Annotated in this window: 46 protein-coding genes and 1 tRNA gene; 19 read left to right on the forward strand and 28 right to left on the reverse strand. The window is 65.6% G+C overall.

Annotated elements, in window-relative coordinates; all coding sequences use genetic code 11:
- Positions 1-17 precede the first annotated feature (17 nt).
- The gene (gene rarD, locus FMM79_RS03545) at positions 18-935 is read left to right on the forward strand and encodes an EamA family transporter RarD (RefSeq protein WP_148626187.1); all 918 of its coding nucleotides are present in this window, start codon (positions 18-20) and stop codon (positions 933-935) included.
- 3 nt (positions 936-938) lie between these two features.
- Here the strand turns inward: rarD and FMM79_RS03550 are convergent, their stop codons facing one another.
- A complete protein-coding gene (locus tag FMM79_RS03550) occupies positions 939-2,273 on the reverse strand; it encodes a dihydroorotase (protein WP_148626188.1) in 1,335 nt (444 codons plus the stop codon).
- 169 nt (positions 2,274-2,442) lie between these two features.
- Here FMM79_RS03550 and FMM79_RS03555 point away from each other — a divergent pair, with 169 nt between their 5' ends.
- The gene (locus tag FMM79_RS03555; protein WP_148626189.1) at positions 2,443-2,802 is read left to right on the forward strand and encodes a hypothetical protein; all 360 of its coding nucleotides are present in this window, start codon (positions 2,443-2,445) and stop codon (positions 2,800-2,802) included.
- Positions 2,803-2,931: 129 nt separating this feature from the next.
- Here the strand turns inward: FMM79_RS03555 and FMM79_RS03560 are convergent, their stop codons facing one another.
- On the reverse strand, positions 2,932-3,522 hold the full coding sequence (locus FMM79_RS03560) for a nitroreductase family protein (RefSeq protein ID WP_148626190.1): 591 nt from the start codon (positions 3,520-3,522) through the stop codon (positions 2,932-2,934).
- A 106-nt stretch (positions 3,523-3,628) separates the two neighbouring features.
- Positions 3,629-4,348, reverse strand: a complete 720-nt coding sequence (locus FMM79_RS03565; protein ID WP_148626191.1) for a pirin family protein — start codon at positions 4,346-4,348, stop codon at positions 3,629-3,631.
- A 219-nt stretch (positions 4,349-4,567) separates the two neighbouring features.
- On the opposite strand from FMM79_RS03565, the gene FMM79_RS03570 reads away from it, so the two are divergent.
- The gene (locus FMM79_RS03570; RefSeq protein WP_148626192.1) at positions 4,568-5,485 is read left to right on the forward strand and encodes a LysR family transcriptional regulator; all 918 of its coding nucleotides are present in this window, start codon (positions 4,568-4,570) and stop codon (positions 5,483-5,485) included.
- A gap of 50 nt (positions 5,486-5,535) precedes the next feature.
- The gene (locus tag FMM79_RS03575) at positions 5,536-6,297 is read left to right on the forward strand and encodes a folate-binding protein YgfZ (RefSeq protein ID WP_148626193.1); all 762 of its coding nucleotides are present in this window, start codon (positions 5,536-5,538) and stop codon (positions 6,295-6,297) included.
- A 124-nt stretch (positions 6,298-6,421) separates the two neighbouring features.
- On the opposite strand, the gene FMM79_RS03580 is transcribed toward FMM79_RS03575, so the two are convergent.
- The 4 genes from FMM79_RS03580 to rplU form a co-directional block, all read right to left on the reverse strand.
- Positions 6,422-7,000, reverse strand: coding sequence for a GNAT family N-acetyltransferase (locus FMM79_RS03580; protein ID WP_148626194.1), 579 nt, complete (start codon positions 6,998-7,000; stop codon positions 6,422-6,424).
- A 224-nt stretch (positions 7,001-7,224) separates the two neighbouring features.
- Positions 7,225-7,791: a GNAT family N-acetyltransferase gene (locus FMM79_RS03585; RefSeq protein ID WP_148626195.1), complete on the reverse strand. Its 567-nt coding sequence runs from the start codon at positions 7,789-7,791 to the stop codon at positions 7,225-7,227.
- A gap of 255 nt (positions 7,792-8,046) precedes the next feature.
- Positions 8,047-8,316 carry a 50S ribosomal protein L27 gene (gene rpmA / locus FMM79_RS03590; RefSeq protein WP_148626196.1) on the reverse strand — a complete coding sequence of 90 codons (270 nt, stop codon included), beginning with the start codon at positions 8,314-8,316 and terminating at the stop codon, positions 8,047-8,049.
- Positions 8,317-8,342: 26 nt separating this feature from the next.
- On the reverse strand, positions 8,343-8,639 hold the full coding sequence (gene rplU, locus FMM79_RS03595) for a 50S ribosomal protein L21 (RefSeq protein WP_039390312.1): 297 nt from the start codon (positions 8,637-8,639) through the stop codon (positions 8,343-8,345).
- A gap of 362 nt (positions 8,640-9,001) precedes the next feature.
- On the opposite strand from rplU, the gene FMM79_RS03600 reads away from it, so the two are divergent.
- Positions 9,002-9,556, forward strand: coding sequence for a hypothetical protein (locus FMM79_RS03600; protein WP_240338958.1), 555 nt, complete (start codon positions 9,002-9,004; stop codon positions 9,554-9,556).
- 577 nt (positions 9,557-10,133) lie between these two features.
- Here the strand turns inward: FMM79_RS03600 and FMM79_RS03605 are convergent.
- From FMM79_RS03605 to FMM79_RS03630, 6 genes are all read right to left on the reverse strand, one after another.
- The gene (locus tag FMM79_RS03605; protein WP_148626197.1) at positions 10,134-10,616 is read right to left on the reverse strand and encodes a molybdenum cofactor biosynthesis protein MoaE; all 483 of its coding nucleotides are present in this window, start codon (positions 10,614-10,616) and stop codon (positions 10,134-10,136) included.
- On the reverse strand, positions 10,613-10,855 hold the full coding sequence (locus FMM79_RS03610) for a MoaD/ThiS family protein (protein WP_148626198.1): 243 nt from the start codon (positions 10,853-10,855) through the stop codon (positions 10,613-10,615). Before FMM79_RS03610 ends, FMM79_RS03605 begins: the two co-directional genes overlap by 4 nt.
- A 7-nt stretch (positions 10,856-10,862) precedes the next feature.
- Positions 10,863-11,867: a GTP 3',8-cyclase MoaA gene (gene moaA / locus FMM79_RS03615; protein ID WP_148626199.1), complete on the reverse strand. Its 1,005-nt coding sequence runs from the start codon at positions 11,865-11,867 to the stop codon at positions 10,863-10,865.
- 8 nt (positions 11,868-11,875) lie between these two features.
- The gene (locus FMM79_RS03620; RefSeq protein WP_148626200.1) at positions 11,876-12,211 is read right to left on the reverse strand and encodes a Rossmann fold domain-containing protein; all 336 of its coding nucleotides are present in this window, start codon (positions 12,209-12,211) and stop codon (positions 11,876-11,878) included.
- Positions 12,212-12,221: 10 nt separating this feature from the next.
- Complete coding sequence (locus FMM79_RS03625; protein WP_148626201.1) at positions 12,222-12,593, reverse strand: dihydroneopterin aldolase; 372 nt, start codon at positions 12,591-12,593, stop codon at positions 12,222-12,224.
- Between the two features lie 109 nt (positions 12,594-12,702).
- Positions 12,703-13,035, reverse strand: coding sequence for a hypothetical protein (locus FMM79_RS03630; protein ID WP_148626202.1), 333 nt, complete (start codon positions 13,033-13,035; stop codon positions 12,703-12,705).
- A 73-nt stretch (positions 13,036-13,108) separates the two neighbouring features.
- Here FMM79_RS03630 and FMM79_RS03635 point away from each other — a divergent pair, with 73 nt between their 5' ends.
- On the forward strand, positions 13,109-13,324 hold the full coding sequence (locus FMM79_RS03635) for a hypothetical protein (RefSeq protein ID WP_148626203.1): 216 nt from the start codon (positions 13,109-13,111) through the stop codon (positions 13,322-13,324).
- A gap of 310 nt (positions 13,325-13,634) precedes the next feature.
- On the opposite strand, the gene FMM79_RS03640 is transcribed toward FMM79_RS03635, so the two are convergent.
- From FMM79_RS03640 to coxB, 10 genes are all read right to left on the reverse strand, one after another.
- The gene (locus tag FMM79_RS03640; protein ID WP_240338959.1) at positions 13,635-15,065 is read right to left on the reverse strand and encodes a methyl-accepting chemotaxis protein; all 1,431 of its coding nucleotides are present in this window, start codon (positions 15,063-15,065) and stop codon (positions 13,635-13,637) included.
- Positions 15,066-15,520: 455 nt separating this feature from the next.
- Positions 15,521-16,408, reverse strand: coding sequence for a class I SAM-dependent methyltransferase (locus tag FMM79_RS03645; protein WP_148626205.1), 888 nt, complete (start codon positions 16,406-16,408; stop codon positions 15,521-15,523).
- A gap of 17 nt (positions 16,409-16,425) precedes the next feature.
- Complete coding sequence (thrC, locus tag FMM79_RS03650; RefSeq protein ID WP_148626206.1) at positions 16,426-17,826, reverse strand: threonine synthase; 1,401 nt, start codon at positions 17,824-17,826, stop codon at positions 16,426-16,428.
- Positions 17,827-17,976: 150 nt separating this feature from the next.
- Positions 17,977-18,540, reverse strand: a complete 564-nt coding sequence (locus tag FMM79_RS03655; protein WP_148626207.1) for an SURF1 family cytochrome oxidase biogenesis protein — start codon at positions 18,538-18,540, stop codon at positions 17,977-17,979.
- Between the two features lie 265 nt (positions 18,541-18,805).
- Positions 18,806-19,627 carry a cytochrome c oxidase subunit 3 gene (locus FMM79_RS03660; protein WP_148626208.1) on the reverse strand — a complete coding sequence of 274 codons (822 nt, stop codon included), beginning with the start codon at positions 19,625-19,627 and terminating at the stop codon, positions 18,806-18,808.
- Positions 19,628-19,710: 83 nt separating this feature from the next.
- Positions 19,711-20,343, reverse strand: coding sequence for a cytochrome c oxidase assembly protein (locus FMM79_RS03665; RefSeq protein ID WP_148626209.1), 633 nt, complete (start codon positions 20,341-20,343; stop codon positions 19,711-19,713).
- Between the two features lie 3 nt (positions 20,344-20,346).
- Entirely contained in the window at positions 20,347-20,484 is a 138-nt protein-coding gene (locus tag FMM79_RS21465; protein ID WP_162853535.1) for a hypothetical protein, read from the reverse strand.
- An 8-nt stretch (positions 20,485-20,492) separates the two neighbouring features.
- A complete protein-coding gene (locus tag FMM79_RS03670; RefSeq protein ID WP_148626210.1) occupies positions 20,493-21,413 on the reverse strand; it encodes a heme o synthase in 921 nt (306 codons plus the stop codon).
- A gap of 110 nt (positions 21,414-21,523) precedes the next feature.
- The gene (gene ctaD, locus FMM79_RS03675; protein ID WP_148626211.1) at positions 21,524-23,209 is read right to left on the reverse strand and encodes a cytochrome c oxidase subunit I; all 1,686 of its coding nucleotides are present in this window, start codon (positions 23,207-23,209) and stop codon (positions 21,524-21,526) included.
- 34 nt (positions 23,210-23,243) lie between these two features.
- The gene (coxB, locus tag FMM79_RS03680) at positions 23,244-24,236 is read right to left on the reverse strand and encodes a cytochrome c oxidase subunit II (protein ID WP_148626212.1); all 993 of its coding nucleotides are present in this window, start codon (positions 24,234-24,236) and stop codon (positions 23,244-23,246) included.
- Positions 24,237-24,443: 207 nt separating this feature from the next.
- Here coxB and pyrE point away from each other — a divergent pair, with 207 nt between their 5' ends.
- The 9 genes from pyrE (at position 24,444) to FMM79_RS03725 (ending at position 31,028) form a co-directional block, all read left to right on the forward strand.
- Entirely contained in the window at positions 24,444-25,028 is a 585-nt protein-coding gene (gene pyrE / locus FMM79_RS03685; RefSeq protein ID WP_148626213.1) for an orotate phosphoribosyltransferase, read from the forward strand.
- Positions 25,029-25,099: 71 nt separating this feature from the next.
- Positions 25,100-25,843: a pyridoxine 5'-phosphate synthase gene (locus FMM79_RS03690; protein WP_148626214.1), complete on the forward strand. Its 744-nt coding sequence runs from the start codon at positions 25,100-25,102 to the stop codon at positions 25,841-25,843.
- Entirely contained in the window at positions 25,840-26,106 is a 267-nt protein-coding gene (locus FMM79_RS03695) for a hypothetical protein (protein ID WP_148626215.1), read from the forward strand. The genes FMM79_RS03690 and FMM79_RS03695 overlap by 4 nt, the downstream gene beginning before the upstream one ends.
- The gene (gene acpS, locus FMM79_RS03700; protein WP_148626216.1) at positions 26,103-26,525 is read left to right on the forward strand and encodes a holo-ACP synthase; all 423 of its coding nucleotides are present in this window, start codon (positions 26,103-26,105) and stop codon (positions 26,523-26,525) included. Before FMM79_RS03695 ends, acpS begins: the two co-directional genes overlap by 4 nt.
- Before the next feature lie 18 nt (positions 26,526-26,543).
- Positions 26,544-27,458, forward strand: a complete 915-nt coding sequence (gene lepB, locus FMM79_RS03705) for a signal peptidase I (RefSeq protein WP_148626217.1) — start codon at positions 26,544-26,546, stop codon at positions 27,456-27,458.
- Complete coding sequence (locus FMM79_RS03710; protein WP_371710752.1) at positions 27,455-28,633, forward strand: AI-2E family transporter; 1,179 nt, start codon at positions 27,455-27,457, stop codon at positions 28,631-28,633. Before lepB ends, FMM79_RS03710 begins: the two co-directional genes overlap by 4 nt.
- Before the next feature lie 68 nt (positions 28,634-28,701).
- Entirely contained in the window at positions 28,702-29,865 is a 1,164-nt protein-coding gene (locus tag FMM79_RS03715; protein WP_148626218.1) for a DUF3089 domain-containing protein, read from the forward strand.
- On the forward strand, positions 29,865-30,338 hold the full coding sequence (gene ruvX / locus FMM79_RS03720) for a Holliday junction resolvase RuvX (RefSeq protein ID WP_148626219.1): 474 nt from the start codon (positions 29,865-29,867) through the stop codon (positions 30,336-30,338). The genes FMM79_RS03715 and ruvX overlap by 1 nt, the downstream gene beginning before the upstream one ends.
- Positions 30,339-30,470: 132 nt before the next feature.
- The gene (locus FMM79_RS03725; protein WP_148626220.1) at positions 30,471-31,028 is read left to right on the forward strand and encodes a CAP domain-containing protein; all 558 of its coding nucleotides are present in this window, start codon (positions 30,471-30,473) and stop codon (positions 31,026-31,028) included.
- A 143-nt stretch (positions 31,029-31,171) separates the two neighbouring features.
- Here FMM79_RS03725 and FMM79_RS03730 read toward each other — a convergent pair whose 3' ends face one another.
- The 4 genes from FMM79_RS03730 to argH all read right to left on the reverse strand — a co-directional run bounded on the left by FMM79_RS03730 (position 31,172) and on the right by argH (position 34,996).
- Positions 31,172-31,966 (reverse strand): bifunctional precorrin-2 dehydrogenase/sirohydrochlorin ferrochelatase, encoded by a 795-nt coding sequence (locus FMM79_RS03730; protein WP_148626221.1) that lies wholly within the window; start codon positions 31,964-31,966, stop codon positions 31,172-31,174.
- 35 nt (positions 31,967-32,001) lie between these two features.
- Positions 32,002-33,261: a diaminopimelate decarboxylase gene (lysA, locus tag FMM79_RS03735; protein ID WP_148626222.1), complete on the reverse strand. Its 1,260-nt coding sequence runs from the start codon at positions 33,259-33,261 to the stop codon at positions 32,002-32,004.
- Between the two features lie 81 nt (positions 33,262-33,342).
- Positions 33,343-33,600: a hypothetical protein gene (locus FMM79_RS03740; protein WP_148626223.1), complete on the reverse strand. Its 258-nt coding sequence runs from the start codon at positions 33,598-33,600 to the stop codon at positions 33,343-33,345.
- 22 nt (positions 33,601-33,622) lie between these two features.
- A complete protein-coding gene (gene argH, locus FMM79_RS03745) occupies positions 33,623-34,996 on the reverse strand; it encodes an argininosuccinate lyase (protein ID WP_148626230.1) in 1,374 nt (457 codons plus the stop codon).
- A 19-nt stretch (positions 34,997-35,015) separates the two neighbouring features.
- Between argH and FMM79_RS03750 the strand changes: the two genes are divergently transcribed.
- Together FMM79_RS03750 and FMM79_RS03755 are read left to right on the forward strand one after the other, a co-directional pair.
- Positions 35,016-35,627 (forward strand): TlpA disulfide reductase family protein, encoded by a 612-nt coding sequence (locus tag FMM79_RS03750; RefSeq protein WP_148626224.1) that lies wholly within the window; start codon positions 35,016-35,018, stop codon positions 35,625-35,627.
- Between the two features lie 224 nt (positions 35,628-35,851).
- Entirely contained in the window at positions 35,852-36,940 is a 1,089-nt protein-coding gene (locus FMM79_RS03755) for a bifunctional transcriptional activator/DNA repair enzyme AdaA (RefSeq protein ID WP_148626225.1), read from the forward strand.
- Positions 36,941-36,944: 4 nt separating this feature from the next.
- On the opposite strand, the gene FMM79_RS03760 is transcribed toward FMM79_RS03755, so the two are convergent.
- Positions 36,945-38,810: a methyl-accepting chemotaxis protein gene (locus FMM79_RS03760; RefSeq protein WP_162528431.1), complete on the reverse strand. Its 1,866-nt coding sequence runs from the start codon at positions 38,808-38,810 to the stop codon at positions 36,945-36,947.
- 192 nt (positions 38,811-39,002) lie between these two features.
- Here FMM79_RS03760 and FMM79_RS03765 point away from each other — a divergent pair.
- Together FMM79_RS03765 and FMM79_RS03770 are read left to right on the forward strand one after the other, a co-directional pair.
- Positions 39,003-39,076 (forward strand) — tRNA-Gly (locus FMM79_RS03765).
- A 201-nt stretch (positions 39,077-39,277) separates the two neighbouring features.
- A complete protein-coding gene (locus FMM79_RS03770; RefSeq protein ID WP_148626227.1) occupies positions 39,278-40,507 on the forward strand; it encodes an integrase arm-type DNA-binding domain-containing protein in 1,230 nt (409 codons plus the stop codon).
- Positions 40,508-41,150 lie beyond the last annotated feature (643 nt).

Consider the following 41,150-nt stretch of genomic DNA (forward strand, 5'->3'; position numbering starts at 1 on the left):
ACTTGAAAGTCCCCCCGATGACCGCCCCCTCCCAAAGCCCTGCCAGCGGCCTGCCCTACGCGCTGGGGACGTATGTCTTCTGGGGCATGTTCCCGCTCTACTTCGCGGCGCTGCGCCAGGTGCCTGCTTTCGAGATGGTGGGCTGGCGCATTGTCTTCACCCTGCCCTTCTGCGCGGTGCTTGTGCTGTGGCGGCGCAACGTGGGCGCAGTGCTCGCCGCGCTGCGCACTCCGCGCACGCTGGGCATCCTGGCAGCCAGTTCGCTGTTCATCGGAGCCAACTGGACGATCTACGTCTGGGCGGTGCAAAGTGGCCACGTTCTGGCGGCAAGCCTGGGCTATTACATCAACCCACTGCTCAACGTGCTCGCAGGCACGCTTTTCCTGAAGGAGCGGCTCTCGTGCCTGCAATGGGGCGCGGTGGCGCTTGCTGCGCTGGGGGTCGCCATCCTCGCCTTCAATGCGCTGACGATGCTTTGGGTGAGCCTGGGCCTCAGCCTGTCGTTCTGCTGCTACGGTCTTCTGCGCAAGCGCGTGGCGGTGGAAGCGCTGCCCGGTCTTGCCGTCGAATCGCTGTTCCTGCTGATCCCCGGCGTGGCCATCGTCACGAATCAAGCGCTTTCACCGGCGGGATCGAGCCTGGGGCAGTCGCTCACCACCGATGGCCTGCTGGCTCTGGCCGGGGTGTTCACCGGCCTGCCGCTGCTGCTGTTCGCCATTGCCGCGCGGCGCATGGACTATTCAACGCTGGGCTTTGTCCAGTTCGTCACGCCCACGCTGGTCTTCCTGCTGGGTGTCTTCGTCTTTCGCGAAGAGGTGCGCACGACGCAGATCGTGTGCTTTGCCTTCATCTGGAGCGCAATCGTGCTGTTCACCCTCGACCTCCTGCGCCGCCGCAAGCGGACACGCGCAGGAAGGAGACCAAAGGTAGCCTGAGCCTTAGAGGGCGCCTGCAAAGCGCAGCGGTTCGCCCTGTGCGCGCTCGCCCAGCTGGCCTTCCCACATCGCGGTGTGGCCGCGCACGATGGTACCGACGACGCGCCCTTCCAGTTCCATGCCGGTGAAGGGTGACCAGCCGCAGCGGCTTTCCAGCCAGTCCTCGGTGATTGTGAAGGTGCCCTTGCGGTCGATCACGGTGAAGTCCGCGTCATAGCCGGTCGCGATCCGCCCCTTGCCGACAAGGCCAAAGACGCGCTGTACGCCCGAGGAGGTCATGTCGATCAGGCGCTTGAGCGTCATGTTGCCCTTGGCGACATGGTCGAGCATCAGCGGCAGCAGCGTCTGCACGCCGGGCATGCCCGAGGGGCTGGCCGGGTAGCTCTTGGCCTTTTCCTCCTTGGTGTGGGGCGCGTGGTCGGACCCAAGCACGTCGGGCACGCCCTGCTGGAGCCAGTGCCACAGCCCGTCTCGATGGGCCTTGGACCGGATCGGCGGGTTCATCTGCGCGTAAGAGCCCAGGCGCGGATAGGCATCTTCGGCCCAGAGCGTGAGGTGCTGCGGGGTCACCTCGCAAGTTGCGATGTCGCGGTGCTGCGCGATCAGCTCCAGCTCGGCGGGCGTGGTGATGTGGAGGATGTGGATCGGGCGCTTGGCCTCGCGGGCCAGGCGCAGGATGCGCTTGGTGGAGAGCATCGCGCTCTCATCGTCGCGCCAGACCGGGTGGCTGGAGGGATCGCCCTCGACCCGCTCGCCCTTGCGCGCGTTCATGCGGTCCTCGTCTTCGGAGTGGATCGCGACGCGGCGCGTGCCGCTGGCCAGCACGCGGGCCAGTTCCGGATCGTGCGCGACAAGCAGGTTGCCGGTCGAGGCGCCCATGAAGATCTTGACGCCCGCAGTGCCCGGGATGCGCTCGAGATCGGCCAGCTCGGGCGCGTTCTCGGCGGTCGCGCCCACGTAGAAGGCGTGATCGCAGTACATGCGGTGGTAGGCACGGTCGAGCTTGTCCTGGATGCGCATCACCGAATCGGTGTTCGGGTTGGTGTTGGGCATCTCGAAGACGGCGGTGATGCCGCCCATGACCGCCGCACGGCCACCGCTCTCGAGGTCTTCCTTGTGTTCCAGACCCGGCTCGCGGAAGTGGACCTGGCTGTCGATGACGCCGGGCATCACGTCGAGCCCGGTGCAGTCGATGCGGCGCGCCGCGTCCGGGTAGGACCCCACGCCCAGGATCTTGCCGCCGCGCACGGCGACGTCCGCCACGCCCGAACCGCTGGGCGTATGCACAGTGCCGCCGGAAAGTACGAGTTCGGGTGCCTTGTCAGCCGGGTCAGTCATGTCGCTTGCGCCTCTTTTGTCTTGTGGGCCCCCGCGTGGAGGCGGGGGTCATGCACGTCGAACTAGGACCGGCGCGCGGGGGGCGCAAGGCACGAGAGGGCTAATCCGCCCTCTTTCGGCCCCAATTGGACGGCAATTTCACCTGCACATTTGTCCAACAGGAGCGTCCATGCCCCTCGCCGAGCCCGCGCCTGTCCCGCCGATTCTCTCCCAGGAAAGCACGGTGCGGAGCTTCGACCTTGCGGATCTCGGCACCGAGGAAAACACAATCGATTTCAGGGTGGTGCAGCGGCGCTGCGCGCGGGCCTCGCGGCCCGGTGAGATCGTGGTCTGCGCGCCCGATCCCGAGGCCGAGCGCCTCGGCACTATTTCCGGCGCGCAGGATTTCGAACCTTCTGGAAACGGCCCGCCTCGCGCAGCGATCAAGCTGACCGAGAATATCGAAGCCGACATCCACGTCGATCCGTACGGATTGCCCAATGGCATGGTCAGCAACCGGGTCATGGTCGGGGTCAAGGTCGCGTTCTGAGCCCATGCGAAAAGACCCGGCCCGCGCGCTGACCTTGCAGGAAGATCGCGCACGGACCGGGCCCGGTTCGCAAGCCCGCCGGTGATGGTGGTGGTTGGCAGGTGCCGGGGTGCCTGCCGGATCAAGCCGTCAGGCGAACTTGCCCGCGCGCGCGATCTCGCTGGCGGCCTTGCGGCCGACCGGCGCCTCGCGGTCCTGCAGGTAGTCGGGAAGCGTCGCCTTGTCGCCGATCTTGCCGATCACGAAGGCGGCTTCAAGGCGATGGTCGGCGGGCACGCCGAGCGCCGCTTCCGCTTCGCCGAACTTGATGCCGGTCATGCCGTGCGTGTGGTAGCCCAGCGCCTGCGCCTGCAGGGCCGCCGCCATCCACGCCGCGCCCGCATCGAAGCTGGCGCTGTAGTTGTCCGAGTTGCCCTTCTCCGAACGCATCTGCGTGTCCGAGACGACAAAGACCAGCGCCGAGGCGCTCTGCGCCCAGCCCTTGTTGAAGTCGATCAGCTGCGAAAGGAACAGGTCCCAATTGGCATCGCCTTTGACTGAATACAGGAACGTCCAGGGCTGCACGTTGTAGGCCGAAGGCGCCCAACCGGCCGCCTCGAAGATCACGTCGAGGTCTTCCTGGGGAATCGCGCTTTCATCGAAGGCGCGGGGCGACCAGCGATCGACGATCAGCTTCTCGACCTTTGCGTGAGCGGTGCGTCCGAGCGATTGAGCAGTCATGTCGGGATATCCTTGGCAATCGGGATGGGAGAGAGGCGGAGAAATGACAGCAAAGGACGCTAGCGTGCCGACGGGGTCGACGCACCGGCGTCCTTCGCCAAAACCGTCAGGCGGCATCCACCAGGACGATTTCCGCATCCTCTAGCGCGGTTACCTCGAGGCTGGAAAGACCCGTGATCGCCACGCCATCGCGTGCCTGCGCCTCCACAGCCTCGTTATCGCTCTGGGCATTGGCCACACGGATGCGCCCGCGCGTCGAGACGAGGTAGAGATGACGGCCCGGTGCGGTTTCGTAGCGCGCAGTCTCGCCTGCCGGAACCGTCGCGCCCAGCACGCGAGCATCGGCGCGGATCGGCAGCGCGTCGCCGTCCCCATCCTGCCCGCTGGCAAGCGCCACGAACCGGCCCGCGCGGTCCCCCTTGGGAAACGGGCGGGTACCCCAGTCGGGCGTGCCGCCACGGCTGTCGGGCAGGATCCAGATCTGAAAGATCTGGGTTTCCTCGCCTTCCAGATTGTATTCGGCGTGCTGGATGCCGGTCCCTGCGCTCATCACCTGGACATCGCCTGCCACCGTACGGCCCGCGTTGCCCATGTTGTCCTGGTGGGTGATCGCGCCCTTTCGCACGTACGTGACGATTTCCATGTCGCGGTGCGGGTGGGGGGGAAAGCCCGTCTGCGGCGCAATGATATCATCGTTCCAGACCCTGAGGCGCCCCCAGTTGGTACGCTCGGGGTCGTGGTAATTGGCAAAGGAGAAGTGGTGGTGGGCATCGAGCCAGCCATGGTTGGCCGCTCCGAGACCCGCAAAGGGACGCAGCTCGATCATGTTGTGCAACTCCAGGGGGAAGAAGCCACCGTCCCATCCGCAGCGGCCTTCCAAAGTTTGGCCTGCCCATTTGTGTTGGGAGAAGAGCGGGCCGGTGCGAACCGAAGGGCCCCCGGGATCGATGGGAAGGGCCGCTTTCGCGTGTCGAGGGTTGAAATAGACGCTTTGATGCGATCGGAAAATTACGATAAAATCGATCCAAATGTTCAAGGATCTCGAATGCCCAACCTCGTCATGCCCAGCCTTGACCACCTGCGCATCGTCCTCGCCATCGTCGAGGAAGGCAGTTTCGGGGCCGCGGCGCGCAAGCTGGGCCGGGCGGTCTCTGTCATCAGCTATGCCGTGGCCCAGGTCGAGACGCAGCTCGATCTCGTGCTGTTCGAACGCGAAGGCTCACGCAAACCGGTCCTGACCGAACGCGGGCGCGCGCTCCTCGCCGACATCCGCACGTTGCACGAGGACGGGGAAACACTGCTCGCGCACGCGCGCAGCCTGCGCCAGGGGCTCGAGGCCGAGCTTGCCCTTGCGGTCGACGTGATGGTGCCAGGGCAGGTTCTCGCCCCGCTGCTGCGCGCCTTCCAGGCGCGCTTTCCGCGCGTTCCGCTGCGCCTACACATCGAGGCCCTGGGCGCGGTGGCCGCCTCGCTCATCGAGGGGCGCGCCAGCCTTGCCATCGCCGGGCCTGATCTGCCCCAGCTGGGCGAGTTTGAACGCGAAGTGATCGGCGCGGTCGAGATGGTGCCGGTCGCCGCGCCCTCGCACCCGCTCGCGCAGCAGGCGCGGATCGCACCGGGCGACACGCGCCGCCATCTCCAACTTGTCCTCACTGACCGCTCGACGCTGACGCAGGGGCATGATTTCGCGGTGATGAGCCCGCACACTTGGCGCCTTGCCGATCTGGGTGCCAAGCACGCGCTGCTGCGCGAAGGCATCGGCTGGGGCTCGATGCCGCGCGATGCGGTGCGCGGCGACCTTGCCGACGGCACGCTTGTCGCGCTCGACCTGCCCGAACGGCGGCTGATGTCCTACCAGCTCCTCGCGCTGTGGCGGCGCGACGACCGGCCTGGCCCCGCCGCGCTGTGGGTGCTGAAGGAACTGCGCACGCGCCTAGCCGAACACACCGCCAGCACGGCCTGATTCGCGCCTTGAGATCTTGCACTTGGCCGCAATGTCCCCATCTGCCAGACATGAGCGCCACCCGTCTGTTCGACCGAGCCGTGATCCGGCTCTCCGCCCGCCCCGACACCGGCGAAGACGTCGCCGCCTTCCTGCAGGGGCTCGTCACCTCCGACGTCAAGGGATCGCTTCCCGTCTGGGCCGGCCTGCTCACGGCGCAGGGCAAGGTCCTGTTCGATTTCCTGGTCTGGCCCTCGGGCGAGGACCTCCTGATTGATTGCGAGGCCAACGTCGCCGACGCGCTGGTGAAGCGCCTCTCGATGTACCGCCTGCGCCGCGCGATCGACATCGCGCGCGAGGATCACCTTGTCGTCCACTGGCGCCCCCACACCGGCGACGGCGCGGCCTCGGACCCGCGCCTCTCCGCGCTGGGCGAACGCTGGATCGCGCCCTTCGACCCCAACGACCCGGACGACATCGTGACCGGCGCGGACGAGGCCTGGCGCGCGCATCGCCTCAGGCATGGCGTGTGTGAAGGGCGCGCGGAACTGGGCGATGGCGAATTGCTCTGGCTCGAATGCAACGCGACCGAACTGCACGGCGTCAGCTTCACCAAGGGGTGCTACGTCGGGCAGGAAAACACCGCGCGCATGAACTGGCGCCAGAAGATCAACCGGCGCCTGATCGTGGTCCCGCTCGAACGCTCGGACGAGAAGCGCCGCCGCGCGGCCTATACCGACCTTGGCCTTGCCGTCGATCATCTGCGGGTCGCGGATATTCCCGCCGAGTGCGTGCCGGGCTGGATGGAATTGGCCAAGGACGAGGCGGAGTAAGACAGAAGAAATTTTCCGAGGACCATCGCCCTCTCTCGGCTCAGCCACGATCGCGCGAAAGACGTGAGGGCGCCGATTTTCGGGGTCCAAGGGGCGATGGCCCCTTGTATCCCTCTTTCTTCCTTCAGGCCCTGAGCGGCTGCGCGCTGCTGCGTTCGTAGGCAACCCGGTCAAGTGGGGGCAGTGCCCGCCATTCGAGCGGCGCCTCGTAGCAACGCACGGCAACAGCGTCCCCGCGCGCAGCGCTGAAGCGCTCCTCGATGCGGAAGCTGTCTTCGAAGCCTGCGGCGAGCAGGACGCGCGAATCGCTTTCGCTGTCGAGCGGTTCATAGGCCACGATACGGTGGTGGCCCAGCGCGCAGGCGTGGTCGAGCATGGCCCGCACGGCCTCGCGGGCAAAGCCCAGGCCGCAGAACCGGCCCTTGATCCAGTAGACAAGCTCCACTTCGCCGCGCTCCCCGGCCACCAGGCCGATATGACCCACCAGGCGCGCCCCTCCCGGCGCACGCAGATAAATCATGAACTGGGGCAGGCGCTGGTCACGCTCGCCTTCCAGCAGCGCGCGCACCTCACCAAGGGACCGGGGCAAGCCGGGCACAGTCAGTGTACGGGGCACGGCATCGGAATTGAGGGCCTCGAAGATATCTTCGAGATCCTCCGGCCAGCCGGGCCTCAGAAACAACCTCTCCGTGCGGATGAACATCGTACGTCTCTCCGTCGTTTTTTCTTTTCCGCAGCTCCTCTATGCAACACTCCGGCTCACATTGCACGGAAATTGCGGAAAAGAGCCTCGCTCCTGCCATAAACGGTCTGAAGTCCGGACATTAAGAACCCGACAGCGCGCCGCTCCGGAGGCGTGCGGATTGCCTTCGGGCGGCGAATCGGTCCCGCCCGATTCGCAGCACCATCAGGAGCCAGGCCGCCCGCTCAGGCCGCCTTGCGAACAAGCCCACGATCACCCGCGTCATCATCGCAATCGCCGCCGTTCTCGAGCTCAAGCGTGTATTCGAGCGCCATCGCGCTCTCGCCACGGCCCGAGCTGTAGCGCTCCAGCAGGCGTCCGGTCCGCGCAAAGCCCGCCCTGCGCAGAACCGCGCCGGATGCGGGATTGTCGATGAAGTGGCTGGCAACGAGGCGCGTGTGGCCCAGCGTGCGGGCGAGCGAGAGCACCCCGCGCGCCGCCTCGCTGGCATAGCCCTGCCCCCAGTGGGCGCGTGCGATCCAATAGCCGAGCTCGACGCGCTCACCATGCTTGGCCAAACCAATGCAGCCCAGGATCGGGGCGCCGGGAAGGTCCGGACGCGTGATGAGAAAGGTGGGCAGGCCGTGCTCGGCCGGGCGCGCCAGGAAGCGCGCAGCATCGCCCGGCACGTAGGGCCAGGGGGCGGACGCCAGGTTGCAGACGACCTCGGGATCCGCGATCGCGGCGTGAAGTTCATCCCGGTCCTCGGCCCAGCCGGGCCGCAGGAACAGCCGCTCGCTGCGAAGGAACATTGTCTCTCTCCATTCATCAGCCCCGCGCGGCCGCTTAGGCGCTGCGCGTGACAACCCGGTTACGCCGCATCCACAGGTGCGCAGCGAGCCCGGAGGTTCGAGCCTCGTCGCCGGCCGTGCCGATCAACCGAAGCGATGAAATGAGGGAGACATGCAAAGAGGGAGACAGGCCGGGCCCTCTCCCTCTTGCAGCCGAAACCTTACAAGGTTCGGCAGGGCCATCCTGTCCGGATGGCCCCTATGGCGACCATCCACTTATTCGGCGGCTTCAGCCATCGCGTCGACCGACACATACTTGCGGCCGAGCTTGCCATCGTGGAAGCGTACGCGGCCTTCGGTCAGCGCGAACAGGGTGTGATCCTTGCCCATGCCGACGTTGACGCCCGGGTACACCTTGGTGCCACGCTGACGAATGATGATGTTGCCGCCGATCACATCCTGACCGCCGAACTTCTTGACGCCAAGGCGGCGGCCTGCTGAATCGCGGCCGTTACGCGACGAGCCGCCTGCTTTCTTATGTGCCATCTCGTTTTCCTTTCGAAATCCGGCGCTTAGCCGACCGAGGTGATGCGAAGCAGCGTAAGCTGCTGGCGGTGGCCGTTCTTGCGGCGATAGTTGTGGCGGCGACGCTTCTTGAAGACGATGACCTTCTCGCTCTTGGCCTGCGCGATGATCTCGGCCGAAACCGAAACCTTCGACGCGTCGACGACATCGCCGTCCTTGCCTGCGATCAGAACATCACCCAGCGTGATGGTCTCGCCAGCTTCACCAGCCAGCTTTTCAACCGCGATCTTGTCTCCGGCGGCAACCCGATACTGCTTGCCGCCCGTGCGCACTACTGCGAACATGGTGCCCTTACCTAATCTCGTGTGTGCCCGAAACGAGCCGAAACAATGTTTTTGCCCCGGCCGCTTTGGTCCGACGAAGAACCGTGGGAAGCCTTGCGGGCGACGCACCGACATACACGCTGCAAATCGAGGATCTGAATGCGCGATGCCGGAAAGAGAGCGAGCCGTTAGGGCACACGACGATTCGTGTCAACCGAAAGAGTCGGCTCTCCTGCGCCTTCCCTTATGCGGAAAAGGCGCCCGAGGCTTTCCAACCGGACGCCACCATGGCGCCCGCTATCGCGCGCTCCTTTGCACGAATCGCGAGGAGCGCCAAGCGATTCGCTGTCGATACCGTGCGCGTGCGTGCTATGAGCGGCGCCATGACCACCCGCCTTGCCCGCTTCATCCGCCGTTTCCCGCGACCTGCCGCGCTTGCCCTGCCGCTTGCAGCCGCCCTTCTTTCTTCCGGGTGCGCGAGCACGCGCGACTACCCCTCGCTCTCGATCCGCGAGGTGGAACGCAACATGCGCGCGCGCCCGAGCAAGGCCGAGGAAGCCGAAACGCCCCAGCTGCCCGCCGCCAGTGCTGACCTCACGACTCGCCTCGACGGTCTGGTCGCGATGGCACGCACGGCCGACGGCCAGTTTGCCGATGAAAAGAATCGGGCCGAACGCGCGGTCGCCGCTGCAGGCGGGCGCACCAGCGATTCGTGGAGCGCAGCCCAGATCGCGCTCGCCGCGCTCGAGAGCCACCGCTCGCACGCGATGACCGCGCTGGCCGAACTCGACCAGCTCTATGTCGATGCGCGCGACGAAGCCCCGCTCGCCCCTTCGCCCAAGGCCGAATCGATTGCGGCCGCGCGCGATACGGTCAGCCAAATCATCTCGGCACAGGATTCGGTGATCGAGGGCCTCTCGGCACGCCTCGCGGGCTGATCGCCACCTCCAGAACGTGAAAACCCCTCCCCGCTTGTGCGAGAAGGGGTTCCCGAACGCCTGATCCGCAAAACGCCTGCAAGCCCCCCGGCACCGGCATTCCAGGATCAGGTGGTCAAAACCACAAAGGTCCCGACCGGCGGTGCGCTGCCACCATGACGAGGCGCGCACATTCCAGCGACGAGAAGACCATGTACCCTCAGACAGTCTCGCGCAGGGCCTGAAGGATGGCTTGCCATGGCTTGGGATGGGGGGAATTGATGCGGATCAAGTTTGCGCATTTCGCGTAAGACTGCAGGCTAGAGCCACGCGATGAAGCGAGTTACGAGAAAAGACGATTCCGAGGGCCATCGCCTTCGGGCTCCCCGAACTATCCAGCGCAGCCATCTCCCGCCGCGTTGGCGCAGAGGAGACAGGTTGGCGTCTCGAATAGGGAGGGGCAAAGCCCCTCTAAAATCGTCCGATACGTGTCCTCACCTTCCGCAAGTTGCGGGCGCGGAGAAAGCCGAGGTTGCCGAGTCCGGGGTCAAGGGGCGATGTCCCCTTGAGAATACGCCTTCCTACTGTCTTGCGCCTTCTATTCGGCCACCGCGCTGTCCCAGCGGGCGATATCCTCGAAATCTTCCTCGCGCGGTTCGATCCAGCGCCAGACGCCGTCCACTTTTTCACGCTTCCAGAACCAGGACTGGCTCTTGAGGTGGTCCATCGCAAAATCCGCCGCGGCAAAGGCATCGCGCCGGTGGCGGGCAGCCGCAGCGACCAGCACGATGGGGTCGGCCGGGGCCATCTCCCCGCTGCGGTGCAGTATGAGCAGCCCGTCGAGCGTCCAGCGCCCGCGCACCTGGGCGGCGAGGTCTTCCATCGCGGGAAGGGTGAGCGGTTCGTAATGCTGGAGTTCGAGAGCCTCGACCCCGCCGCCCTCGCGCACCTGCCCCAGGAAACTGACGATACCGCCGGCTGCGGGATGGGCACGGGTAAAACGGTCCACTTCCTCGCCGGGGGTGAAAGCCTCGGTCAGCAGGCGCACATCGCTGCGGGTCGGGGGCGGGCTCGTGCTCACCCGCCCGAGACCGGGGGCAGGAAAGCGATTTCGTCCCCGTCGCGCAGCACCGGTGCATCGCGATCCTGAAGCAGGATGCCGTTGACGGCGAGCTTCACGCGCGGTTCGCGCAAGGCGCTCGCCAGTTCGGGGCCCAGGCTGTCGATCGCCGCGTCGAGCGTGCCAGCCAGTTGCACTTCGCGCGCGCCGCAGCCCGCCACGTCTTCGAGCTTGCCCAGAAACACCATGTTGAGCGCCATCTTCGCCTTATCCTCCGGTCATCGACATGTGACGGGAAAGCGCTGGCGCGGCGCCCGGTTCCTCGATGGCGAAGTGATGGCGTTCGGGCTTGATGCGCATGGCGGTATCGAGCGCGTCCTGAAGCGCCCGGTCGGGCGCGTCCGAACGCAGCGCCGCGCGCAGATCCACTCGCTCGTTTCCGCCAAGGCAGGCGTAGAGCTGACCTGTCGCGGTCACGCGGATGCGGTTGCAGCCTTCGCAGAAATTCTGGGTGAGCGGGGTGATGAGGCCAAGGCGCCCACCGGTCTCGGCAATGTCGAAATAGCGCGCCGGACCGCCCGTGCGGTGTTCACTGGGCTGGAGCGTCCAGCGCTTCTCCAAATCCTCGCGCACGGCCAGCAGCGGCAGGTAGTGGTCGAAACGGTCTTCCTCCACCTCGCCCAGCGGCATGACCTCGATCAGCGTGATCTCGAAGCCCTGCCCGTGCGCCCAGGCGATGATGTCGGGGATCTCAGCCTCGTTGATGCCCTTCAAGGCGACCGTATTGAGCTTGACCGAAAGCCCCGCCTCGCGCGCGGCCTGCAGACCTTGGAGCACCTGCGGCAGCGAATCGCGGCGCGAGAGAGCGGCGAACCCCTCCCGGTCGAGCGTGTCGAGCGAGACGTTGACGCGCTTAACCCCGGCAGCGGCCAGCCCATCGGCAAATTCAGCCAGCCGCGTGGCGTTGGTGGTGAGCGTGAGTTCATCCAGCCCGTCGCCGATCTTGCGCCCCAGCGCCTGGACCAGCTCCATCATGTCGCGGCGCACCAGCGGCTCACCGCCGGTGAGGCGGATCTTGCGGATGCCGCGCGCGATGAAGCCAAGCGAGAGCTCGTGCAGTTCCTCAAGGCTGAGCACGTCCTTGCGCGGCAGGAAGGTCATGCGTTCGGGCATGCAGTAGGAACAGCGCAGATCGCACCGATCGGTTACCGAAAGGCGCAGGTATGTGATCCGGCGTTGGAACTGGTCGACAAGGGGGGGCGCTGAAGTCATCCGCGCCGTCATACCATTGACATGGCACCATTACCATCGAGAGCAAAAAGCTGGCCTGTGATCGCCTGCACGCCCTCCAGCCACTGCCGTGTAGCGGCCAGCGCCTCCATGCTGTCGGTCTCCACCGCGTTCACGCGCGAGGGGGCATACCGGCGGGCGAGCCCCTGCACGGTGGCGAGCCGCCAGGCCCGGTGATCGACGCCCGCAGGCTCGAACACCAGTGTCAGCGGGTCCGCGCCGCCGCCCAGTGTCAGCTCGACGCCGGGCAGGACGCGTGCGTGAAAGTCGCTCGACGCCTCGAGCGGATCCTCGGCCAGCGGGCCGACACAGAGCAGCTCGCCCATGCCCATGCCCTTAGCGGCGGTGCCGGGTCAGGGTAATGCCGATCTTCTCGCCCGCCTCGGCAATCGCAAGCTTCACGATCTTGACGGTGACCGCCGTTATCCGCTTGTCCTGCAGGAAGAGCGTGTCGCAAACATGGTCGGCCACGGCCTCGATCAGCGTGAAATGCACGCCTTCGGGAATCGCGCCCGAGGCCGCGAATTTCAGGTCCATGTAGTTCTTGCTCGCCTCAAGCGGAGTGTCGGGGGTGTAGTGCGCGGCCGGCTTCAACGCGACGGAGATCGTGAAGCGCAGCGGCTGCGGCTTGCCGGTCTCTTCGGAGTAGATCCCGGTGAGGACGTCCTGTTCGAAGTCGGCGACTTCAAGGATAAGCGAATCGGTCATGGCGCCCCTTAGTGCGATTTGCCCGCGCAGGGAAAGTGCCCGAAAGACCCTGGAGCGATTTGACGCATTTTCTGAACCATCAGATGATCCCATCTGATTGGAAAATACCCTAGCGCTTCTTCTTCGTGATAGGCGCGTTGAAATCGGGGTCCTTCTTGGCCACCCACGCGACGAACTTGGCGATGGTCGGATCGTCGAGAAGCCCCTGCGCCTCCATCCCGAAGCGCTCCAGCTGCGAGTTGGTGAAGTGGGTGATGATCGTCCTCTGGCAGATCGGGTGCATCGGCACGGTGTCCTTGCCGCCCCGGCTCTTGGGAATGGGATGGTGCCAGACGATCTCCGACCCGGTCACCCGCCCGCACAGCCAGCAATCGGGCGGCGGCGCGGCCTCTTCTTCGGTCTCATCGTCCAATTCCCAGTCATTGCGGCGTTTGCGGGCCATAGTGTGCTTTCGATAAGGCTTGATCGCGCGCCCTGTTGGCATAGAGCGCGCCTCTGTGACAGGACTTAATGCCATGACCGCCTCCGAAGACACCCCCGCGAACGACACCACGCTCGTTCGCGCGCAGCGCCGCCTGCTCGCCCGGCTGTTCAACGCCCGCACGACGCCGATCTGCGTCGATGGGCACGAATTCCTGACCTTTCAGGAGGCGAAGCGCTACCTCCTCGCGCTGGAACCCGAAGCGCGCGAGGCGGCCTACCAGGCGATGAAAACACAAGGGGAGAGGTAGGGAGAAGGATGATTTCCCAGGGCCATCGCCCTCGGGCGCCCGAAATCGAAGAGGCTTGGGCGCGATTGCAGCCTGGTGCAAGTTTTCAGAGGAACCTGCGACCGCAAGGCGCCCTTGTCCCTCGTTCTGGCACAATTTTGCAAAACTGAGACGTGCCTGACTGTATATTTGGCGAGCAGATCAGGAGCAGCAGTTCTTGAGATTAAAGTCCGCTATTGCAGAAAATTGAGCATGGCTCAGAGCCCAAAACCTGCAGCCGCTCATGTGCATCCGGAACGTTGGCGAGTGTTCCCAGTACGTCTCCCATCGTTTAGAAGTCAGCCCATTCCTCGTCATCTGCCCTCGCCCCGAGCGCGACGTTGCCCAAGTTGACGGGGTAAGCCGCAAGCGCTCTCTTGGCAGGGGAGGCACTGGCCATGGATGGCGCAGGAACTTGCTGGAATGGGACGACTTCAGACAGTCCGGCATTCAAGGGGCGAGTTCGGCTACCCAGCTCAAAGCCGGCAACGATATTGTGCATCTGGCGAGCTTGTTCCGAAAGCGAGTGGGTCGCAGCGCTTGCCTGTTCGACCATCGCGGCGTTTTGCTGCGTGACCCGGTCAAGATCGTCCGCCATGGCACTGACCTGTACGAAGTTGTCCGCCTGCCGCTGCGCGTTGTCGGCGATACCAGCGACCTCGGAGCTGACCTGATGAACACGAGAGACGATATTGGTAAGCAGGTCGCCGGCCGCGCCGACCAGCTCAACACCTGAAGAGACATGATTGGACGATGCAGCGATCAGTACGCCGATGTTGCGCGCGGCGTCGGCAGAGCGCTGGGCGAGCGCACGCACTTCGTTGGCCACCACGGCGAAGCCTTTACCTGCATCGCCAGCGCGCGCCGCCTCGACCCCGGCGTTGAGAGCAAGAAGGTTGGTCTGAAAAGCAATTCCGTCGATCACGTCGATGATCTTTCCGATCTCGGAGGCGGACTCTTCGATCTGCCGCATCGCGCGCATGGCGCTTTCCACGACATGGTCGCCCTCCTGCACTTCGCTTTGTGCCGTTGCGATCAATTCGCGTACGGTACGTGTTGCCGTGGCAGTGTCCCTGACGCTGCCCGAGACCTGATCAATGGCGGCGGACGCTTTTTCCAGACTTGCGGCCTGGTTCTCATTGCGTCGGGAAAGGTCCTCTGCTGCGACGTGGATCTCGCTGGAACCGTTCATCACGGCATCTGCTGCCTTGCTGACGGATCCAATGGCATCGGCAAGCGCTTCGACGGCCCGGTTGAAATTGATGCGCAGCGCTTCGTATCGCTCTGGCAAGCGCTTCTCGATCAGGCAATCGAGCCGTTTTTGGCCCAAAAGAGTCAATGCCCGGCTCAAGGTGTCGACGACGTCAAGTTGGACTGCGTTTTGTTCCTCAAGCTGGACCGCATTGTCACGGAACGTCTCCATCGCTGCAACCATCCGCCCAACGCAGTCCGTATGGCTGGAATAGGCGAAGTCGCCATCCAGATCGCCTCCCGCAAGCGCCTCCATGCTCATGACGGTGTCGACGTAGGGACGGCAGATCCGCTCCTTGGCAATCAGGACAATACTTCCAACCCCCAGTACCGGGACCGTCGCGAGCAGGAGCGCTGGCCAAGGGCTGGCGGTCATCGTGAGGGCGAGTGCGGTAACCACGGGACCAAGCGCGGCAACGGTCGTGAGAAGATAAAACAGGATGATGAACTTACGCCGGATCGGTGCGTGCATCTCGCACCATTCAAACATAGCTGTCCTTCCGCCTGCCTCACCTGAGCGCGTCGCTCTGCGGGTCTCCTTAGGAGAAAGAGGTTCCGGGAGTACTCACAAGTCTGACTGGCAAGAACTTTATGTCCTGACACGCAATCTAGCGGAGGTGGTCTCCCGGCTCGCGCATGATCGAAACGTTGGTGCTGTCGGCGACTTCAGACTTGGAAGGCGCCGCTCTGGAAAGCTTCCGTTCCCAATCAGTCGGACAGCAAGCGGCCCGGGTTCGCCCAGCAACTGCAATTACGGATGCCTTCGTTAGAAGGTGAACAGCAAAGGTCAGGTCCGCGTCCGACAGGTTGGGGAGCCCGAGGGCGATGGTCCTCGAAATCTATCTCTTCCGGATTCTCTTGGCCGCCGCGAAGGCCGCTTGACCGGACGGCCGGTTTACAAGGGACGGTAGATGCCCCTTCCCTTCGTTACGCCGGGTTCGACCAGCGCGCGAAGATCGCGGTGGGCAGGAGGCGGCCTTCGCCGTCCTCGCGTACGGAAAGATCGCCGTGTTCGATGGTGCCGGGGAGGTCCGCGAAGAGCTCGTCCATGAGCCCGGCCAGCGCGAGCGAGGACATGCGCACCGCGTAGACGGTGAGGAACAGGAAGCGGCTGTCGCCATCGAGCAACTGGCGGCAGTTCACCAGCAGCTCGGGCAGGTTTTCTTCGAGGCGCCAGGTCTCGCCGCCGGGGCCGCGTCCGAACTTGGGCGGGTCGAGAATGATGCCATCATAGCGGCGGCCGCGGCGTACTTCGCGGGCGGCGAACTTGGCGGCATCGTCGATCATCCAGCGCACTGGGCGGTCCTCGAGCCCTGCCAGCGCCGCGTTTTCGCGCGCCTGCGCGACCGACTTCTTCGAGGCATCGACGTGGGTGACGCGTCCGTGCGCGGAGAGCGCCAGCGTGCCGACGCCCGTGTAGCCGAACAGGTTCATCGTCTCGGCATCCTCGCGCCCGGCCAATTGCGCGCGCATCCAGTCCCATACCGGCGCCATGTCAGGGAAGAAGCCGAGGTGGCGAAACGGTGTGCAGCTGGCGGTAAAGGCCACCTCGTTCCAGGCGAGCGGCCAGCCTTCGCGTGGGACTTCGCGCTCGAAGAGCCACTTGCCCCCGCCGTCCTCGTCCGAGCCGGGCACAAATTCGCCATCCGCGTCCCAGGTCTCGGTGCTCGGGCTCCACATCGCCTGGGGCTCGGGCCGCACGAAGCGGCGCTCGCCATAGCGTTCGAGCTTGCGGCCATGGCCCGAATCGACGAGGCCGTAGTCGTCCCAGCCTTCACCGATCATCAGGACGGGGGATGTTAAGAGCGTTGCCATGGGCCGTGCCCTAGCCCTCAGACCTTGGGTGCGGCAAGCCCCGCGACAAATTCGGCCACGGCGTCGTATTCGCCCACCAGCTTCGTGCACTTCTCCTCGCGGTCGAAGAGGTCGCCCACGCGCGCAGGCAGGCACGGCCGATGGCCGGTCGAACGCTCCACCGCCTCGGGGAACTTGGCCGGGTGCGCGGTCGCCAGCGTGACGACGGGCGTCTTGGCCTCGATCCCGGCGGTCCGCGCGGCGAAGAGGCCGCAGGCGGTGTGGGGGTCGATCAGTTCGCCGCAGTTTTCCCAGGCCCAGCGGATCGTCGCGGCCATCTCGTCCTGGTCGGCACGGGCCGACTGGAAGAGCGCGGCGGCGCCTTCGCGCTGCGCGTTTGAGAGCTGCATCGCCTTGGTCGCCTCGAAGCCCTTCATCTGCTCGGCCATGGCGGCGCCGTCACGCCCGCCAAGGTCGAACAGCAGGCGCTCGAAGTTGGAGGAGATCTGGATGTCCATCGAGGGCGCGGCGGTCGGCGTCACGATCCCTTGCGAGTAGTCGCCGCTCGAGAGCGCGCGGTGCAGGATGTCGTTGACGTTGGTGGCGACCACCAGCTTGGCGACGGGCAGGCCCATCTGCGCCGCAACGTAGCCAGCAAACACGTCGCCGAAGTTGCCGGTCGGCACCGAGAAAGCGACCTCGCGCTCGGGCGCGCCGAGCTGGAGCGCGGCGGCGAAGTAGTAGACGATCTGGGCCATCAGGCGCGCCCAGTTGATGGAGTTCACCGCGCCGATCGCAAAGCGGTCGGTCATCGCGGTATCGTTGAACATGCGCTTCACCATCGCCTGGGCGTCGTCGAACGAACCATCGATGGCGATGTTGTGAACGTTGGGCGCGAGCACCGTCGTCATCTGGCGGCGCTGCACGTCCGAGACGCGGCCGTGCGGGTGGAGCATGAAGATGTCCACCTTGGCGCGGCCCGCCACCGCGTCGATCGCGGCCGAGCCGGTGTCGCCCGAGGTCGCCCCCACGATGGTGAGGTTGCGGTCCGAACGACTGAGGAACTCCTCGAAGAAGAGGCCAAGCAGCTGGAGCGCGACGTCTTTGAAGGCAAGCGTGGGGCCGTGGAACAGTTCGAGCACCCAGTGCTGCTCGTCAAGTTGCTTGAGCGGGGTCACCGCCTTGTGCGCGAATCGGCCATAGGCCTCGGTGGTGAGTTCGAGCAGGCGCTCGTAGGTCAGGCTCTGGCCCACGAACGGCGCCATGACCCGCGCGGCAAGCTCGGCGTAGGAGAGCCCGGCCATTCCCGCGATCTCGTCCTTGGAGAAGCGTGGCCATTCGCGCGGAACGTAAAGCCCGCCGTCGCTGGCAAGGCCAGCCAGCGTTGCGCCTTCGAAATCGAGCGCCGGTGCGCTGCCGCGGGTGCTGATGTAGTCCATGACTTCCCTGTTCGTCGGATACGGCCTGCCGAAACGGACCTTGCTCGGTTGGTTCTGCCCGGTGTGCCCGCGGCCTTTGCAGGCGCGGTTAGCGCCCGCGAGGCGGCAAGGCAATGCCGCTGTGAAACGCGGGCTCACGAAACGCAAGGCTCACGAACGCACCTTTCGGCGCAAGACCATTGCGTAGATGACCAGTGCGGTCAGCGCAAAGGCGAACCACTGGATCGCGTAGGAGAGGTGGTTGTTGGGCAGATCGGATGGATCGGGAAGCGCGTTCGCTTCCAGCCCCCCCAGCGGCGGATCAGCCACCAGGCGCGGACCCGGCGCGATCACGCCATGGACCTCACCGCCCTGCCAGGTGCCATTGCCGTCGGGCCGCCGGGTCCAGCCCAGCACCACGCGCGCCTCGCCCCCGCCCGCCAGCGCGCAAGTCGCGGTGCGCGCGAAGCCGGTCTCGTCGTTGCGATTGCGGCCTGCAACGGCGCTGGTGGCGGTCACGGCGGTGCAGGTGAGATCGGCGCGGCGATAGAGTAGCTGTGGTCCCGGACCTTGCCTTGGCCAGGCGATCTCCTGCGTACGGCCTGCCGCTCCGGCGTAGTGCGCGAGCAACTCGGCCTTCTCCGCGCGGCGCTCCAGCTGCCAGAGGCCAAGCGCGATCATCACGCCGACGGCGAGAAGCACGACAAGCGTCGAGACAATGGGAATGGAGCGCATGGATCAGGGCCTTTTCGTCGGGGCACGGGAAACAGGAAGAGAGCTTTTCAAGGGGCCATCGCCCCTTGACCCCGGAATCGGCAACCTCACCCTACTCAGCCCTGGCAGCGTGCGAAAGGTGAGGTAGGCAGTTTTGGGGAGCCCGAGGGCGATGGTCCTCGGAATCGACTTTCCACTTGCAATCTCACCCGAGGCCGCACCAAATCGAAAGGGCAGCCAGCGCGAACGCGGGCTGCCCTTTGCGGCTTTGCGAGACCAGCGCGGATCAGTGCGTGGGATAGCCCCAGCCGCCCCAGATGTAGACCGCGACGAAGAGGAACAGCCACACGACGTCGACGAAGTGCCAGTACCAGGCTGCCGCCTCGAAGCCGAAGTGCTGGCGGGGCGTGAAGTCACCCTGGTAGCTGCGCACGAGGCACACGGCGAGGAAGATGGTGCCGACGATGACGTGGAAGCCGTGAAAGCCGGTCGCCATGTAGAAGGCCGAGCCATAGGTGTTGCCACCAAAGCCGAAGGGCGCGTGCAGGTATTCGTAACCCTGGATCGCACTGAACAGAGCGCCCAGCGCAATCGTCGCCCACAGGCCCTTCTTGAGGCCCTCACGGTCGCCGTGGATCAGCGAGTGGTGGGCCCAGGTGACCGTGGTGCCCGAGGTCAGCAGGATCAGCGTGTTGAGCAGGGGCAGCGCGAACGGGTCCATGACCGCCTCGATCGCCTTGGGCGGCCACTGCCCGTCGACCACCTCGGTGAGCGTGGAAGGGAACAGCGAGAAATCGAAGAAGGCCCAGAACCAGCCAACGAAGAACATCACCTCCGAGGCGATGAACAGGATCATGCCATAGCGCTGGTGCAGCTGCACGACGGGCGTGTGGTCACCCGCGCGCGCTTCATGAACAATCTTGGAGAACCACATCCACATCGAGGCGATGAGAAGCGCCAGGCCCATCCACGGAACGAAGGCGCCGCCGGGCATGTCGTGCATGAACAGCACCATGCCCGAGGTGAAGATCAGCGCCCCCAGCGTGGTCGCCAGCGGCGCGATGTCCGGCGGCAGGATGTGGTAATCGTGGTTCTTGGTACCGGCCATGTGCCTTCATCCCCGTTTATCGAAACTGTTCTAGCCGCTCCGCCCGGCGCCACGTGCCGGATGAAACGGTCCCCAAATGAGCCTTAACTTCCCGTCGCTATGCGGTCCAGACCCTTTGCATCCGCAGGAGATGTCTGACCTTCGTTGAGGTGGAAGGTGTAGCTGAGCGTAATCTGCTCGACGTCCTTGTTGTCTTCATCGCCAAGGATCGCCGGATCGACGTAATAGAGCACCGGCATCTTCACGGTCTCGCCGGGCTGGAGTGTCTGCTGCGTGAAGCAGAAGCACTGGATCTTGTTGAAATACTTGGCCGCCTGTTCGGGCTCCACGTTGAAACTGGCAGTGCCCGTCACGGGCTTGTCCGAGGTATTGGTGGCCTCGAACAGGGCCATGTCGCGCTGGCCCACGGTGATGTCGTGGGTGGTCTGGAGCGGCTTGAAGTTCCAGGGCATGTCATGCGCAACATTAGCATCGAAACGGATCGACATGGGCCGCGCGGCGACCTGGACAGCCTGCGCCGTTGCTCCGTCAACGCGCTGGGTTGTCCCGCCGTAGCCCGTCACCTGGCAGAAGATGCGGTAGAGCGGGACCGCAGCGAAGCCCAGCGCCAGCATGCCCAGCGCCATCGCGAGGCCGATCAGGCCGACCTTGCGGTTGCGGCGGCGCGTATGCGCGGCCTGGCTCGTGGCATCGTGGGGCGGGGACAGACTGGCCATGGCTCAGCCCATCTTCGCGATCGAAATGAAGAAGACGAGGACCACGAACGCGGCAAGACCCAGGCCGAGCACGCGATTGCGGTCCTTGCGGATCTGTTCGATGCTGCGGGGCTCGGGGGTGTCGGGCTTTTCCTCGTCCATAAATTCCCTCAGATGACGATGAACCGGTCGAGCACCAGCGCGGCAAAGAGCGCGAAGAGGTAGATGACCGAGTAAGCGAAGAGCTGCTTCTCGGGCTTCATCGTATCCTCTTCCCCGCGCGTGCGCAGGCCGACACGGACCGAGAGCGCCAGGAACAGGGCGGACAGGACGAAGGCGCTCACGCCATAGACGAGGCCCGTGCCGCCGATCCACCAGGGGGTCATCGTGAGCGGCAGGAGCAGCGCCGAGTAGATCAGAATCTGGCGGCGCGTGGCCTTTTCGCCCGCGACAACCGGCATCATCGGGATGCCGACCTTGGCGTAGTCGCTCTTCACGAAAAGCGCGAGCGCCCAGAAGTGCGGCGGCGTCCACATGAAGATGATGGCGAAGAGCACCACCGGCATGAGCGTGATCTCGCCCGTCGCCGCGACCCAGCCGATCAGCGGCGGGAATGCGCCCGCGCCGCCACCTATGACGATGTTCTGCGGCGTGCGGGGTTTCAGCCAGATAGTGTAGATGACCGAGTAGTAGACGATCGAGACGGCGAGGATCGCGGCCGGAAGCCAGCCGATCGCAAAGCCCATCAGGAACACCGAGCCCGAGCACAGCACCAGCGCGAAGTCGCGCGCGGTGGTGCGGTCAAGGCGGCCTTGCGGGAGCGGGCGCTTGGCGGTGCGCTTCATGCCCGCATCAAGGTCGGCTTCCCACCACTGGTTGAGCGCGGCCGCACCCCCGGCCCCGATCGCGATGCACAGGATCGCGGTGAAGGCGAGGACCGGGTGAATGCGCACGGGAGCGGCGATGAGGCCGCACAGTCCGGTGAAGATGACAAGGCTCATCACGCGCGGCTTGGTCAGCGCGATGAGGTCACGCCATTCGGCCGGACGCCGGGCGGAAGCCGGATTCGGGGGGGTAATCGAGGTGGTCATGGTGGCGTGCCCATACACCGTTCGTGCCTTTCAGGCGAGACGGACAATTTGCCCGACCCGAAGGCCTGGCAAATCGTCACGTGCGCTCCGTGGGAAGGGACCGGAACCGATCAGTGGTGCACGGCCTCTTCGATGACCGGAAGGGTCTCGAACTGGTGGAACGGCGGCGGGCTGGTCAGCGTCCATTCCAGCGTCGTCGCGCCTTCGCCCCAGTAGTTGTCCTCGGCCTTGCGGCCCGCAAGGAAAGCGTAGGCGATGTTCACGAACCAGACCACCAGCGAGGCGGCCATGACCATGTAGCCGATCGTCGCGATGTGGTTCCAGTAGGTGAAGGCTTCCGGATAGTCCGGGTAGCGACGCGGCATGCCCTGCATCCCCAGGAAGTGCATGGGGAAGAAGATCATGTTCACGCCCACGAAGAATACCGCGAAGTGCACGTAGGAGAGGAACTCCGAGTGCATCTTCCCGCTCATCTTCGGGAACCAGTAGTAGAAGCCCGCAAACAGCGCGGTCACCGCGCCCAGCGAGAGCACGTAGTGGAAGTGCGCCACAACGTAGTAGGTATCGTGCATGTTGTCATCGATACCGCCGTTGGCGAGCACGACGCCAGTGACGCCGCCGACGGTGAACAGGAAAATGAAGCCGATCGCCCAGATCATCGGGCTCCTGAATTCCATCGAGCCGCCCCACATCGTGGCGATCCACGAGAAGATCTTCACACCGGTGGGCACCGCGATGACCATGGTGGCCGCGGTGAAGTACATCTTGGTGTTCACCGAAAGGCCGGTCGAATACATGTGGTGCGCCCACACGATGAAGCCGACGACGCCGATCGCGACCATCGCGTAGGCCATGCCGAGGTAGCCGAAGACGGGCTTCTTCGCGAAGGTCGAGATGATCTGCGAGATGATGCCAAAGCCGGGCAGGATCATAATGTAGACTTCGGGGTGGCCGAAGAACCAGAACAGGTGCTGGTAGAGCACCGGATCACCGCCGCCGGCCGGATCGAAGAAGGTCGTGCCGAAGTTGCGGTCGGTCAGCAGCATGGTGATGGCTGCGGCGAGGACCGGCAGCGAGAGCAGCAGCAGGAACGCGGTGACGAGCACCGACCACACGAACAGCGGCATCTTGTGCAGCGTCATGCCCGGCGCGCGCATGTTGAAGATGGTGGTGATGAAGTTGATCGCGCCCATGATCGAGCCCGCACCCGACAGGTGCAGCGCGAAGATGCCGAAATCGACGGCAGGTCCAGGCGAGCCGTAGGTCGAGAGCGGAGCGTAGACCGTCCAGCCCGTCCCTGCACCAAGCCCGGTACCGCCCGGCACGAAAGCCGAGCACAACAGCGAGACGAAGCCCGCCACGGTCAGCCAGAACGAGATGTTGTTCATGCGCGGGAAGGCCATGTCCGGCGCGCCGATCATGATCGGCACGAACCAGTTGCCAAAACCGCCGATGATCGCAGGCATGACCATGAAGAAGACCATGATCAGGCCGTGCGCGGTAATCAGCACGTTCCAGGTATGGAGCGTGGCGGTGAAATCGGGATTTTCGGCCCCGAACCAGCGCGCGAACGTATCGAGGTACTGGATGCCCGGCTCGGCGAGCTCGACACGCATCATCCCCGAGAAGGCGCCGCCGATGATCCCCGCGATGATCGCGAAGATCAGGTACATCGTGCCGATGTCCTTGTGGTTGGTCGACATGAACCAGCGGGCGAAGAAGCCCGGGTGGTCATGCCCGTGGTCGTGGCCGTGGTCTGCGACGTGGCCCTGGAACTGGTCTGCGGTGGTTGCCATGGTGGTGAACCCTAATCCTTGCGTTCGCGGGCCGTCAGGCGGCGACTTCGGTGGCGGCGTCTTCCGGCATATCGGCCGGGACGGTTTCGCCCTCGCCTGCCGGAGCGGTCGCGGCCGGCTCTTCACGCCCGTCGATCACGGCGCCGGGATGGGTCAGGACCCACTGGTTGTACTTCTCACGCGGGAGCGCCTCGAGCGCGATCGGCATATAGCCGTGCTTGGCGCCGCACAGTTCCGAGCACTGGCCGTAGTAGACGCCCGGCTTCTCGACGAAGAGGACCTTCTCATTGATGCGGCCCGGCACCGCGTCGAGCTTGAACCACAGCGAGGGCACGGCGAACGAGTGAATCACGTCGGCCGCGGTGATCTGCAGGCGGATCGGTTCACCCGCGGGCACGACCAGGCGGTTGTCGACTTCGAGGTGCGAAGGGCCGTCCCAGGCCTCCGAGCCGACTTCGCGCACGCCATTGTTGATGACGGGCTGGCCGGGGATGTTGAGCATGTTCGAGATCACCTCGAACTCGCCATTGTCGGGGTAGCCATAGGTCCAGAACCACTGGTTGCCGGTGACCTTGATGGTCAGCGCTTCCTTGGGCGCGGGCTTGTACTGCTTGGCGATGAGGTCGATCGAGGGGACCGCGATGCCCAAGAGGATGAACACCGGCAGGATCGTCCAGACGACCTCGATGGCGGTGTTGTGGCTGGTCTTGGAAGCGACCGGGTTGGCGCGGCGATTATAGCGCACCACGACCCAGATCAGCAGCGCGAGCACGAACAGCGTGATGATCGTGATGATCGGCATCAGCGCGTAGTTGTGGATCTTCAGCGCGTATTCCCCGAGCGGCGAATACTGGTCCTGAAAGCCGATACCACCCGGCGTCGGCATGCCGACGCCCTCAGTGGGCGTCATCGGCGTGTAGCTACCCTCGTCCTGCGCCAGAGCCGGCGCGGCCAGAAGTCCAGCTGCGGAAAAAATGCAGGCCTTCCCCAAAAGGCGCGGTGAGCGGGCGATGTGTCCGGATATCATCGTTATAGCGCTTCCGTTTCTCTTTTAAACGTACACGCGAATCGCCCCGCCTGCACGCACCCCAAATGCGGAGGCTCTTGCCCCCCTTCCATCTTGGCCTATACGCGCGCTTGCTGCGCGTCTCAAGCGCTACTAGGGAATTTTTGACTTTGGGCGCCGCGCAAGGCCGCCGAATTACGTGTTTTTAATGAAAGGAAGTTGACCGCCATGCAGGAAGAAGAGGTCCTCGCCGAGTTCCGCGCCAGCAAGGCCCTGTTGGAAGGACATTTCCTTCTTTCCTCGGGCCGCCACAGCGCCCACTACCTGCAGTGCGCGCGTGTCCTGCAGAGCCCCGACCGCGCCGCGCGTCTCGCAGTGGCGCTGGCCGCCACGTTTCCCCACGACGTGCGCAAGCAGATCCAGAAGGTCGTCTCGCCCGCCATGGGCGGGGTCATCATCGGCCAGGAAATGGGCCGCGCCCTCCAGGTCGATGCCATGTTCGTCGAGCGCCCCACGGGCACCTTCGAACTGCGCCGCGGCTTTGAGCTCGATCCGGGCGACAAAGTGCTGATGGTCGAGGACGTGGTCACCACCGGCAAGTCCAGCCGCGAGGCGATCAAGGCGATCGAGGCCGCTGGCGGCAAGGTCATCGCAGCTGCGGCTCTCGTCGACCGTTCGGCGGGCGCTGTGGACCTGGGCGTTCCCTTCTATCCGCTCGTCGCGCTCAGCTTCCCGACGTATGCCGAGGACGAACTTCCGGCCGAGCTTGCCGCCACCCCCGCGATCAAGCCGGGCAGCCGCCAGCAGCCCTGACCCGCAGGCGCCCGGTAGCTCCGGGCGCTGCCCTCGCCGTTCCCCTCCTGCAACGCAAAGGCCCGCCTCCCGTGTCCAGCGTCCTCCATCCCGCGCACCTGCGCCTTGGCGTGAACATCGATCACGTCGCCACCATCCGCAACGCGCGCGGCGGGCTCCATCCCGACCCGGCCCGTGCGGCCCGAATCGTGGCGCAGGCAGGCGGGGACGGCATCACCGTACATCTGCGCGAAGATCGCCGCCACATCGTCGACGGCGACATCCAGCGCGTGCAGGACGCGACCGGCCTGCCCGTCAACCTCGAGATGGCCGCGACCGAGGAGATGCTCGAGATTGCGCTCAAGCACCGCCCGCACGCCGCCTGCATCGTACCCGAGCGGCGCGAGGAGCGCACCACCGAGGGCGGGCTCGATGCTGCCGGCCTGCACAACCAGCTCGCCCCCATCGTCGGCAAGCTGACCGAGGCGGGCGTGCGCGTCAGTCTCTTCATCGGCCCCGAACCGCACCAGATCGAGGCCGCGATGAAGCTCGGCGCGCCGGTCGTCGAACTGCACACCGGCGAATACGCCCACGCCACCGGCCCGCACGTGGCGATAGAGCTCAGGCGCATCGCCGACATGGCCGCGCTCGCCGCCAAGAACGGGATCGAGCCCCACGCCGGACACGGCCTTACTTACGAGAACGTCCAGCCGATCGCGGCCATCCCCCAGATCGCAGAGCTCAACATTGGCCATTACCTCATCGGCGAGGCCATCTTCACAGGGCTCGAAGCCAGCATCGCGAAGATGCGCGTGCTGATGGACGAGGTCCGGTGAAACGCGCAGGTGCGGATTTTACGCGCCTCAAACGCCGCATCCGCCTTGTCTGCCTGGGTTTCGTCCCCATAGTCGCCTGCATCATGACGGCGCTGACCCTGTGGAGCGACTACCGCGCGGGCCGTCCCTTCGAGCCGCACCCGATCTTTTCGGGGCTGGGGCTCATCGGCTGGGGCTTTGCCGTCTTCGTGCTCTCGGGCCCGGCGCTGACCGCGGCCGAGCGCATTCGTGCAGACTGGCGCAACAGGAGAAGGCGCAAGTGATCATCGGCCTGGGTTCGGACCTGTGCAATATCGAGCGGATCGCCCATTCGCTCGAACGGTATGGGGACCGCTTCCTCCACCGCGTTTTCACCGAGAAGGAGCGCGCCAAGGCCGCCCGGCGCCCGCACACCGTCGCGGGCACGCTGGCCAAGCGTTTCGCGGCCAAGGAAGCCTATTCCAAGGCGGTCGGGACCGGCTTCAAGCAGGGCGTGTTCATGAAGGACATCGGCGTCGTCAACGCCCCTTCCGGCGCGCCCACGCTGGCCCTGTCGGGCGGCGCGAAGGAGCGTTTGGACGCGATGACCCCTGCGGGCCACGAAGCCGTGGTTCACCTCACGCTCACCGACGATCACCCATGGGCGCAGGCTTTCGTCGTCATCGAGGCGCGCCCGCTCGCCTCATCCGCCGCTGCCGAGTAGAGTTTCTTGTCCCAGACCATGCGCGAACCGTCCGCCCCCTCTTCCGACACCCCCACATCCGCCAAGGGGAAGGAAAAGGTCAATTGGCTGCACGAGGTGCGCGGCCTTGCGCTGATGCTGCTTGGGGTGCTGGCGTTCCACTCATTCGTAGCCAAGCCCTTCTACATTCCCTCGATCTCGATGATGCCGGGCCTCCTGGTAGGTGACCGGCTGGTCGTCTCCAAGTACGCCTATGGCTGGAACTGGTCCTCGATCAGCTTCCACGCCCTGCCGCGCAGCGACTGGCGCATCCTGGGCTCCACGCCCGAATACGGCGACATCGTCATCGTCGTGCCCGGCAACCGCAAGGAAGACCTCATCAAGCGCGTCGTCGCCCGCCCCGGCGACCGGATCGCGGTGATCGACGGACGCATTCGCCTGAACGGCCGCTTCATCCCCCGTGAGGTCGTGCCCGCAACACAGCTTAACGCCGATCCCGCGCTCCAGTGCGACGGGCAGGAGGTGGGCCACTGCTACGACGGCTTCGAAGCCTTCCGCACCCGCCTGCCCTCGGGCCGCGAGGTCTACGAAATGCCGACCTACCGGGAAACCTTGCCCAACGGCGCGAGTTACAACGTCATCGATTACATGAACCAGCGCCTCGACAACTACCCGGAGACCCTTGTGCCCGAAGGCCACGTCTTCCTGATGGGCGACGACCGTGATCGCTCGTCCGACAGCCGTGCCCCGTTCGACGACTGGGCCGGGGTGCCGGGTGGCGGCCTCAACGGCCCGGTGCCGCTCTCCGACATTGGCGGACGCGCGGAGTTCATCACCTTCTCGCTCGATGGCACCCAGACCTGGAACCCGCTGACCTGGTGGAGCGCGCTGCGCCCCGGGCGCGCCCTGACCAGCCTGCGCCCCGCCCTCGACGCGAGCAAGGCCGCGCAGTGAGCCCGTCTGCGGGGGAGCCCCCGCAGACTACCCAGGGCGCCGAGGAATCTGCGGCGCCCTCCTCCGCCCCCGATACGCGTTCGCGCGTGCGCCGGGTGGGCCCCACCGATATCGCCGACCCCCTGATCCGCACCGAGGCGCGCAAGGCCTTCGTGTGGATCGGCGTGTTGCTGCTTTTCGCGCTGGCAATCTTCCTTTCGCAATCGCTGCTGGTCATCTTCGGGGGCATCGTGTTCGGTGCACTGCTCGATGGCGGCGCGCGCCTGATCGGCCGGGTGGTGCCCCTGGGACGCACCTGGTGCGTGGCCATCGTGCTGGCCCTCGCCCTGCTGACCGTAGTTTGGATCGCGCGCTTTGCGGGCAGCCAGATCGCGGTCCAGGCCGCCGAACTCCCTGCCACGATCGAAGGGCAATACTACCTTGCGTTGGAATGGCTGCGCGGCCACGGGCTCCATGTCACGGCGGTGGACCTGCGCTCCATGGCGCGCGAGGCGATGGGCGGGATGAGCCAGGTCACCGCGGTGGTGGGCGGCCTCATCGGCGCGGTCACCACGCTGTTCCTGATCCTGGTCCTGGGCATCTACTTTGTGCTGGAGCCGCGCCTCTACCGCCGCGGTGTGGGCTGGTTCTTGCCGGTCGACCGGCGCGACCATTTCGAGGGCACCGCGCGCGCGATGGGCGCAGCGCTGCGCCGCCTTCTGTTCGGCCGCGTCATCGGCATGAGCGTGGAAGGCCTGTTCACCTGGGCCATGCTGGAGGCCTACGGTGTGCCGATGGCCGCGCTCCTGGGCATCATCACCGCGCTTCTTGCCTTCCTCCCCAACATTGGCGCACCGATCTCGGGGGCGATCATGATCCTCGTCGGCTTTTCCGGCGGCATGGAGATGGGTCTCTACACGATGTTCGTGTACCTCATCGTCCATCTCATCGATGGCTACGTGATCGTGCCCATGATCGCGCGCAAGACGGTCGACCTGCCACCCGCGCTGGTGCTCGCCGCGCAGCTGATCCTGGGCGTCCTGTTCGGCATTCTGGGCCTGGCCCTTGCCGACCCGCTGGTGGCCATGCTTAAGATCTGGCTGGAGCGCGAAGCCGCCCGCAACCGCGTACTGCCCCCCGGCACGCAGGCCCCTTCCGAGGCCGACACCGATCCCGCAGGCGCGGTACACTCCTGAGGCCCCGCAACGCCCGTTTCCTGCCCCGCGAAGCTTGACCGATCCGGCCGAACCGGCAAGGAGAGGCCATGGCCCGCAAGTTCCTTTATGTCGTCGCCGTGTGCCTCGTGCTCTTCGTGGCCGCACGCCTCGCCCTCACCTTCTGGTCGGACGAGCTGACCGAGCTCACCTTCGTCCCCTCGGGCGAGTTCGAGACCCGGCCCGCCAAGCCTGAAGGCGACTGGGACGCGCCCGCGATGTGGATTGCCCGCCCGGGCCTTCAGAACGATCCCTCGCAGTGGCTGCCCGAAGGGGCTAGCACGGCACCTGTGGGCTCGGCCCGCGCGGCCATCTTCTTCGTGCATCCCACCAGCTACATGGAGAAGGCGCACTGGAACGCGCCGCTCGACGACGAGGATGCGAACGCGCGCGCCGCCCTCTTCACGCAGACCATGGCCAGCGCCTTTACCGCCGCCGGCGATGTCTGGGCCCCGCGCTACCGTCAGGCCACGATCGGCGCCTTTTTCACCGCCCGTACCGAGGCGCAGGATGCACTGAACCTCGCCTACGGTGACCTCGAAAGCGCCTTTGCCGTGTTCCTGCGCGAGAACCCGGATGGCCCCATCCTCCTTGTCGGCCACAGCCAGGGCGCGCTCCTGCTGCGCCGCCTGCTGCGCGACCACGTGGCGGGCACGCCCATCGCCGCGCGCGTGGCCGCAGCCTACCTGCCCGGCTGGCCCGTCTCGCTCGACCACGACCTGCCCAAAATGGGCCTGCCCCAGTGCACCAGCGACAACCAGGCAGGCTGCGTGCTCTCCTGGCTCTCGGTCGCCGACCCGGCCGACACCTCCGCACTCACGGCGGGCTACCTGCGCCAGACCGGACTCGACGGGCAGAAGCTCGATGGCAGCCTGTTCCTGTGCACCAACCCGCTGATCGGCGCGCAGGACGGCACGGCGGACGCGCGCGCCAACACCGGCACGCTGGTGCCCGACTTCGCCGAGAAGACCGGCACGCTGGCCCCGCAGGTCGTGCCCGCCACCTGCGAGCTCGACAACTTCCTGCACATCGGCCCGCCGCCCAAGCTGGAGCTGGGCGACTACGTGCTTCCGGGCAATAACTACCACGTCTACGACATCCTGCTGTTCTGGGAGAACCTGCGCGCCGATGCCCGCAAGCGCCTGACCGCCTGGCTCGCCGCGCAGGACGAAGCGCCCGAGGAGAGCGCCCCAAAGGTGAAGGCCGTCCGCTGATGAGCACCGTCACCACCAGCGCGCTCGACTTTCGCAACGCCCTGCCCGATGCGGGCGCGCTTCTGGCCCTCGATCTCGGCACCCAGACCATCGGCACCGCCTTCTGCGATGCCGGCTGGCGCTTCGCCTCACCTGGAAAGACCCTGAAGCGCGGTAAGTTCGGCGCCGACAAGGCCGCGCTCGCCGCCCTTGTGGCGGAGCGTGCGATCACCGGCATTGTCATCGGCCTGCCGCTCAACATGGACGGCTCGGAAGGTCCGCGCTCGCAGTCCAGCCGCGCCTACGCGCGCAACCTGGCGGTGTTGGGCCTTCCCATCCTGCTGTGGGACGAGCGCTGGTCCACCATGGGCGCCGAACGTGGCCTGCTTGACCAGGACATGAGCCGCGCCAAGCGCAAGGAGCGCATCGATAGCGCGGCGGCCGCCGTCATCCTGCAGGGCGCCATCGACGGGCTTGCCGGGGGCATGTTCTGAGCCAGTCATAGGCGCCGATGCCCGCACTGCGCGCATCGGATCTTAACACTTTCAGCCCACATCTGCTCTTCGTTCCAGAAACAGTCAGGAACGCGCCTCTAGGCATCAGTGTCACGAACACGGGGTTGCAAGATGGGTCTGGGCATACTCGCCGCCGCAGCCGTGGCGGCAACAGGCAGTGGCGGTGCGGCCGCCATCGGCAGCGCGGCAGACAGGGCTGACTTGGCGGATACCGTTCTTGCCATCCACAACCAGGAGCGCGCCGCGGTCGGCGCCGCACCGCTGCGCTGGAGCCCCACCCTGGCCCGCGACGCGCAGACCTGGGCACGCAAGCTCGCGGCCTCGGGCACGTTTAGCCACGACGCCTCCAACCGGGACACAGGCGAGAACCTGTGGATGGGCACACGCGGGGCCTACCGGGTCGCGGACATGGTTTCGGGCTGGGCCCGGGAGAAAACCGCACTGCACGCCCGGGTCTCCTGGCAGGCCAACTTCCCGCGCGTGGGCCACTACACGCAGATGATCTGGGCGCGCACGAGCGCGGTAGGCTGCGCTCTCGCGCACAGCGCCCACCACGAATACCTCGTGTGCCGCTACGACCCGCCGGGCAACGTCTGGAACGAGAGCCCCTACAACACGAAGGAACTGGCCTCGAACCGGCAATTCGGCGCGCCACGGGTGCGCGAGTAGAAAAAAGCGTATTTATCCGAGGGCCATCGCCCTTGGGGCCCCGAACGGTCGCGCTCACCTCCCACGCGCCACCCTGGCCGAGAAAGGTGAGGTCGCCAATTCCCGGGGGCAAGGGGCGATGGCCCCTTGAAGTACAACCTTCTTTAGATCTTTGGCGCCCGCATGACCACGATCAGCCCCTCATCGGCCTCGACTGCAGCGCCGTTCTCGATCTCTTGGCGCACCGCGTCCGCACGTGCGCGCACCAGCAGGCTCTCCGGAATACCCGGCTCGCAGGCCAGTGTGTCGGCCTCACCGATGAGGCGGGCATGGCGCAGGGTCAGGTCATCGGGGTCGAGGCTGGTCAGCGTGATTTCAAACAGGCCGTGCGCCTGTTCCTGAACCGTGCCCGATAGCCAGTCGGCAACCTTGTCCGCGCTGTCCTCACGCAAGGGGTCGAGCGGACCTCCTGCGGTGAGCGCGGCATCGATCGCACGGCGCCGGTCGGCCGCAGCGGGCCAGCGGCTGCGCAAGCCCCCGCGCGCATCGCGCAAAGCCGCCGCCAGTCTGCCGAGCGACTGCGGAAGCAGCGTTTCAAGGCGCAGGCGCAAGTGCTTGGCCAGCCCCGCCGAGGCCCCGCCGGTCCCGAAGGCTACGAGAACCGGCGTGCGGTCGAGAATCGAGGGCACGGTGAAATCGCAGAGCGAGGGCCGGTCCGTGACGTTGACGAGCAGCCCCGCGCCGCGCGCGCGGCGCGCATCGCGTTTGGCCAGTTCCTCCTCTTCGTGCGCGATGAAGGCGAGCCGCGCGCCGCGCAGCAGCCCCTCGCGAAAATTGTCGATCACAAGGCCGCCCGCCCGCTCGACAAGGCGCCGCTTGGCAAGAGCGGCCTCGCCGCGCCCGAGGACAAGGACGGGCCGGTCCCGGACGGCATGAAAAAGCGGCAGATTGTCGATCATCGCCGCTCCTTACCAAGCCTGCGCGCGGGGCTCAATCAGGCCAGGAAGTCCGGCACGCTCTCGGCGGCGAGGATCGTCTCGGGCTCGATCCGGCCTGCAACCAGTGCCCAGGCATCGCCATCGACCATGACTTCGGGCACCAGCGCGCGGCTGTTGTAGGTGTTGGCCATCGTCGCGCCATAGGCACCTGCCGTGCGGAAGACGACGAGATCGCCCGCCTTCACGACATCGACCTCGCGGTTCTTGGCAAAGGTGTCCGAGCTCTCGCAGATCGGGCCCACGACATTGGCCGTGAAAGTCGCGCCAGTTGGCTTGACCGCGGCGAAGTCGTGCCAGGCATCGTACATCGCCGGACGTGCAAGGTCGTTCATCGCCGCATCGACGACGATCCAGGGCGAGGAGGTCCCCTCCTTGACTCGGATCACCTCGGAGACGAGCACGCCCGCATTGCCCGAGATCACGCGGCCCGGTTCGAACATGACGGTCACGTCCCAGCCCTTGGTCACCTCGACCACCATCGTGCCGTAATCGGCGGGCGTAGGCAGGCTCTCGTTGCCCTTGTAGGGAACGCCGAGCCCACCGCCCAGATCCATGTGGGTGACCGAGAGGCCCTGCGCGCGCAGGCCCTCCATCAGCGCGCCCATCTTCACGAAGGCCTGGCGCGAGGGCTCAAGGTCGCTGATCTGGCTGCCGATATGGACGGCGAGCCCGCGCATGTTGAGGCCGTCCAGCGCGGAGAGGCGCGCATAGATCCCGGCGGCCCGGTCATAGGAGACGCCGAACTTGTTTTCGGCCTTGCCAGTCGAGATCTTCTCGTGGGTGCGCGCATCGACGTCCGGGTTGACGCGCAGCGCGCAGGTCGCCGTGGCGCCTAGTTCAGAGGCAATGGCCGCCAGTTCGACGCCCTCTTCCTCGCTCTCGAGGTTGAACTGGCCGATCCCTGCCTTCACCGCGGCGGTCAGCTCGCGCTTCGACTTGCCAACGCCCGAAAAGACGATGTCCTCGGCGGGCATTCCGGCGGCCAGCGCGCGGTTCATCTCGCCTTCCGAGACCACGTCTGCGCCATAGCCTTCCTTGGACAGCAGGCGCAGCACGGCAAGGTTTGGGTTCGACTTCACCGCAAAGGCAATATGGACGCTCGGCAGGCCCGAGAGCGCCTCGCGAAAGACGCGGGCGTGGCGCTCGAAGGTAGCGCGCGAGTAGACGTAAACGGGAGTGCCGACGTTGCGGGCGATGTCGGCGAGCGGCACCTGCTCAGCGCAGAGCTGGCCGTCGATCAGCTGAAAATGGTCCATGGTGTTCCTGTCGGAGAATTCGGTGTGGGCCCGCCACCGGGGCGAGCCACGTCATGAGGGAGGCGTGGTTACGGCGGCCAGTTACTGCGGATCGACCGCGCGCTCGGGCGGGGGGAGATCGAAGGGATCGTCCTCGCGTTCCTCCGAGCGCGTGCGCAGCTCGACGCTGCGTTTGGGAATCGCGATCGTCGGGTTCTCGAGCAATTCGCGCGGCGCGTGTTTCTGCGCCCGCCCGTAGGGTGCAGACGGCAGGCTCGCGCCTTCCTTGACCGCAAGATCCGCGCGCTGCCCGCAGGCCGCCAGCGCTGTCAGGACCAGAAGAGCCGCTACCGTGCGCATTCCCGTGCCTCCTCGCCTGCCCTCAGGCCATACCGAGCGCGGCGCGGGCCTCGGCCACGCGCGCGCGCACCTGGTCGGGCGCGGTCCCCCCGTGCGACATGCGCGCGGCGACCGATGCCTCGACCGAGAGCGCCTTGAATACGCGCTCGTCGATGCGGCTGTCGATCTCTTTCAGGTCTTCAAGCGGCAGCTGGTCGAGCGCGACACCGCGCCCTTCGGCCAGCTTCACCGCCGCGCCCGTGATGTGATGCGCTTCGCGGAAGGGAATGTCGCCCTCGCGCACCAGCCAGTCGGCAAGGTCGGTCGCGGTGGCAAAGCCCATCTCGGCGGCCTGGCGCATGCGTTCGGTTTTGAAATCGCTGTCGGCGACCATGCCGGTCATCGCCGCGATCGAGAGGGCCAGCAGGCCGTGCGCCTCGAAGACAGGCGGCTTGTCGTCCTGCATGTCCTTGGAATAGGCGAGCGGCAGGCCCTTCATGGTCATCATCAAGCCGGTGAGGCAGCCCGCGATACGGCCCGCGTGGCCGCGGACCAGCTCGGCGGCGTCCGGGTTCTTTTTCTGCGGCATGATCGAACTGCCGGTCGAAAGCGAATCGGCCATGCGCACGAAGCCGAAAGGCTGGCTCGCCCAGATGATGAACTCTTCGGCCAGGCGCGAGAGATGCAGCGAGCACTGCGCTGCGGCCATCAGGTAATCGAGCGCGAAGTCGCGGTCCGAGACGGTGTCGAGGCTGTTCGCGGTCGGCCCGTCAAAGCCCAGCGCCTTCGCGGTCATCTCGCGGTCGATGGGAAAGCCGGTACCGGCGAGCGCCGCACTTCCAAGCGGCGAGCGGTTCATGCGCTTGCGGTTGTCGGCCAGGCGCGAACGGTCGCGCGCGATCATTTCGTAGTAGGCCATCAAGTGATGGCCCAGCGTCACGGGCTGCGCGGTCTGGAGGTGGGTGAAGCCGGGCATGATCGAGGCCGCGTGGGCATCGGCCTGCGCAACCAGCGCCTTCTGCAGCGCCTCGAGCCCTGCGTCGACCTCGTCAATCGCCTCGCGCACCCAGAGCTTGAAGTCGGTCGCGACCTGGTCGTTGCGGCTGCGCGCCGTGTGGAGGCGCCCCGCGACCGGGCCGATCAGCTCGGCAAGCCGCGATTCGGTAGTCATGTGGATGTCTTCGAGGTCCCAGTTCTCGGGAACGCCGTTCGCTTCGTACTCGGCAGCGACCTTGTCGAGGCCCTCGGTGATGGTCTTGGCATCGTCCGCAGTGATGATGCCCTGCGTGCCCAGCATCGCGACGTGCGCCTTGCTTGCCGCGATGTCCTGACGCCACAGTGCCTTGTCGAAGGGAATCGACGCGTTTATCTCGCGCATGATCGCCGACGGTCCCTCTGCGAACCGTCCGCCCCACATCTGGTTGGAGCCCCCGCCCGTGCCATTGTCCAAATCGCTCAAGTCGCTCGTCCTGTATTCGTGTGCCGGGTCCTGTGCCCTGCTGCTCGCGGGCTGCGATAGGCAAAGCGCACCCGACGCGCAACCGACAGCTTCGCAGACTCCGGCAGGCGGGGGTGCAGAGGCGCCCACCCTGCCCAGTGCCCAAGGCAAGCTCGACCGTTCGCACAAGGGCGAGCCGATGCCCGTGATCTCGCTCAGCGATCCCAGCGGCGAAAGCCTCGATCTGACCTCTCTAAAGGGCAAGCCGGTGCTGGTGAACCTGTGGGCAACCTGGTGCGCGCCGTGCGTCGAGGAACTGCCCACGCTCAACACCCTGATCGGGCGCGAGGACGATCTGGGCTTGACCGTCCTTCCCATTTCGCAGGACGCGGGCCTGCCGGGCAAGGTCGTCGAGATCCTGCGCCGCCGCAAACTCGACAATGTCGAGCCCTGGATCGACGAAGAAGCCGACCTCTCCTTCCAGTATGGCGGCAACCTGCCCGTCACGATCCTGTTCGATGCAAGCGGCAAGGAAGTGTGGCGCTGGACCGGCGGCAACGACTGGACGAGCGCCGGGGCTCTCAAGCTGATCGCCGAAGCGAAGTCATAGATAAAGACACAGGAGAGAATCCGAGGGCCATCGCCCTCGGGCTCCCCATACCGTCGACCTTGCCTGACTCGCGCCGCGTGGCTGGCCAAAGGTGATGTCGACCGTTTTGGGGGCAAGGGGCAATGGCGCTCGGAAATCCTCTTCTTCCAACATCTTCCCACCTTCAAAGAATATACGCCCGAAATCCGACGCCTCGGCTGCAGCCAAAGTGGTACAAGGAGCCCATGCTGTTCGATCTTCCCGATGACGCGGCGCTTTACGCCGCCCTGCTCGTCCGCGATGCGCGCTTCGACGGGCAGGCCTATGTCTGCGTTGCGACCACGGGAGTGTTCTGCCGCCTGACCTGTCCAGCGCGCAAGCCCAGGCCCGAGAACTGCACCTTCCGGCCCACCATCAGGGAGTGCATTGAGGCCGGTTTCCGGCCCTGCAAGCGCTGCCACCCACTGGAAGCGGCCGCCAACGCCGAACCGGTGATCGAGACGCTGCTGGCCGCGCTCGACCACGAGCCCGCGCGCCGCTGGAGCGAGGGCGACATCGCGGCAATGGGGCTCGACGCCTCGACCGTGCGCCGCGCCTTCAAGCGCCATTTCGGCATGACCTTCCTGGAGATGGCCCGCCAGCGCCGCGTGCGCGAAGGCTTCACCACACTCGCCGAGGGCGGCAACGTGATCGACGCGCAGCTGGAGGCACGCTTTGAATCCCCCAGCGCCTTTCGCGCTGCCTTCGCGCGCCTCTTGGGCTGCCCACCGGGCGAGCTCGTCCACAGCGAGGGGCTTCTACGCGCCAGCTGGATACCGACCCCGCTGGGCGACATGATCGCAGTCTCCTCAGCCCGCCACCTGCACCTGCTCGAATTCGTCGACCGCAAGGGCCTGGCCGCCGAACTGAGGAAACTCCAGGCCGGAACCAACGCCCGGATCGGCATCGGCGCGCTCGCCCCAATTGAGCAGGCCAGCCATGAACTGTCTGTCTACTTCGCGGCGGAGTCAGGGGCCTTCGAGACGCCTATCGCCATGGCCGGAACGCCTTTCACCAGACAGGTCTGGGAGGCGCTGCGCACGATTCCCCCCGGCGAAACCCGCAGCTATGGCGAGCTTGCCCACCAGATCGGGCGCCCCAGCGCTGTGCGCGCGGTCGCGCGGGCCAATGGCGCGAACCAGATCGCGCTGATGATCCCGTGCCACCGCGTGATCGGCGCGGACGGCTCGCTCACCGGCTATGCAGGCGGCCTGTGGCGTAAGCAGCGCCTGATCGAGATCGAGCGCACGTTGCGCGAAAAAAGGGCGGCCACCTCCCGCGACGAGGCAGCCTGAAGTCTCAGAACTCGGCCCAATCGTCTTGCACAGCCAGGTTGCCCTGCGTCATGGGGGCAGGCGCCGGGGACGGTGCGCGCGCCGGGCTGCGCACGGGCAGACGCTGAACATTCGCCCCTCCCATGCTGCCACGCGCATGGGCGCCAAGATCGAAGCGTCCGACGAGCTGGCCCATGCGCTGGGCTTCCTGCGCCAGGCCGCGCGAGGCGGCCGTCGATTCCTCGACCAGCGCCGCGTTCTGCTGGGTCGTGGTATCCATCTGGCCCACGACCTGGTCGACCTGACCGATGGCGTTGGCCTGTTCGTTCGCCGTTTCCGCGATCCGCCCGATCATGTTCGCCAGTTCCCCGGTGCGCGCCACGATCTTGCTCAGCGCCTCGCGGGTCTGGCCCAGCATCTCGACGCCGTTGTGCACCTCACCCCCGCTGGTCTGAATAATCCCGCTGATCTCGCGCGCGGCCTCGGCCGAGCGTTCGGCCAGCGCGCGCACTTCGGTCGCGACGACCGCAAAGCCCTTGCCCGCCTCGCCCGCCCGTGCGGCCTCTACCCCGGCGTTGAGCGCGAGCAAATTGGTCTGGAAGGCGATGCCGTCGATCAGGGTGACGATCTCGGCCATGCGCTGGCTCGACTTGGAAATGGCCTCCATCGCGGTGGTCGCGCGGACCATGATCTGGCTGCCATCCTCGGCTTCGCGCTCGGTCGCCTGCGCGTTGTCGCGCGCGTCCTGCGCCACGCGGGCGGTGTCGGAGACCGACTCGCGCAGCTCACGTACCGCTGCGGCCGACTGCTCGAGCGCGGCCGCTTGGGCCGTGGTGCGTCCGGCCAGGTCGTCGGCGGCGCTGGCGATCTCCCCTGCGCCATTGTTGACGTTGTCTGCCGCGCCCGCCACGTCGCTCAGCACACTGGCAAGGCTCGTCACGGTCTCGTTGAAGTCGACGCGAAGGCGCTCGTAAGCTTGCGGGAAGCGCGTGGTGATGGCGCAATCGAGCTTGCCGCCCTTCAGCGCTTCGAGCCCTCCTGCCAGTTCCTCGACGACGACACGCTGAGACGCGGCCGCCTCTTCCGCCCGCTTCCGGGCGCGCTCGGCAACGGCCTCCTTGATGGCCTCCAGCGCACGGGCGATCGCGCCGATCTCGTCGCGTCCCTCGCGCCCGGGCACCGCACGCTCGAGGTCGCCGCGCGCCATATCCTCCATCGCACGCGTGAGCCCGGCGAGCGGGCGCACCACCCGGTTGGTCATCACCAGCAGGACGAGGGCGCAGGCCGCGCCGATCAGGACCAGCAGCCCGACGATCCAGTTGAAGGAGCTCGCAACCGTCGCCTTGCCCTCTTCGCCAGCAGCGTTGCCGATCTCGACGTTGTAGGCGAACTCCTCCTTCACCAGCGAATCGAGACGGTAGCCCAGCGGCTTCAGGTCACGGTTGTAGATCCCGGTCGCTTCTTCGGTGCGCAGGCCCATCGAGGCCGAACGCACCGCCTTCACTTCGTTCTTCCATTCGCCCCAGGTTGCCGTGAACTGGTTGAAGAGCTTCTCTTCCTCGGCATCGGACACCAGCTTCTTGTAACTGGAGATCCGCGCATCGGTCTCCTTGAGCGTCGTCGCAAGCTCCTCGTCGATACGCCGCGTCTCACTGCGCGTGTCGGCCAGGATGTGCTGCGAGATAAGGATGCGTGCCTGCGCCTGGTGCTGCGCGACTTCGCTCAGGACCGACAGGCTGGGGACGGTGTTGTCCGAGGAATAGGACAGGCTCTCGCCCAGCCCATCGATGAAGCGCAGCGCCATCGCCCCGCTCACCAGCGCCAGCGCACCGATAAGCAGCGTCGTCACCAGAGTGACCGTCCGAATCTTGAGACTGCCCAGCAGTACCATCGCGATGTCCGTCTTCCCGCCACGCCCTGCCGTGGCCCCGTCGCGGGTACCATGCGCCCTCGAACAAAGCCCTGAAGCCTTCCCCCCGCAGGAATACGCAAGCCTCGATGACGCCCCGATCCCCCACAGCCCTCGCGGACCGTAAAACCCCATTGACCAAACGACCAAACCGGTGCAATCGGACTTGCCTTCGCGGGTGTAGCTCAATGGTAGAGCAGCAGCTTCCCAAGCTGACGACGAGGGTTCGATTCCCTTCACCCGCTCCAGCGCCGCCTTCCCAAAACATCCCGGAAACGCTATAAAACCCTTGGAAATCTTAGGGTTTATGGCGTTCGACTGTCCTGCATTTGCCCGGTTAGTCTCGCCAAATCCCGCTAGTTTGGGGGCCACTTTGGGGGCCTAACGGGTTTCCGCCAATTCGAGTGGCCCCATTCTGGGGGCTACATACCGGGTAAGGGACTGAAATCATGGCGCTAACAGACGTTTCAATTCGCAAGGCAAAGGCCGGTCCGAAACCCTATAAAATGGGCGACTCGTCAGGCCTCTTCCTTCTGGTGCAGCCAAGCGGCGGAAAACTGTGGCGAATGAAGTACCGTGTCGATGGTCGCGAGAAGAAGTTGGGCCTCGGAACCTACCCGGAAGTTGGGCTGGCTGAGGCTCGGAGAAGGCGCGATGCGGCGCGAGAGCAGATGGCGCAGGGCAAGGACCCGTCACGCGAAAAACAGCGTGAGAAGGCGCGTGCAAGGCTGGATGCCGAAAATACTTTTGCTGCCTTGGCTGCCGAGTTCTGCGAGAAGCGCCGGAATGATGGTTCGCGGCCATGGGCACCAGCCACGGCGAAGCGCTGCGAATACCTGCTCTCGGTACTTAACAGCTCGATTGGCAATCTGCCGATTGCAGACATCGAGCCTGCCGACATCCTGACCGCCGTTCGCCGGATCGAGAGCAAGGGCAAGCTGGAGAGCGCCAAACGGACTCTGCAACTGGCAGGATCGGTCTTCCGCTATGCGGTCGCCACAGCGCGCCTCAAATCCGATCCCACACGCGATTTGAGGGGCGCGCTGATGAACCCTACCGTGACGCATTACGGCGCGGTCCTTGATCCTGACGGGGCTGGGGAGTTGCTTCGAGCAATCGATGGCTACGAAGGCCAACCGATCACCAAGCTGGCAATGCAGCTCGCGGCCCATGTGTTCGTCAGGCCGGGTGAGCTTCGCCATGCGGAATTTAGCGAATTCGACTTTGATGGCGCGCTGTGGACGATCCCGGCGAGCAAAACCAAGATGCGCAAGGATCACCTCGTCCCGCTCTCGCGCCAAGCCATTGCGATCCTCAGCGAGGCGCAAAAACTGACCGGTCCCACTGGCTATGTATTCCCGTCCGTCCGCACCCGCAGGCGTCCAATGAGCGACAACACGATCAACGCTGGCCTGCGCCGCCTCGGCTACACTACCACCGAAATGACTGCCCACGGCTTCCGCGCGATGGCCTCCACCTTGCTGAACGAAAGTGGCAAGTGGAATCCCGACGCCATCGAGCGCGCCCTAGCCCACGGCGATAGCGACAAGGTCCGCGCCGCCTACCATCGCGGTGCGCATTGGAAGGAGCGCGTGAAGATGGCGCAATGGTGGAGCGACTACCTCGATAAGCTTCGAGAGGGTGCTGATGTGGTGCCGATTAAAACGGCGAAGCGCTGACCTATTGCGCCAAAATCCGCAACTCTTCTGCGACCCGCGAGAGTTCGGTAAAATACAGTTTTATTACAGCGGGTTGTTGGCGAGTGAGTTGCCTGCGGTTCAGTGCAAACCCGCTCAACTCGCAGACGGGTGACTTTCGCCCAAACCGCAATTTCTCAATCATATTAGATGGATAAGTCCCGAATTCGCGGGGTACGGTGTGCCCGGTCAACCGGCTTTCTGACTGCGTGCCCGTAACCAGTTAAACCGCCCATCGTAACCTGACGGATTTTGCGTTCTTTCCCAGTGGATTGCCGAGAGGCGAGCGGCATCCGAGCGCGTATAATCAGCCGATGAATCGCAAAGGAGCACTTCACAAAATACCGATATTTTCCGAAATGGGGACCAAATAGCCATCATTAGGCTACGAGCCTCGTATGTGCGAGATTGGTCGCCGCACAAGCCGAGTTTGCCCTGATGTTTTCGAGTATCCGTCCAGTATCTTCGCGAATGGCCAAACGCGCGATCAGGTTTCAAAGAGGTGGCCTGGAGAATCTGCACACTGAGATAATTGGATTTTCTGCCTGAGAGCAGCCAGATGGGCTGCGAGACAGGAGCAGAGAATGAGCAGACGACCCCGGCGCAACCACAGCCCGGCATTCAA

This window comes from Novosphingobium sp. BW1, assembly GCF_008107685.1.
Taxonomy (GTDB): Bacteria; Pseudomonadota; Alphaproteobacteria; order Sphingomonadales; family Sphingomonadaceae; genus Novosphingobium.

Excerpts from the sequence above, each read along its gene's own strand:
- FMM79_RS03580 (WP_148626194.1), bottom strand. The coding sequence starts at position 7,000 with ATGTTCATCCGCACGGAGAGGTTGTTTCTGAGGCCCGGCTGGCCGGAG.
- argH (WP_148626230.1), bottom strand. The coding sequence starts at position 34,996 with ATGTGGGGCGGACGGTTCGCAGAGGGACCGTCGGCGATCATGCGCGAG.
- ctaD (WP_148626211.1), bottom strand. The coding sequence starts at position 23,209 with ATGGCAACCACCGCAGACCAGTTCCAGGGCCACGTCGCAGACCACGGC.
- FMM79_RS03640 (WP_240338959.1), bottom strand. The coding sequence starts at position 15,065 with ATGCACGCACCGATCCGGCGTAAGTTCATCATCCTGTTTTATCTTCTC.
- coxB (WP_148626212.1), bottom strand. The coding sequence starts at position 24,236 with ATGATATCCGGACACATCGCCCGCTCACCGCGCCTTTTGGGGAAGGCC.
- FMM79_RS03715 (WP_148626218.1), top strand. The coding sequence starts at position 28,702 with ATGGCCCGCAAGTTCCTTTATGTCGTCGCCGTGTGCCTCGTGCTCTTC.
- FMM79_RS03575 (WP_148626193.1), top strand. The coding sequence starts at position 5,536 with ATGAGCGCCACCCGTCTGTTCGACCGAGCCGTGATCCGGCTCTCCGCC.
- FMM79_RS03560 (WP_148626190.1), bottom strand. The coding sequence starts at position 3,522 with ATGACTGCTCAATCGCTCGGACGCACCGCTCACGCAAAGGTCGAGAAG.
- FMM79_RS03760 (WP_162528431.1), bottom strand. The coding sequence starts at position 38,810 with ATGGTACTGCTGGGCAGTCTCAAGATTCGGACGGTCACTCTGGTGACG.
- lepB (WP_148626217.1), top strand. The coding sequence starts at position 26,544 with ATGCGCGAACCGTCCGCCCCCTCTTCCGACACCCCCACATCCGCCAAG.
- rpmA (WP_148626196.1), bottom strand. The coding sequence starts at position 8,316 with ATGGCACATAAGAAAGCAGGCGGCTCGTCGCGTAACGGCCGCGATTCA.
- FMM79_RS03740 (WP_148626223.1), bottom strand. The coding sequence starts at position 33,600 with ATGCGCACGGTAGCGGCTCTTCTGGTCCTGACAGCGCTGGCGGCCTGC.
- FMM79_RS03585 (WP_148626195.1), bottom strand. The coding sequence starts at position 7,791 with ATGTTCCTTCGCAGCGAGCGGCTGTTCCTGCGGCCCGGCTGGGCCGAG.
- FMM79_RS03770 (WP_148626227.1), top strand. The coding sequence starts at position 39,278 with ATGGCGCTAACAGACGTTTCAATTCGCAAGGCAAAGGCCGGTCCGAAA.
- FMM79_RS03670 (WP_148626210.1), bottom strand. The coding sequence starts at position 21,413 with ATGACCACCTCGATTACCCCCCCGAATCCGGCTTCCGCCCGGCGTCCG.
- FMM79_RS03570 (WP_148626192.1), top strand. The coding sequence starts at position 4,568 with ATGCCCAACCTCGTCATGCCCAGCCTTGACCACCTGCGCATCGTCCTC.
- FMM79_RS21465 (WP_162853535.1), bottom strand. The coding sequence starts at position 20,484 with ATGGACGAGGAAAAGCCCGACACCCCCGAGCCCCGCAGCATCGAACAG.
- moaA (WP_148626199.1), bottom strand. The coding sequence starts at position 11,867 with ATGACTTCAGCGCCCCCCCTTGTCGACCAGTTCCAACGCCGGATCACA.
- rplU (WP_039390312.1), bottom strand. The coding sequence starts at position 8,639 with ATGTTCGCAGTAGTGCGCACGGGCGGCAAGCAGTATCGGGTTGCCGCC.
- FMM79_RS03725 (WP_148626220.1), top strand. The coding sequence starts at position 30,471 with ATGGGTCTGGGCATACTCGCCGCCGCAGCCGTGGCGGCAACAGGCAGT.
- FMM79_RS03610 (WP_148626198.1), bottom strand. The coding sequence starts at position 10,855 with ATGGCGCTCAACATGGTGTTTCTGGGCAAGCTCGAAGACGTGGCGGGC.
- FMM79_RS03625 (WP_148626201.1), bottom strand. The coding sequence starts at position 12,593 with ATGACCGATTCGCTTATCCTTGAAGTCGCCGACTTCGAACAGGACGTC.
- rarD (WP_148626187.1), top strand. The coding sequence starts at position 18 with ATGACCGCCCCCTCCCAAAGCCCTGCCAGCGGCCTGCCCTACGCGCTG.
- FMM79_RS03630 (WP_148626202.1), bottom strand. The coding sequence starts at position 13,035 with ATGGCCCGCAAACGCCGCAATGACTGGGAATTGGACGATGAGACCGAA.
- FMM79_RS03635 (WP_148626203.1), top strand. The coding sequence starts at position 13,109 with ATGACCGCCTCCGAAGACACCCCCGCGAACGACACCACGCTCGTTCGC.
- pyrE (WP_148626213.1), top strand. The coding sequence starts at position 24,444 with ATGCAGGAAGAAGAGGTCCTCGCCGAGTTCCGCGCCAGCAAGGCCCTG.
- FMM79_RS03555 (WP_148626189.1), top strand. The coding sequence starts at position 2,443 with ATGCCCCTCGCCGAGCCCGCGCCTGTCCCGCCGATTCTCTCCCAGGAA.
- FMM79_RS03755 (WP_148626225.1), top strand. The coding sequence starts at position 35,852 with ATGCTGTTCGATCTTCCCGATGACGCGGCGCTTTACGCCGCCCTGCTC.
- FMM79_RS03600 (WP_240338958.1), top strand. The coding sequence starts at position 9,002 with ATGACCACCCGCCTTGCCCGCTTCATCCGCCGTTTCCCGCGACCTGCC.
- FMM79_RS03665 (WP_148626209.1), bottom strand. The coding sequence starts at position 20,343 with ATGGCCAGTCTGTCCCCGCCCCACGATGCCACGAGCCAGGCCGCGCAT.
- FMM79_RS03620 (WP_148626200.1), bottom strand. The coding sequence starts at position 12,211 with ATGGGCGAGCTGCTCTGTGTCGGCCCGCTGGCCGAGGATCCGCTCGAG.
- FMM79_RS03645 (WP_148626205.1), bottom strand. The coding sequence starts at position 16,408 with ATGGCAACGCTCTTAACATCCCCCGTCCTGATGATCGGTGAAGGCTGG.
- FMM79_RS03730 (WP_148626221.1), bottom strand. The coding sequence starts at position 31,966 with ATGATCGACAATCTGCCGCTTTTTCATGCCGTCCGGGACCGGCCCGTC.
- ruvX (WP_148626219.1), top strand. The coding sequence starts at position 29,865 with ATGAGCACCGTCACCACCAGCGCGCTCGACTTTCGCAACGCCCTGCCC.
- FMM79_RS03565 (WP_148626191.1), bottom strand. The coding sequence starts at position 4,348 with ATGATCGAGCTGCGTCCCTTTGCGGGTCTCGGAGCGGCCAACCATGGC.
- FMM79_RS03660 (WP_148626208.1), bottom strand. The coding sequence starts at position 19,627 with ATGGCCGGTACCAAGAACCACGATTACCACATCCTGCCGCCGGACATC.
- FMM79_RS03550 (WP_148626188.1), bottom strand. The coding sequence starts at position 2,273 with ATGACTGACCCGGCTGACAAGGCACCCGAACTCGTACTTTCCGGCGGC.
- lysA (WP_148626222.1), bottom strand. The coding sequence starts at position 33,261 with ATGGACCATTTTCAGCTGATCGACGGCCAGCTCTGCGCTGAGCAGGTG.
- thrC (WP_148626206.1), bottom strand. The coding sequence starts at position 17,826 with ATGGACTACATCAGCACCCGCGGCAGCGCACCGGCGCTCGATTTCGAA.
- FMM79_RS03655 (WP_148626207.1), bottom strand. The coding sequence starts at position 18,540 with ATGCGCTCCATTCCCATTGTCTCGACGCTTGTCGTGCTTCTCGCCGTC.